44 protein-coding genes and 1 pseudogene are annotated in these 52,622 nt (G+C 69.2%); 23 read left to right on the forward strand and 22 right to left on the reverse strand.

Annotated features, from left to right (window positions below):
- The first annotated feature begins 168 nt into the window (after window positions 1-168).
- Window positions 169-1,083 (forward strand): VOC family protein, encoded by a 915-nt coding sequence (locus ACFWQG_RS19370; protein ID WP_378509273.1) that lies wholly within the window; start codon window positions 169-171, stop codon window positions 1,081-1,083.
- Between the two features lie 88 nt (window positions 1,084-1,171).
- Here ACFWQG_RS19370 and ACFWQG_RS19375 read toward each other — a convergent pair whose 3' ends face one another.
- The 4 genes from ACFWQG_RS19375 to ACFWQG_RS19390 all read right to left on the reverse strand — a co-directional run bounded on the left by ACFWQG_RS19375 (window position 1,172) and on the right by ACFWQG_RS19390 (window position 6,464).
- Window positions 1,172-2,803, reverse strand: coding sequence for an MFS transporter (locus ACFWQG_RS19375; protein ID WP_378509274.1), 1,632 nt, complete (start codon window positions 2,801-2,803; stop codon window positions 1,172-1,174).
- 90 nt (window positions 2,804-2,893) lie between these two features.
- The gene (locus tag ACFWQG_RS19380) at window positions 2,894-4,447 is read right to left on the reverse strand and encodes a succinic semialdehyde dehydrogenase (protein ID WP_378509275.1); all 1,554 of its coding nucleotides are present in this window, start codon (window positions 4,445-4,447) and stop codon (window positions 2,894-2,896) included.
- Window positions 4,448-4,528: 81 nt separating this feature from the next.
- Complete coding sequence (locus ACFWQG_RS19385; protein WP_378509276.1) at window positions 4,529-5,206, reverse strand: hypothetical protein; 678 nt, start codon at window positions 5,204-5,206, stop codon at window positions 4,529-4,531.
- A 64-nt stretch (window positions 5,207-5,270) separates the two neighbouring features.
- A complete protein-coding gene (locus ACFWQG_RS19390; protein WP_378509277.1) occupies window positions 5,271-6,464 on the reverse strand; it encodes an insoluble domain protein in 1,194 nt (397 codons plus the stop codon).
- Between the two features lie 297 nt (window positions 6,465-6,761).
- Between ACFWQG_RS19390 and ACFWQG_RS19395 the strand changes: the two genes are divergently transcribed.
- The 4 genes from ACFWQG_RS19395 (at window position 6,762) to rraA (ending at window position 10,041) form a co-directional block, all read left to right on the forward strand.
- Window positions 6,762-8,249: an adenylate/guanylate cyclase domain-containing protein gene (locus ACFWQG_RS19395; RefSeq protein ID WP_378509278.1), complete on the forward strand. Its 1,488-nt coding sequence runs from the start codon at window positions 6,762-6,764 to the stop codon at window positions 8,247-8,249.
- 78 nt (window positions 8,250-8,327) lie between these two features.
- Window positions 8,328-9,104, forward strand: a complete 777-nt coding sequence (locus ACFWQG_RS19400) for a MerR family transcriptional regulator (RefSeq protein WP_378509279.1) — start codon at window positions 8,328-8,330, stop codon at window positions 9,102-9,104.
- Between the two features lie 26 nt (window positions 9,105-9,130).
- The gene (locus ACFWQG_RS19405; RefSeq protein ID WP_378509280.1) at window positions 9,131-9,523 is read left to right on the forward strand and encodes a DUF5313 family protein; all 393 of its coding nucleotides are present in this window, start codon (window positions 9,131-9,133) and stop codon (window positions 9,521-9,523) included.
- Between the two features lie 38 nt (window positions 9,524-9,561).
- On the forward strand, window positions 9,562-10,041 hold the full coding sequence (rraA, locus tag ACFWQG_RS19410; protein ID WP_378509281.1) for a ribonuclease E activity regulator RraA: 480 nt from the start codon (window positions 9,562-9,564) through the stop codon (window positions 10,039-10,041).
- A 73-nt stretch (window positions 10,042-10,114) separates the two neighbouring features.
- Here the strand turns inward: rraA and ACFWQG_RS19415 are convergent.
- From ACFWQG_RS19415 to ACFWQG_RS19425, 3 genes and pseudogenes are all read right to left on the reverse strand, one after another.
- Window positions 10,115-10,550, reverse strand: a pseudogene (locus ACFWQG_RS19415) (L,D-transpeptidase); the annotation flags it as partial.
- A 137-nt stretch (window positions 10,551-10,687) separates the two neighbouring features.
- The gene (locus tag ACFWQG_RS19420) at window positions 10,688-12,118 is read right to left on the reverse strand and encodes an alkaline phosphatase PhoX (RefSeq protein ID WP_378509282.1); all 1,431 of its coding nucleotides are present in this window, start codon (window positions 12,116-12,118) and stop codon (window positions 10,688-10,690) included.
- Window positions 12,119-12,300: 182 nt separating this feature from the next.
- Complete coding sequence (locus ACFWQG_RS19425; protein WP_378509283.1) at window positions 12,301-12,519, reverse strand: RNA-binding S4 domain-containing protein; 219 nt, start codon at window positions 12,517-12,519, stop codon at window positions 12,301-12,303.
- A 67-nt stretch (window positions 12,520-12,586) separates the two neighbouring features.
- On the opposite strand from ACFWQG_RS19425, the gene lysX reads away from it, so the two are divergent.
- The 7 genes from lysX (at window position 12,587) to ACFWQG_RS19460 (ending at window position 19,639) form a co-directional block, all read left to right on the forward strand.
- Window positions 12,587-15,919 (forward strand): bifunctional lysylphosphatidylglycerol synthetase/lysine--tRNA ligase LysX, encoded by a 3,333-nt coding sequence (gene lysX / locus ACFWQG_RS19430; RefSeq protein WP_378509284.1) that lies wholly within the window; start codon window positions 12,587-12,589, stop codon window positions 15,917-15,919.
- The gene (locus ACFWQG_RS19435) at window positions 15,916-16,602 is read left to right on the forward strand and encodes a DUF998 domain-containing protein (protein ID WP_378509285.1); all 687 of its coding nucleotides are present in this window, start codon (window positions 15,916-15,918) and stop codon (window positions 16,600-16,602) included. Before lysX ends, ACFWQG_RS19435 begins: the two co-directional genes overlap by 4 nt.
- 73 nt (window positions 16,603-16,675) lie before the next feature.
- Window positions 16,676-17,005: a PadR family transcriptional regulator gene (locus ACFWQG_RS19440; protein ID WP_378509286.1), complete on the forward strand. Its 330-nt coding sequence runs from the start codon at window positions 16,676-16,678 to the stop codon at window positions 17,003-17,005.
- A gap of 2 nt (window positions 17,006-17,007) precedes the next feature.
- A complete protein-coding gene (locus tag ACFWQG_RS19445; protein WP_378509287.1) occupies window positions 17,008-17,376 on the forward strand; it encodes a DUF1048 domain-containing protein in 369 nt (122 codons plus the stop codon).
- Window positions 17,373-18,176, forward strand: coding sequence for an ABC transporter ATP-binding protein (locus ACFWQG_RS19450; RefSeq protein ID WP_378509288.1), 804 nt, complete (start codon window positions 17,373-17,375; stop codon window positions 18,174-18,176). Before ACFWQG_RS19445 ends, ACFWQG_RS19450 begins: the two co-directional genes overlap by 4 nt.
- Window positions 18,173-18,952 carry an ABC transporter permease gene (locus tag ACFWQG_RS19455; RefSeq protein ID WP_378509289.1) on the forward strand — a complete coding sequence of 260 codons (780 nt, stop codon included), beginning with the start codon at window positions 18,173-18,175 and terminating at the stop codon, window positions 18,950-18,952. The genes ACFWQG_RS19450 and ACFWQG_RS19455 overlap by 4 nt, the downstream gene beginning before the upstream one ends.
- Before the next feature lie 81 nt (window positions 18,953-19,033).
- The gene (locus ACFWQG_RS19460; protein WP_378509290.1) at window positions 19,034-19,639 is read left to right on the forward strand and encodes a histidine phosphatase family protein; all 606 of its coding nucleotides are present in this window, start codon (window positions 19,034-19,036) and stop codon (window positions 19,637-19,639) included.
- On the opposite strand, the gene ACFWQG_RS19465 is transcribed toward ACFWQG_RS19460, so the two are convergent.
- Window positions 19,593-20,270, reverse strand: coding sequence for a TetR/AcrR family transcriptional regulator (locus ACFWQG_RS19465; protein WP_378509291.1), 678 nt, complete (start codon window positions 20,268-20,270; stop codon window positions 19,593-19,595). The genes ACFWQG_RS19460 and ACFWQG_RS19465 overlap by 47 nt on opposite strands.
- A gap of 76 nt (window positions 20,271-20,346) precedes the next feature.
- Between ACFWQG_RS19465 and ACFWQG_RS19470 the strand changes: the two genes are divergently transcribed.
- A complete protein-coding gene (locus ACFWQG_RS19470) occupies window positions 20,347-21,564 on the forward strand; it encodes an oxygenase MpaB family protein (protein WP_378509292.1) in 1,218 nt (405 codons plus the stop codon).
- A 10-nt stretch (window positions 21,565-21,574) separates the two neighbouring features.
- On the opposite strand, the gene ACFWQG_RS19475 is transcribed toward ACFWQG_RS19470, so the two are convergent.
- From ACFWQG_RS19475 to ACFWQG_RS19490, 4 genes are all read right to left on the reverse strand, one after another.
- Window positions 21,575-22,492, reverse strand: coding sequence for a cutinase family protein (locus ACFWQG_RS19475; protein ID WP_378509293.1), 918 nt, complete (start codon window positions 22,490-22,492; stop codon window positions 21,575-21,577).
- A gap of 174 nt (window positions 22,493-22,666) precedes the next feature.
- Window positions 22,667-24,232 (reverse strand): CotH kinase family protein, encoded by a 1,566-nt coding sequence (locus tag ACFWQG_RS19480; protein WP_378509294.1) that lies wholly within the window; start codon window positions 24,230-24,232, stop codon window positions 22,667-22,669.
- Entirely contained in the window at window positions 24,232-24,909 is a 678-nt protein-coding gene (locus tag ACFWQG_RS19485) for a DUF4956 domain-containing protein (RefSeq protein WP_378509295.1), read from the reverse strand. Before ACFWQG_RS19485 ends, ACFWQG_RS19480 begins: the two co-directional genes overlap by 1 nt.
- Before the next feature lie 36 nt (window positions 24,910-24,945).
- Window positions 24,946-25,839 carry a polyphosphate polymerase domain-containing protein gene (locus ACFWQG_RS19490; protein WP_378509296.1) on the reverse strand — a complete coding sequence of 298 codons (894 nt, stop codon included), beginning with the start codon at window positions 25,837-25,839 and terminating at the stop codon, window positions 24,946-24,948.
- Window positions 25,840-26,351: 512 nt separating this feature from the next.
- On the opposite strand from ACFWQG_RS19490, the gene ACFWQG_RS19495 reads away from it, so the two are divergent.
- From ACFWQG_RS19495 to ACFWQG_RS19510, 4 genes are all read left to right on the forward strand, one after another.
- Window positions 26,352-27,011 (forward strand): TetR/AcrR family transcriptional regulator, encoded by a 660-nt coding sequence (locus tag ACFWQG_RS19495; RefSeq protein ID WP_378509297.1) that lies wholly within the window; start codon window positions 26,352-26,354, stop codon window positions 27,009-27,011.
- Between the two features lie 101 nt (window positions 27,012-27,112).
- A complete protein-coding gene (locus ACFWQG_RS19500) occupies window positions 27,113-27,976 on the forward strand; it encodes an SDR family oxidoreductase (RefSeq protein ID WP_378509298.1) in 864 nt (287 codons plus the stop codon).
- Window positions 27,973-29,106, forward strand: a complete 1,134-nt coding sequence (locus ACFWQG_RS19505; RefSeq protein WP_378509299.1) for a hypothetical protein — start codon at window positions 27,973-27,975, stop codon at window positions 29,104-29,106. The genes ACFWQG_RS19500 and ACFWQG_RS19505 overlap by 4 nt, the downstream gene beginning before the upstream one ends.
- A 328-nt stretch (window positions 29,107-29,434) precedes the next feature.
- Window positions 29,435-29,644, forward strand: coding sequence for a hypothetical protein (locus tag ACFWQG_RS19510; protein WP_378509315.1), 210 nt, complete (start codon window positions 29,435-29,437; stop codon window positions 29,642-29,644).
- A 342-nt stretch (window positions 29,645-29,986) separates the two neighbouring features.
- On the opposite strand, the gene ACFWQG_RS19515 is transcribed toward ACFWQG_RS19510, so the two are convergent.
- The 3 genes from ACFWQG_RS19515 to ACFWQG_RS19525 all read right to left on the reverse strand — a co-directional run bounded on the left by ACFWQG_RS19515 (window position 29,987) and on the right by ACFWQG_RS19525 (window position 36,911).
- Window positions 29,987-31,441 carry a glutamate synthase subunit beta gene (locus tag ACFWQG_RS19515; RefSeq protein WP_378509300.1) on the reverse strand — a complete coding sequence of 485 codons (1,455 nt, stop codon included), beginning with the start codon at window positions 31,439-31,441 and terminating at the stop codon, window positions 29,987-29,989.
- Window positions 31,434-36,029 carry a glutamate synthase large subunit gene (gltB, locus tag ACFWQG_RS19520; protein ID WP_378509301.1) on the reverse strand — a complete coding sequence of 1,532 codons (4,596 nt, stop codon included), beginning with the start codon at window positions 36,027-36,029 and terminating at the stop codon, window positions 31,434-31,436. Before gltB ends, ACFWQG_RS19515 begins: the two co-directional genes overlap by 8 nt.
- A 282-nt stretch (window positions 36,030-36,311) precedes the next feature.
- Complete coding sequence (locus ACFWQG_RS19525) at window positions 36,312-36,911, reverse strand: TetR/AcrR family transcriptional regulator (protein ID WP_378509302.1); 600 nt, start codon at window positions 36,909-36,911, stop codon at window positions 36,312-36,314.
- A gap of 95 nt (window positions 36,912-37,006) precedes the next feature.
- Between ACFWQG_RS19525 and ACFWQG_RS19530 the strand changes: the two genes are divergently transcribed.
- Window positions 37,007-38,035, forward strand: coding sequence for an FAD-dependent monooxygenase (locus tag ACFWQG_RS19530; RefSeq protein WP_378509303.1), 1,029 nt, complete (start codon window positions 37,007-37,009; stop codon window positions 38,033-38,035).
- 113 nt (window positions 38,036-38,148) lie between these two features.
- Here ACFWQG_RS19530 and ACFWQG_RS19535 read toward each other — a convergent pair whose 3' ends face one another.
- Together ACFWQG_RS19535 and ACFWQG_RS19540 are read right to left on the reverse strand one after the other, a co-directional pair.
- Window positions 38,149-39,045: an esterase/lipase family protein gene (locus ACFWQG_RS19535; protein WP_378509304.1), complete on the reverse strand. Its 897-nt coding sequence runs from the start codon at window positions 39,043-39,045 to the stop codon at window positions 38,149-38,151.
- 71 nt (window positions 39,046-39,116) lie between these two features.
- Window positions 39,117-40,436 (reverse strand): ClC family H(+)/Cl(-) exchange transporter, encoded by a 1,320-nt coding sequence (locus tag ACFWQG_RS19540; protein ID WP_378509305.1) that lies wholly within the window; start codon window positions 40,434-40,436, stop codon window positions 39,117-39,119.
- A gap of 131 nt (window positions 40,437-40,567) precedes the next feature.
- Here ACFWQG_RS19540 and ACFWQG_RS19545 point away from each other — a divergent pair, with 131 nt between their 5' ends.
- A complete protein-coding gene (locus ACFWQG_RS19545) occupies window positions 40,568-41,542 on the forward strand; it encodes an NYN domain-containing protein (RefSeq protein WP_378509306.1) in 975 nt (324 codons plus the stop codon).
- A 213-nt stretch (window positions 41,543-41,755) separates the two neighbouring features.
- On the opposite strand, the gene ACFWQG_RS19550 is transcribed toward ACFWQG_RS19545, so the two are convergent.
- The gene (locus ACFWQG_RS19550) at window positions 41,756-42,544 is read right to left on the reverse strand and encodes an AraC family transcriptional regulator (protein WP_378509307.1); all 789 of its coding nucleotides are present in this window, start codon (window positions 42,542-42,544) and stop codon (window positions 41,756-41,758) included.
- Window positions 42,545-42,611: 67 nt separating this feature from the next.
- Here ACFWQG_RS19550 and ACFWQG_RS19555 point away from each other — a divergent pair, with 67 nt between their 5' ends.
- Window positions 42,612-43,967, forward strand: coding sequence for an MFS transporter (locus ACFWQG_RS19555; RefSeq protein ID WP_378509316.1), 1,356 nt, complete (start codon window positions 42,612-42,614; stop codon window positions 43,965-43,967).
- A 145-nt stretch (window positions 43,968-44,112) separates the two neighbouring features.
- Here ACFWQG_RS19555 and ACFWQG_RS19560 read toward each other — a convergent pair whose 3' ends face one another.
- Window positions 44,113-44,439: a hypothetical protein gene (locus ACFWQG_RS19560; RefSeq protein WP_378509308.1), complete on the reverse strand. Its 327-nt coding sequence runs from the start codon at window positions 44,437-44,439 to the stop codon at window positions 44,113-44,115.
- Between the two features lie 283 nt (window positions 44,440-44,722).
- Between ACFWQG_RS19560 and ACFWQG_RS19565 the strand changes: the two genes are divergently transcribed.
- The 3 genes from ACFWQG_RS19565 (at window position 44,723) to ACFWQG_RS19575 (ending at window position 46,281) form a co-directional block, all read left to right on the forward strand.
- Complete coding sequence (locus ACFWQG_RS19565; RefSeq protein ID WP_378509309.1) at window positions 44,723-45,175, forward strand: hypothetical protein; 453 nt, start codon at window positions 44,723-44,725, stop codon at window positions 45,173-45,175.
- A gap of 121 nt (window positions 45,176-45,296) precedes the next feature.
- Window positions 45,297-46,025, forward strand: coding sequence for a CBS domain-containing protein (locus ACFWQG_RS19570; RefSeq protein ID WP_378509310.1), 729 nt, complete (start codon window positions 45,297-45,299; stop codon window positions 46,023-46,025).
- A 37-nt stretch (window positions 46,026-46,062) separates the two neighbouring features.
- Window positions 46,063-46,281 carry a hypothetical protein gene (locus ACFWQG_RS19575; RefSeq protein ID WP_378509311.1) on the forward strand — a complete coding sequence of 73 codons (219 nt, stop codon included), beginning with the start codon at window positions 46,063-46,065 and terminating at the stop codon, window positions 46,279-46,281.
- A 15-nt stretch (window positions 46,282-46,296) separates the two neighbouring features.
- Here ACFWQG_RS19575 and ACFWQG_RS19580 read toward each other — a convergent pair whose 3' ends face one another.
- The 3 genes from ACFWQG_RS19580 to ACFWQG_RS19590 form a co-directional block, all read right to left on the reverse strand.
- On the reverse strand, window positions 46,297-47,919 hold the full coding sequence (locus ACFWQG_RS19580) for a GTPase domain-containing protein (RefSeq protein ID WP_378509312.1): 1,623 nt from the start codon (window positions 47,917-47,919) through the stop codon (window positions 46,297-46,299).
- Window positions 47,916-51,692 (reverse strand): GTPase, encoded by a 3,777-nt coding sequence (locus ACFWQG_RS19585; RefSeq protein ID WP_378509313.1) that lies wholly within the window; start codon window positions 51,690-51,692, stop codon window positions 47,916-47,918. Before ACFWQG_RS19585 ends, ACFWQG_RS19580 begins: the two co-directional genes overlap by 4 nt.
- Window positions 51,693-52,192: 500 nt before the next feature.
- Window positions 52,193-52,622, reverse strand: a 430-nt coding sequence (locus ACFWQG_RS19590) for a 3'-5' exonuclease (protein ID WP_378509314.1), incomplete at its 5' end; no start/stop codon positions are given.

Consider the following 52,622-nt stretch of genomic DNA (forward strand, 5'->3'; position numbering starts at 1 on the left):
CACGACTACGCCGAAGATCCTGGACCTACCCGATACGGCAAGTAGGCAATCGCTGGCATTGCCAATGATTGGCGCACCTGTGTACTGTCCTCTCATGTCGACCCGGACTCCGGGAGATCCGCCGCACGGCCGCCCCACACGAGCGGCCCAATCGAGAGTGAGAGAGCGATGATTCAGGAACTGTCGTACATCGGAATCGGCTCGCCACGCGCCGACGAATGGCGGAGGTACGGCACCGGTCTCATCGGGGCGATGCTCACCCCCGATGGCCCGGACGGCGCGGTACGACTCGCCGTCGACGACATCAACTACCGGATCGCCGTCCACCCCGCCGAGAAGAACGACTTCCGCTATGCCGGTTGGGGTGTGGCCAACGAGACCGACCTGCACGCCTTCGTCGCGCACCTCGAATCCCACGGCGTGGCGGTGCACTGGGGAGATCCGCAGTTGCTGCGCGAACGCCAAGTAGCAGGATTGGCCTGGTTCGAGGATCCGTGGGGAATCCGCCACGAACTGAGCTGGGGAAAGGCGGCGACACCACTATCGTTCTCAACCGGACGGACCATGCGAGGCGGGTTCGTCACCGGAGACCAGGGCCTCGGCCACATCGTCTTCCAAGTCCCCGACATCGAGAAGGCCAACGAATTCTACGTCGACATCCTCGGATTCCGCCTTTCCGACCGCATCACCAACAAGCACTTCAACGTCCGCTTCTACCACGTCAACGGGCGTCACCACTCGCTCGCCTTGTCCGAGTTCCCGGGCCACGTCGGCTTCAACCACCTCATGCTCGAGGTCGAGCACATGGACGACCTCGGCCGGATGATCGACCTGCTCGACGACCACGACGTCGACGTCATGCAATCCCTCGGCCGCCACACCAACGACCTGATGACCTCTGTCTACATCGGCAGCCCATCCGGCCTGCAAATCGAGTACGGGTACGGCGGACTGACCGTCGACGACCTCAGCTGGATCGCCCGCACATACACCCGGCCGAGCTACTGGGGCCACAAGCTCTCCGCAGTCGCGAAGACCCAGCTACCGGGCATCGTCACACCGCTCGTCACCGCAGAGAATTGAGCGCGCTGTCTGGTAACCGCCGGCCACTCGGCGAGTTGCGGGCGAACAGGCAGCGTGTCACCTTCCAATGCAACGGTATTCATCGCCGCTAGGGTCGGCGGGTCCGGACATGCAGTGCGGTCGCGCTCACCAACCCGAGCGCGAGGAACCCCGACGCCGCAAACAGCGAGATGCGGGTCGCGTCACCGAATCCCTCGGCGAGCGCGGACGTCGCCTCCGGACCGGCGGGGCCGAGCCGACCGGTCTCGCCCTGTTCCCGCAGGCCCTCGATGGTGCCGCCCGCCGAGTCGCGGGTCGCGGTCACCAACTGCTCCTGCACCGGCGCAGGCACCGCCGTCACCGGCTCAAGCCGGTCGGTCAGCGTGTGCGCCAACGACACCGACAGCACCGCGCCGACGATCGCCGACCCGAGCGCGGACCCCAACTGCCGGAACGTGCTTTGCGTTGCCGAGCCCTCACCGGACTTCTCCGGCGGGATGTCGGCGAGCACCGTGCCGGTCAGCTGCGCCGACGCCAGCCCCAGGCCCGACCCGTACACCGCGAGCAGCACCGCCAGCACCCACGGTGAGACGGTCGACGAGACGAACACCGCCACCACCGCGACCCCCACCGCCTCGAGCGCCAACCCGAGGATCACCACCCGCGTCGGGCCCATCGCGGCAGCCAGATGCCGGGCTGCCGCACCGGAGGCGAACGCCCCCAACGCCATTGCCGCCAACACCACGCCCGCGCCCATCGTGGTCAGGCCGAGCGCGTTGACGAGGAACAGGGGCAGCACCAGCAGCAGGCCGAACTCGCCGATCGCGACCGCCAGCGCCGTCAGGTTGCCCCAACTGAACGTCGGCACCCGGAACAGGCTCAGGTCGAGGATCGCCGACCGGTGGCTGCCCACGGCCCGGTGCCGTTCCCAGAACACGAACAGCACCAGCGCGGTCACCCCGACCGCGGCAGCGACGGGGACCACCGACACCGGGGCGTCGACGGGCCAGCTGAATCCGAGTACCTCAAACTCGGCGATCGGTGTCCACCAGCCGAGGCTCTGCCCCTCGATGAGCGCGAAGATCACGCCACCGAAACCGATTACGCTCAGCAGCAGGCCGTCGACATCGAGGCCCGGCGCCGTGATCGTCGCGCGGGTCTCCCGAACCGTCAGCACCGCACCCACCAGAACCGCCGCGCCGATCGGAAGATTCACCACGAAGATCCACGGCCACGTGAAGGCGGTGGTCAGCCAGCCGCCGAGCAGTGGTCCGATCGCCGCCATTCCGGAGATCACCGCGCCCCAGACCGCGAACGCGATCACCCGGTCCCGGCCGCGGAAGGTGGCGTTCACGCTCGACAGCGTCGTTGGCAGCACGAACGCCCCGCCGACACCCTGCACGACCCGGGCAGCGATCAGCGCCGCCGCACTCCCGGCGAGCGCGGCAAGCAGGCTGCCGGCCATGAACACCACCACGCCAGCGATGAACATCGCGCGCCGCCCCAGGCGGTCGCCGAGGCGGCCCGCCGTCAGCAGCAGCGCCGCGAACACCACCGAATAGACGCTGTTCACCCACTGCGCGTCGGTCAGGTCCATGTCGAGGTCGTCGATGATCACCGGCAACGCGACGCCGACGATCGTGCCGTCGACGACGATCATCGACAGCCCGGCGGCCAGCACCCCCAACCCGATCCACGCCCGCCGATCCGCTCCCGGTTCGGTGCCGACCTCCGACGCCATCACGCCTCCCCAGATCGTGGTCCGGAGGCCGCGACCGCGCCCTCCCCCTCGATCTCACCAGCGATCCGCCGGTCCCGCAGCGCTCAGGGGTTACCGCCCGGGGAGATACCTCATCACGGCGATGAACGGGGCGAGCACCTTCGCCCAGATCTTCGGCGGAAGTCCGCGCGGCCCACCGAGATTGAGCACCCGGGTGGTTGCGACGGTCTGCGCCTCGGTGTACTTGAGCAGCCCGTCGAGGCCGTGCCGCCTGCCGACGCCGGACACCCCCATGCCACCCATCGGGGCTGCGGTGCTGCCCCAGGCCGGGGCATACCCCTCGTCGACGTTGACGGTGCCCGCGCGGACCCGGGCGGCGATCGCCTCGCCCTCCGCCTTGGTGCCCGCCCACACGCTGGCGTTGAGCCCGTACTCGGTGTCGTTGGCCTTCACGATGGCCTCCTCGACGTCCGCGACCGGGTAGATCGACACCAGCGGACCGAACGTCTCGGTGCGGGCGCATTCCATCTCGTCGGTGACGCCGGTCAACACCGTCGGCTCGTAGAACAGCGGTCCGAGGTCGGGCCTTGCCTTGCCGCCCGCGACGACGGTCGCGCCCTTGGCGACGGCGTCGTCGACGTGCCCGGAGACGGTTTTGACCTGGGATTCGGAGACCAACGAGCCCATCTCGATCCCGAACGCGTAGCCCGGCGCCAGCGTCATCTTCCGGACCCGCTCACCGAACAGTCGGGTGAACTCGGCGGCGATCGACTGCTCGACGTAGATCCGCTCGATCGAGATGCACAGCTGCCCGGAGTTGGAGAAGCAGGCCCGCACCGCGGCGTCGGTGACCTCGCGCAGGTTCGCGCCCTTGGCGACGATCATCGGGTTCTTGCCGCCCAGCTCCGCGGAGAAGCCGATCAGCCTGCGACCGGCCTGCTCGGCGAGCAGCTGTCCGGTGGCGGTGGAGCCGGTGAACATCAGGTAGTCGGCGTTCTCCACGATGGCGGTGCCAACAACGGATCCCGGCCCGGGGACGACCGCGAACAGGTCCCTCGGCAGGCCGGCGCGGTAGAGCAGGTCGACGCAGGCCAGCGCGCAGTACGGGGTCTGACTGTCCGGCTTGATGACGACGGCGTTGCCGGCGAGCAGCGCGGCGATGGCGTCGGACACGGCGAGGGTCATCGGGTAGTTCCACGGCGAGATGACGCCGACGACACCCTTCGCGTGGTGGTGCACCACGGCCTTCGTCAGGGCGGGCAGCATGCCCTGCACGCGCGTCGACCTCAACGCCTTCGGCGCGAGCTTCGCGTAGAAGCGGGAGGTCATCGCGATGTCGAGGACCTCCTCCAGTGCCGAGGAGCGGGCCTTGCCGGTCTCCGCCTGCGCCATGTCCAGCAGCGCGTCCCGGTTGGCGAGCACCAGGTCGCGGTAGCGGTGGAAGACCTCGGCCCGCTCGGCCGGGGTGCGACGGACCCAGTCCCGCTGGGCGTCGCGGGCCCGCGCGATCGCGTCGACGGCGTCCTGCGCGGTGCCGATCGGGATGGTGGCCAGCTCGCGCCCGGTGAACGCCTCGACGACCGGGCGGGTTGGCCGGCCCGCGGCGTCCGGGATGGCGACGAGGGTGGCGAGCCGTTCGAAGGTCGCGGCGGACGGAGCAGGCATTTCGTACCCCTACTGATTGGTAGTTTCGGCGGTTACAGACAACCTACCGCGTCCGTGGCCGCCGTCACAGGGCGTCCGCCGTCACCCCTCCCGCGGGGTGATCGCGGTGATCCGGGTGCCGTCCGGGGTGCTCCCGGTCAGCACGGTCTGCGGGTAGTGCTGGATGCTCCCGTCGGGGCGGCGTTCGAACACGTCGACGGCGTATGCGCCGTCGGTGGCCCGCTTCACCAGCACGCAATGGGTGGTGCCGACGGGGATCTCCGCGATGCCGCGGCCGATCTGTTCCGCCGACCCGACCCGGGCGTCGGGGGCGACGTGCTCGCGGGCGCGGGCGCCGTCGCGCAGCACGTAGTAGGCGCGTTCGAAGCCGGCGATCGCCGCCTCCCCCGGATCGGCTGCGTCGAGGTCGGCCGGGTGGCCCGCCCCGAGGCCCGCGCACCAGGCGAGCTCGTCCGGTGCCGCGGCGGCGGTGCTCGGCGCGGTGCCGGGCGGCGAGCGGTCCGCCGCGTTCAGCGCCAGGCCGGCAGCGGCGACCCCACCAACGACGAGCACGGCGGCGGCGGTGACGGGCAGGACCCCGCGCCGCCACCGCCGCCGGGCCGGTGCCGGTTCCTCCGCCTCGACCGCGTCGACGGCGCGGGGGGACGCCGACGGCGGGGGCGGCGACAACCACGCCGGTGCGGCGACCCCCGGCGCCTGCGTCGACGAACGGTCGCCCTCCCCCGCGCTCACCTCCGACGGATCCATCGGCGTTCCCACTCTCCTCCTGCCGCACCCGGCGGACGCGGGCCGGACGACCCCGGCCGCACCCGTCTCCGTGGTGCTACCTCAGCCCGGCCGCGACGGCGCCGAGCACCTCCCCCACCGGACCGGAGACCGGGGCGGCGGCGGCCGCCGCCGCCGTCCCGGCAGCCTCGACGCGCCGGACCAGATCAGGGCCACCGGGGAGGCCGAGCGCGGCGGCGCGGGTGCCCGCGCCCGCGGCGGCGACCTGCGGCGGCACGACCTCGACGGCGTCCCGCACCGCGGCAACCGCGGCGTCGCCGCCCGGCAGCGACTCCACCCGGGTGACCGTGTCCCGGGTCGCCTGCGTGACCGCGGCCGGATCGGTGGTCGGGGCGTCCGGGATTTCCATCTCGATCGGCTCGGCGAGGGTGTCCCCGGCACCGAACGCGGCCCCGGTGACGCCGCCGACCAGCGCGCCTGCGGTGCCGGCCACCACGGCGACCGGGACGCCAACGGCGGCGGCGCCGATCGCGGCTCCTGCCGCGGTGCCGACCGCGCCCCCGACGACGGCGCCCGCCACCGGGCCGATCACGGGCAGGACCACCTGCCCGGGGATGGCGCCTGCGGGCACCCCGATGTTGCCGCCGATCGCACCACCGACCAGTCCGCCCGCGACCGCAGCAGGAAGGCCCGCCGCGGCGGCGGCGCCGAGTCCGGCGACCGCGGCGCCGCCGACGGTGGCGGCACCGATCCGGTCCGCGCGGGAGGCGTCGAGGCCGACCGACTGCCAGAACGTGTTGACCTGCGCCTCGAACGCGGCGGCGGTGTTGTTGGTCCGGTCGAGGTTCGCCTCGGTGAGCCAGTTCGGCCGGTCGGCGATGTAGTCGCCGAGTCGAAGTCGCTCGGCGGGCGCCTCGATCGGCGCGACCGGCGCGACCGGGACCGGCAGGTGCAGCTGCTGCACGCGCGCCGGTGCGATCGGCTCCTCCTCGTAGTACCGGGTGGGGGCGGGCCGGGTGGGCACGTTGTCGTACTCGACCGGCGGCGCGACCCAGTACATCTTCGACTCCTCGGGGACCGGCGCGGCGGCGGGCGGCGTTTCCACGACGGGCGGCGCGAGCTCGGCGTCGACGCCGGGCTGGGCGTCCGGGGTGTCGCTGACCCCGGGCTGGACCGGGACCGCGACCGCGACCCCAGCGCAGGCGATCGCGATGGCGACGGGCAGCGCACCGGCCACCACGACACGTTCGGCGCGGCGGCGATGCGGACCCTGCGATGTGGTGCGGCTCATGTCGATGTCCCTCCGATCGGTGCAACACCGGCGGCACCGTGCCGCCGGTGCGGGAGGGAACGCGGGCGGCGCGGAGTGCGCACGCCGAAAGCAGTCGAGCTCAAGACAATTCCCCCTGATGCGGTGAGGGCTGCCGGTAGCGACGTGCCCCCACACGTGTACTGATGCGCTCGCGGACCACCCCCCTGTAGGTGCGACACGAGCGCTGCGAGCATAGAGGCGCCGGGCCGGTGCCGACAACCCCCAACAGACCGTTCGGTCTTCGACGGGTGCGCTGGCGCGACTACGCTGGGGCGCATGGACCCACCCGGGACCAGGTATGTCGAGCGTGACGGGCACGCGCTGGCCTACCAGGTCGTGGGCGAGGGCCCCGCGGACGTCGTGCTGTTCCTGGAGATCGGCCTGCACCCGGACCTGATGTGGACCGATCCGCACATCCACTACGTCTTCGAGCGCGCGGCCACCTTCTGTCGGCTCGTGTACTTCCAGCGTCGCGGATTTGGGCTGTCCGACCCCGTCGACCACGTCCCCACCCTCGAACAGCAGGCCGACGACGTGCTCGCGGTGATGGACGCGGTCGGGATGCGGCGGGCGACCCTGGTCGGGATCGGCAGCACCTGCGGCGCGCTGGCGTTGATCGCGGCGCGCGACCCGGACCGGGCGGCGGGCCTGGTGCTTCAGCAGCCGTTCGTCGAGGGCGCGCTCCGTGAGGGCGACAGCCTGCCGCGCGGGTGGACCGAGGAGGCCCGCGACCGGTTCGTCGACGGGTGGCGCGCCGTCTACGACAACTGGGGATCCGGACAGGTCATCGCGATGTGGGATCCCACCCAGGACTCGCCGTTCAACCGGCGGCTGATGGCACTGCTCGAACGCTGCTCCGCGACGCCCGCCACCGCACGGGCGCACCTCGAATGGCTGTTCCGGATCGACTATTTCGACGCCCTGTCCTCCATCCAGTGCCCAACCAGGGTGCTGCATTCCGCGCGAAGCGCGGTCCCGCTGGAGGCCTCGCGACGGGTGGCCGAGGCGATCCCGCACGGCGCCCTGCACGTGCTGCCGCCGCTGCCGCCGGGCACCTCGATGGGCGAGGCGTGGATCCCGGTGCTCGACCACATCGAGCACATCGCGACCGGGGTCGGGCGCCCGGTGAACGCGGAACGCTATCTCGCGACGGTGCTGTTCACCGATGTGGTCGGCTCGACGGAGACCCTGGCCCGAATCGGGGACGGGCCCTACCGCGCACTGCGGTCCGCGTACGAGCGGCAGGTCCGGATCGAGGTGGAGCGGGCGGGCGGGCTGCTGGTCAACGTCGCCGGGGACGGCACGCTCAGCGTGTTCGAGGGCCCGGCCGCCGCGGTCCGGTGCGCACGCACGGTGTGCCGGGCGGCGCGCGAGTTGGGGCTCGGTGTCCGAGCCGGGGTGCACACCGGCGAGGTGGAGGGCATCGGCACCGAGGTGACCGGCCTGACGGTCCACATCGGGGCCCGTGTCGGCGCCTCGGCCGGTCCGGGGGAGGTGTATGTCTCGCGCACCGTCCGCGATCTGGCCGTCGGATCGGGCTTCGTGTTCGTCGACCGCGGCGAGCACAACCTCAAGGGTGTCCCCGGCCGCTGGCGACTGTTCCTGCTCGCGGACACCTGCGACCGATCCGGCATCGTCGATCGAAAACCGTTGAGCCTCCACGTGATCGACCGGGTGGTGCTGAGCGTGGCCCGCCGCGCCCCGCGGGTGCTGCGCGCGGCGAGGCCGTTCACGCCCCCCGATCGGCTCCCACCAGGCCGGTGACGGGCCCTCCCCCGGTCCGCGGTGCACACTGGACGCGGGCTTGACCCTCACGCGACGGGAGGCGGCACGGTGACCGGTGTGAGCGAGAACAGGGAATCCCGGCTGACCGTCGGGGAGGTGGCGAGGCTGGTCGGGGTGAGCGTGCGGACCCTGCACCACTACGACGAGATCGGGCTGGTCCGGCCGTCCGGCCGCACCCCGTCCGGCTACCGCACCTACTCGGCAGCCGACGTCGAGCGGCTGCATCGGGTGCTGACCTACCGGGAACTGGGATTCCCCCTTGAGGAGATCGCGACCCTCCTCGACGATCCGTCGGTGGATGCGCTGGCGCACCTGCAGCGACAGCGAAAGCTGTTGGAGGAGAAGATCGATCGCTTGCATCGGATGGTCGCAGCAGTGGAGAACATGATGGAGGCGAAGCAGATGGGAATTCAACTGACCCCCGAGGAGCAGCGCGAGGTCTTCGGTGACGACTGGCCGGGCGAGGAGTACGCGGCGGAGGCCGAGCAGCGCTGGGGCGATACGGACGCCTGGGCCCAGTCGCGGCAGCGGACGGCGGCGTTCACCAAGGACGACTGGACGGCGATCAAGGCCGAGACCGACGCCATCGAGGCGGACTTCGCCGCGGCCCTGGCGGACGGTGCCGCCGCCGACTCGGACCGCGCGTCCGGGCTCGCCGAACGGCACCGGGCCGGCATCGACCGGTTCTACGACTGCTCTCACGAGATGCAGGTGTGCCTGGCGCAGATGTATGTCGCCGATGAGCGCTTCCGGAAGCACTACGACGACGTCGCGCCCGGGCTGGCGCAGTACGTGCACGACGCGATCGTCGCGAACGCCGCCCGGCACGCCTGACCCGGGCGGCGTCCTACCCTGTACTCATGTCCGACCGCCGCACCCCCAGCTTCGGCCAGTACCTCGGGTACCTGGTCGGCCGCACCCTGCCGGATTCGATGCAGGACTGGGTCCGCAACGACGTGATGGGGCCGGGCTCGTCGGTGCGGTACGTGCTGCGGTTCACGCTGCCGCTGATCCCGATCTTCGTTGCGTTCTACCTGCTCATTCCCGGGGAGCGCTGGATTCCGCTGGCGATGATGGCGTTGCTGCTGCTGCCGGTGCTGTACTTCGCGATCGCGCTGATGAACATCTACCGCAGGCATCGCCTGCTCAGCCACGGCCTCGACCCCGAGCTGCTCGGGGAACGGGCCCGCAGCCGGGCCGCCCGCACCCGGGACGACTATGAGTCCCGGCACGGCCGGGGTACCGGCGAGTAACTACGCTCGTCGGTGTCCGCCAACGAAGGGAAACGCACATGACCGAGCAGGTAGCCACCGCAGACCTGGCCGACGAGATCGGCCCCGACATCCGCAGTTGCGACACCCAGTTCATCCAGTTCGGCGGTCACGCGGTGTTCTCCGGACGGATCACCACCATCAGGTGCTTCCAGGACAACCTGCTGGTCAAGCAGACGCTCGGCGAGCCGGGCGAGGGCGGCGTCCTGGTCGTCGACGGCGATGCCAGCGTGCACACCGCCCTGGTCGGGGACATCATCGGCGGCAAGGGCGTCGCGAACGGCTGGGCGGGCGTGATCGTCAACGGCGCGGTCCGGGACTCGGCGATCCTGCGCACCCTCGAGATCGGGATCAAGGCGCTGGGCACCAACCCGCGCAAGAGCACCCAGACCGGGTCCGGGGAGAAGAACGTGCCGGTGACGTTCGGCGGTGTCACCTTCCACCCCGGCGAGATGGTCTACAGCGACCACGACGGCGTCGTGGTCCGTGCCGAGGACTGAACGGCGCCGCGTCGAACGGGCGGCTACCGGGGCATCGTCGCAGTGACGGTCGCGGGAGCCGCCCGTTCGACGATCAGCCGACGATCGTGACCAGGTCCCCGACCTGCACGTTCTCGTAGAACCACCGCGCGTCCTCCGGGCCGAGGTTGATGCACCCGTGGCTGACGTTCTCATACCCCTGGGAGTCGACGGACCACGGCGCGGAGTGCACGAAGATGCCACCCCAGGTGAGCCGGACCGCGAACTCCGTGTCGATCCGGTAGCCCTCGGGCGAGTCGATCGGGACACCATACGTGGACGAGTCCATCACCAGGTGCCGGAACTTCTCCAGCACCTCGAACGTGCCGAGCGGGGTCTCGTACCCCGGCTTGCCCATCGACGCGGGCATGGTCCGGACCTCGCCGTTCGCGGCGACCGTGAAGGTGTGCGTCGACACATTCGCGACCGCGGACGTCACCCGCGCCGACGCCACCGGAGCTGTAAGCGCCCACTGCAGCAACAGAACTGCGGCCGACGCGAACACGATCGGCGCCACCGCGGCGCGCACTGTGCGTGAACTTCTCATGGCCACACCACCCTTCAGACGTGACCGATCACTCCAGTGTCGCACCGCGGGACGGCGTACAACAGCCCCCGGCCGCCGGAACTACGAACCGAAGACCGAACCGCCTGCCGCGCGTCGCCACGGTCCGCGGATCGCGAGGACCAGCCCCGGCGACTGGATGTTCGCGTACAGCGTTTTCCCGTCGGCGCTGAAGGCCGGCCCGCAGAACTCGCTGTCGTTCAGGTCGTTTCGGGCCATCGGGAACGGATCGCCCTCCTCGGCGACGCCGATCAGGTGGCTGATGCCGTCGCCGTCCTCGGCGAGGATCACGCCGCCGTAGGGCGAGACGGTGATGTTGTCGGGGCCGTCGTAGTTGCCGGTGTCGACGGACGGATCCGGGTTCACCCCGAACAGCGTCTTCAGTTCGACCGTCTCGCTGGCCGGGTCATAGAACCACACCTGACCGTCGTGCTCGGCGACGCTGCCGTCGGAGGTGCGGGCGTAGCTGGCGACGAAGTACGCGCCGCCGTCGCCCCACCACTGGCCCTCGAGCTTGCGGCTGCGGGTGACCTGATCGTTCGCGAGCTGCTTGCGGATCGAGGTGGACGTCGCGTCCCGGTCCGGGACGTCGACCCACTGCACCTGGTAGCGGACGCCGGGAACGGTCGCCTGGGACAGGTCCGCGACATGGACGCCGTCGGCGAGGCACCGCATCGCCTGGAAGCCGCCCGCGGTGTCGCCGCCCGCGGACTGGGCGAGCGCGTGCAGCGCGCCGCGGCCGCCGACGAATCCCGGCGGCGGCGTCCACCGGAAGAACAGCCCGTTCGGCTTGGACGCGTCCTCGGTGAGGTAGATCGCGTTGCTGCCGGGGTCGACCGCGACCGCCTCGTGCGCGAACCTGCCGAGGAACTTCAGCGGGATGCCGCTCTTGCCGATGTTGGCGTCCCTGCTGACCGGGTCGACCTCGAAGACGTAGCCGTGGTCCAGGGTCGCGCCGTCCTTTCCGGCGCGGTCCTCGGTCTCCTCGCAGGTCAGCCAGGTGCCCCAGGGGGTGATGCCGCCCGCGCAGTTGTTCACCGTGCCCGCGACGCTGACGTACTGTCCGAGGCGTTCCCCGTTCGGACCGATCATCGTCGTCGTGGTGCCGCCGCGCGCGCCGGGATCGTAGGTGAGGCCGTCGACGACGGGAACACCGAACGGCTCGTCGCCGCCGATCTCGTGGTTGGTAACGACCGCGGTGCCGGTGCCGTGCGCGAACACACCGTTCGCGTCGGGGTCGCTCGGGACCGGGGAGCCGTCGTCGAGCAGGGTCTCCCCGGATCGGGCGACGATCGTGTAGGTGAATCCGACCGGCAACGCCAGGATCCCAGCGGGGTCGGGCACGAGCGGACCGTAGCCGACCAGCGGGCCGGGGGCCGCCGATCCGAGGGCAGGCCGGAACAGGGTGTCGACGCTGCCCACGAGCGCCACCCCCAGCCCCGTGAGTGCGGTGCGCCCGAGGAACGAGCGACGGTTGAGCGGTGTGGTGGACACGGTGCGGTACCTCCGTCGGTGAGCTGGGACGCCAGGACGGTAGGCGGCCGAGCACCGGGTCCGGTGGATTCCGTGTGTCCGGCCGGTGAACCGCGGAACAATTTCCGCCGCCGGTGGCCATCCCGAAACTGCCTGCCCGCCAACAGTGTTGCCGCGCCAAACGGTAGCCGTCGGGTTGCGGCTCAGTGCGCGACGCGGGCCCGCATGCCACCGATCTCGACGACGTCACCGGCCCGCAACTGCCTGCCGCGGCGCACCTCGACCTCGCCGTTGACGGTGACCAGGCCGTCGGCGATGACCTCCTTCGCCTCCGCACCGGACTCGATCAGGTTGGCGAGCTTGAGGAACTGGCCGAGGCGGATGACCTCGTCGCGGATGGGGACGTCTTCGGCGGCGGACATGACCCCATTCTCGCGCACCCGGCCATGTCATCCGGCACCCGGGCGCGGGACCGTTCACACTGGGACGATGCCGCCGATCACCGTGGGTGCACCGTCAACTCCGACGCCCGCGCGGGTGCTGCCCGGTCCGCCCGGAACGCGGCTGACCCGGGTCCCGCACATCGCCGGGCTCACCCTCGGGGTCTACGCGGTCCTGGTGTTCCTGTGGAGCCTGTCGCCGGTGCTGCGCTACCTGATCCATCCGGTGCGCGTGTACGTCGACGAGTACTACTTCGACGCACCGGATACCAGTGTCGCGTGGGCGCTGGTGCTCGGACTGCTTGCCGCGGCGCTCGCCAGCCGGAAGCGGATCGCGTGGTGGTTGCTGACGGTCTACCTGTCGCTGATCGGGTTGGCGAACCTCGTGGTGGCCGTCGCCGACCGCAACATCAACGCCGGGGTGGCCTGCGGCGTGCACGTGGCGGTGGTCGCGGTGCTGATCGCCGCGCGGCCGCAGTTCTACACCCGGGTGCGGCGGGGCGCGGTGTGGAAGGCACTCGGGGTGCTGGTTGCCGGGCTCGCCGTCGGCACCCTGCTCGGGTGGGGCCTGGTGGAACTGTTCCCCGGCAGCCTCCCACAGGATCAACGCCTGCTGTGGTCGGTCAACCGGGTCACCGCGCTCGCGGTGCTCGACAACGAGCAATTCGACGGCCGCCCACACGGTTTCGTGAACACCCTGCTCGGCCTGTTCGGGGCCGTCGCGCTGCTCGCCGCGGTGCTGGTCCTGTTCCGGTCGCAGCGCGCCTCCAACGCGCTCACCGGCAACGACGAGTCCGCGCTGCGTGGACTGCTTGCCGGTTCCGGCGGGGACGACTCGCTCGGCTACTTCGCGACCCGACGCGACAAGGCGGTGGTGTTCGCGCCGTCGGGCAAGGCCGCCGTCACCTACCGCGTCGAGGTCGGGGTGTGCCTGGCGAGCGGCGACCCGATCGGCGACGAGCAGGCGTGGCCGCATGCCATCGACGCCTGGCTCGCGCTCGCCTCGACCTACGGCTGGACGCCCGCCGTGATGGGGGCGAGCGAGGCCGGCGCCACCGCATACGCCAGGGCCGGGTTGACCGTGCTGCAACTCGGCGACGAGGCGATCGTCCGTACCCGCGACTTCGACCTCGCAGGCCGGGACATGCGGCAGGTGCGTCAGGCCGTGAACCGGGTCCGCAAGCAGGGCGTCACGGTCCGGATCCGGCGACACCGGGACCTTCCACCCGAGGATATGCGCCGGGTGATCGACCTCGCCGACGCCTGGCGGGACACCGATGCCGAACGGGGGTTCTCGATGGCCCTCGGCAGGCTCGGTGACCCCGCCGACGGCGACTGCCTGCTCGTGGAGGCGCTCGGATCCGACGACGAGGCGCTCGGGCTGCTGTCGTTGGTGCCGTGGGGCGCCAGTGGGGTGTCGCTCGACCTGATGCGCCGGAATCCGACGGCGCCCAACGGGGTGGTGGAGCTGATGGTCACCGACCTCGCCACCGGCGGTGACCGGTTCGGGATCACCCGGATCTCATTGAACTTCGCGGTGTTCCGCTCGGTGTTCGAGGAGGGCGCCCGGATCGGTGCCGGACCGGTGCTGCGGATGTGGCGGTCGCTGCTGATGTTCGCGTCCAAGTGGTGGCAGCTCGAGGCCCTGTATCGCTCGAACGTGAAGTACCAACCCGATTGGGTGCCGCGCTACCTGTGCTTCGCGGACCGCCGGGTGCTGCCGAAGGTGGGGGTCGCGTCCGCGATCGCCGAGGGGTTCCTCGCCGTGCCCAGCCTGCGCCGCCGCGACGCGAGCAGGCACACCGGGGTGCACGAGGCGGTTCCCGCCGCGGTGGCGGGCTCCGGGACACTGCACGCGGACGGCAGTGCGCCCGACGGAGTCCCGGCCCTCGCCGCACCGGCCCCCGACGCCGGGCCGGGGCCGCGACGGCCGGAGCAGGTGCGGGTGCGGATGGCCAAGCTGGCCCGGCTCACCGGCGAGGGCGTGGACGCCTATCCCGTCGCGTCCCCGCCGACGCACACGGTCGCGGCGGCCGCCGCGTCCCCCGCTGGCACCCGACTCCGGATTGCCGGTCGGCTGCAGCGGATCCGCCCGTACGGCGGGGTCGCGTTCGCGGTGGTCCGGGACTGGTCCGGGGATCTGCAGGTGCTGTTCGACCGAGCCACGGTCGGCGACCGGCTCGACGAGTTCACCGCGGACTTCGACCTCGGCGACCTGATCGAGGTGAGCGGCACGATCGGCCGCAGCCGCACCGGTGAGCTGTCACTACTCGCCGCGGAGTGGCGGATGAACGGCAAGTGCCTGCACCCGCTGCCGGACAAGTGGAAGGGTCTGTCCGACCCCGAGACCCGGGTCCGGCAGCGGTACCTGGACCTGGCGATCAATCCCGAGGCCAGGGACCTGTTGGTGGCACGCAGCGCGGTGGTGCGGTCGCTGCGGGACACCCTCACCGCACGGCGGTACCTGGAGGTGGAGACGCCGATCCTGCAGCGGGTGCACGGCGGCGCCAACGCGGCCCCGTTCCTGACCCACATCAACGCCTACCACCTGGACCTGTACCTGCGGATCGCGCCGGAGCTGTACCTCAAGCGCCTGTGCGTCGCCGGGATGGAACGGGTCTTCGAGATCGGCCGGGTGTTCCGCAACGAGGGGGTCGACTTCAAACACAATCCCGAGTTCACGATCCTCGAGGCGTACGAGGCGCACAGCGACTACGAGAAGATGATGGTGCTGTGCCGGGAACTGATCCAGGCGGCGGCGGTCGCCGCGCACGGCAGGGAGGTCATCCTGCGACCCGGGCCGGACGGGGCGATGGTCGAGGTCGACATCTCCGGGGTGTGGCCGATCAAGACGATGCACGGCGCGGTGTCGGAGAAGATCGGTGTCGAAATCGGTCCGGAGACACCGCTTTCCGATCTCCGGCGACTGTGTGACCGACATGAGATCCCGTACCGGACGGACTGGGACGAGGGTGCGGTGGCACAGGAGATGTACGAGCACCTCGTCGAGGATCACACCGAGTTCCCCACCTTCTACACGAATTTCCCGACGTCGATGTCGCCGCTGACCCGGCCGCACCCGACGATCCCGGGGGTGGCCGCGAAATGGGATCTCGTCGCGTGGGGCGTCGAACTCGGCACCGCGTACAGCGAACTCACCGACCCGATCGACCAGCGGGCCCGGCTGACCGAACAGTCGCTGCTCGCGGCGGGCGGGGACGAGGAGGCGATGGAACTCGACGAGGACTTCCTGCAGGCCCTCGAGCACGCGATGCCGCCGACCGGCGGGCTCGGCATGGGGGTGGACCGGGTGGTCATGCTCATCACCGGCGGCAGCATCCGCGAGACCCTCGCATTCCCGCTCGCGAAGCCGAAGCAGTGACCGGCGCGGCCCGCGTCCGGGTCGTCGTCGTGGTGCTGCTTGCCGTCGGCGCCGTCAGCTACACCTCGTGGCTGCTCGAGCTGGTGCTGCCGACCGGGCTCGACCCGGCCCGCGCGTACACCAGCGAGCTGGCCGCGTTGGACCAGCCGTACGGATTCTGGTTCCGGACGGCGGATCTGGTGACCGGGGCGATCCTGCTGACCGCAGCACTGCTGGCCGCCGCGCTGCTGCCGCGGCGTCCGCTCACCACCACCGGCTGGGTCGCGCTCGGGGTATTCGGGATCGCGACCGCCGCCGATTCGCGGATGCCGCTGCACTGTTCGGCGCATGCCAGCGCCCGATGCGCGGCACTCGAGGCGGCCGGGGTGTACGACCAGGCCCGTCTGCTGCACGCGTCGACGAGCACCGTTGCCGCGACGTCCGCTGCGGTGTCGGTGTTCGCGTTCATCCTGGCCGCGTATCGCTACGGGTGGCCGGGGTGGCTGCGCTGGACCGGCATTGCGATCGTCGTCGGGTACGTCGCCGGGCTGGCGTGGACGCTGTGGGCGGTGCGGGCGGACGGCCACGGGGACGAGGTCTGGCTGCTCGGGTACGCGCAGCGGCTTCAGCTGCTTGCGGTGTCGGGGTGGATCGCCTACGCCGCGGCGGTCGCGTGGTGGCAGCGCAAGAAAGTTCGCTACTAAGTATTGCCAAGTACCACTACTCAGCGTTACTTTGTACCGGTAGTCAGCAACACCGAGTACTGGAGAAGGTGCGATGGGCAAGCAGGCAACCGAGATGCTCAAGGGAGTCCTCGAGGGCATCGTTCTCGCGCTCCTGTCGGTACGACCCGCCTACGGATACGAGATCACCGCGCGACTGCGCGATCAGGGCTTCGCGGACATCGCGGAGGGCACCATCTACGCCCTGCTCGTGCGGATCGAGCAGCGCGACCTCGTCGACGTGGAGAAGGTTCCGTCCGAGAAGGGGCCGCCGCGCAAGGTCTACACCCTCAACGACAGGGGCCGAGACCAACTGACCGAGTTCTGGAGGACCTGGAGCTTCCTCGCCGAACGGATCGAGCAGCTCCACGAAGGAGAGAAGTGATCATGGCCGCGAAATGGATTGAGACCATCACCGGATCACTCGAACAGAAGAAGCAGTTCAAGCAGTACCGGGCCCGGATCGAGGCGCTGCCCGAGCCATACGCGACGTTGGCGAAGGCGCTCGAGCGGTACTTGACCTATTACGCGGGCGTCACCGATGGCGACACCCTCGTCACGATGTACGTCGACGCCGCCGACCTCTGGGAACGCGCCGCGGCCGATGGCACCACGGTGCGGGCGATCGTCGGCGACGATCCGGTCGAGTTCGCCGAGACGTTCGCGCAGGCCTACACCGGTAAACGGTGGATCGACAAGGAGCGCACCCGCCTCACCCGGACCATTGAGGACCTCGAGCGGGAGGACGAGCAATGAGCACGACCACGGCCATCCGGGTGCGCGGCGTCGAGAAGTCGTACGACCAGCTGCACGTTCTGCGCGGCGTCGACCTTGAGGTCGCGCGGGGAAGCATCTTCGCGCTGCTCGGGTCGAACGGCGCGGGCAAGACCACCCTGGTCAAGATCCTGGCCACCCTGCTCCGCGCCGACGCGGGCACCGCAACGGTCGACGGGCGCGACGTCGGCACCGAACCGGACCGGGTGCGCGAATCCATCAGCCTCACCGGCCAGTTCGCCGCCGTCGACGAGATACTCACGGGCAGAGAGAATCTGGTACTGATCGCCCGGCTCCGGCACCTGGCCGATCCCGCGAAGGTCGCCGACGGTCTGCTCGCGCGCTTCTCCCTGAGCGAGGCGGGCGACCGAAAGGTCGGCGCGTACTCCGGCGGCATGCGCAGACGCCTCGACATCGCGATGAGCCTGATCGGCGACCCGCCCATCGTGTTCCTCGACGAACCGACGACGGGACTCGATCCGCAGGCCCGCAACGAGGTGTGGCAGGCGGTGCGGGAACTCGCCGCGAACGGCACGACGGTGCTGCTGACGACGCAGTACCTCGAGGAGGCCGAACACCTCGCCGACCGGATCGCGATCCTGCATCAGGGGCGGATCATCGTCGACGGCACGCTGGGCGAACTGAAGGCGCTGCTGCCGCCCGCGACGGTGGAGTACGTCGAGAAGCAGCCGACGCTCGAGGAGGTCTTCCTCAGCCTCGTCGGCACCGACAGCCGTCCCGCGGGCACGCGGACGGGCACCGACGGAAGGGACCCGTCATGACCACCCACGTTCTCGCCGACACCACCGCCCTCACCGGGCGATCCCTGCGGCACATCACCCGCAGCCCGGACACCGTCATCACGACCGCCATCACCCCGGTGGCGATGATGCTCCTGTTCGTGTACGTCTTCGGCGGTGCCATCGACACCGGTTCCGGCACCGGAACGAGCACCGGGGAGTACGCGACCTACCTGCTGCCCGGAATCCTGCTCATCACGATCGCCTCGGGCGTCGCCTACACCGCCGTTCGGCTCTTCAATGATCTGCAGGGCGGCATCGTCGAGCGGTTCCAGTCGATGCCGATCGCCCGGCCGTCGGTGCTGTGGTCGCACGTGCTCACCTCGCTGGTCGCGAACCTGGGCGCACTCGTCCTCGTCGTCGGTGTCGCGCTGCTGATGGGATTCCGCTCGGAGGCGAACCTTCTCGAATGGCTTGTGGTTGTGGGCATTCTGGTGTTGTTCACGCTGGCCCTGACCTGGCTGGCAGTGATCGCGGGCCTGTCGGCGAGTTCGGTCGACGGCGCGGGGGCGTTCGCCTACCCGCTGATCTTCCTGCCGTTCCTCAGCTCCGCCTTCGTCCCGACCGACTCGATGCCGGGGCCGGTGCGGGCCTTCGCCGACAACCAGCCGGTGACCGCGATCGTCGACGCGATCCGCGGCCTGCTTGCCGGCCACCCCGCCGGCTCCGACGTCTGGGTCGCCCTCGCCTGGTGCGGCGGTCTCCTACTGGTCGCCTACGCCGCCGCGGTGCTGATCTACCGGCGCCGGTTCGCCTGACCCGGCCCGCGGCACGTCCCCCCGTGACACGGGGGGACGTTTCGCGGCGGCGGGTGGCACGGGGCATGACAGGGTGAGGTGGTGCAGTTGCTCCTGATCCGCCACGCCCTCCCCGACCACGTCGTCACCGTCGACGGCCCCGCCGATCCGGCGTTGACCGCGGAGGGCCGGGCCCAGGCCGAGCGGCTGCCCGGTGCGCTGGCGCCGTATCCGGTCGCCCGGATCATCAGCAGCCCGCAGCTGCGGGCCCGGCAGACCGCCGCGCCGCTCGCCCGCACGCTCGGGATCGAGGTCGACGTCGACCCCGGCCTCGCCGAGTACGACAGCGAGCTCTCGCACTACATCCCGATCCACGAGGCGAAGACCGCGGCGCCCGAGGCGTACGCGCGGATCCTTGCGGGCCACCTGCCCGGGTTCGTCGACGAGCCCGCCTTCCGTGCCCGTGTCCTCGCCGCGATGGGCCGGATCGTCGCCGCCGCCGACCACGAGCACACCGTCGCGGTCGTCGCGCACGGCGGCGTCATCAACATCTACCTGCAGCACCTGCTCGGACTGGACCGTCCGCTGACCTTCCCGGTCGACTACACGTCGGTCAGCCGGATCCTGTTTTCCCGCAACGGCAAGGCCCGACCGGCATCGGTCAACGAGACGGGGCACGTGCGGGATCTGCTACCCCGCTACCGCTGAGCGGGCGACCGGGCCTGCCCGCGAAACCGAGACACAGCCGGGTACACACGTCGGCGAGTTCCTCGGGTGATTCGTCGGGATGCACCAGCCAGTTCTCGACGAGGTGATTGACGCCGCCCGCGACGAACCGGGCGAACCGCCGCGGGTCGGCGCCGCCGGGCGTCCCGAAACCGGGGATTCCGCTGCCGTACTGCAGGATCAGGTCCGCCACGATGTTCAGGCTGTCCACCCGGCGGTTCTCCAGGCCGGGTATGCCCGCGAGGTCGGTCCGCATGATGCGGTGCAGGTCGGGGTCGGCGGCGATGGCGCCCAGGAACGCCGAGAGCGCCGCGCGCAGCTTGTCCTCGAGGGTGCCGTCGGCGTCCCGACTGGAGTCGACGAGGGTGGCAAACAGCTCGCCGCGCACCTCGTCGGCGACCGCCACGAGGAGGGCATCACGGTTCGCGAACTGCTCGTAGAAGTAGCGGGGCTGCAGACCGGCCGCGGCGCACACCCCGCGCACCGTCACCTCGCCGAGGCCCGCGTGCCCCCAGGACCGGCGGGCGGCGCCGACCAGCTTGCGACGCCGGTCGGCGCGGCGGTCGTCCGCGCTGACCCCGCCGTAGGACCGCACCACATCTCCCCGTGCCATTGACAGCACTCTACCGTCGCCCTATGTTTTGGAAAACATGCGTTGCCCAAAACTCGTGCCGATCGAAGGGCTCCCGATGACGTCCGCGCCGCCCACCCGTCACCCGGACGCACCGTGCACCGTCCCGCCCGGCATCCGGATGTTCGGCCTGATGCTGGGACTGCGACGACCCGATGCCGCCGAGTTCCGCCGCATGGGCGACTGCCTGACGGTCGGCGACGCCCCCGCGGACCGACTGGTCGAGTGGATGTACGCGGCCGGGATGTCCGCCGCGCGCCCGCTGTTCGAGCGGGCCCTGTCCGAGGGGATCGGCGCCATCGAGGACGCGCCGGAACCGTTGCGCGCGTTCTTCTCCGGGGTCGAGGCGGTCCCGGACTGGGTCGACTGGCCGACGATCGAGCTGGGCGCGGCGGTGATGCGCAGCGGCGGCGCCGATGGGCTGTACATCGCCAGGGACGTCGCCCTGCTCGGCGGCTACATGTTCGCCGGATTCAACCAGACCCTGCTGCGCACCGGTGCCCTCGAGAAGGGCTCCAACGCCCGGTTCGCCGAGACCTCCCAGTGGGCGCTGGACGTGATCGGCGAGGACGGGCTCCGGCCGGGCGGGGCGGGCTACCGGTCGACGCTGCGGGTGCGCCTGATCCACGCGATGGTCCGGCGGCACGTGGCGGCGCTCCCCGACTGGGATCCCGGCGCCTGGGGGCTGCCGATCAACCAGACCGACATGGCGGCGACGGTCGTCGGCGCGCTCGTCGCCCCCAGCATGGGCGCGATCGCGATGGGAACGGTGTACCGCCCCACCGAGTACGACGCCGTCGCGCACCTGACGCGGTACGTGGGGTGGCTGATCGGGGTGCAGGACGAGTTCCTGCCGACCGGATTCCGGGACGCGGTGCGGGTGCTGCTGCACACCTCGTACGCGCTCTCGACACCCGACGAGACCACGCGCCAGCTCGCGGTCCCGATGATCGACGACCCGCTGTCCTGGAACTACCGCGTCCTCCCTGCGCTGCGCAGACGCATCGCGCGGTCCCAGCACCTGTCGGTCACCAGTGCCTTCCTCGGGCCCGGCGCGATGCGGACCCTGGGCCTCCCGGCGCTGGTCCTGCCCTGGTACCCGCTGATCAGGTTTCCGCTCAACGCTTTTCGATCGGTCCTTGCCCTACGCCGCGGCGGACGGGACCGTGCCGCGGCCCGCGGCGCCGCCCAGCAGCGCGCGTTCATGCGCACGATGGTCGACGGCGACGCCACCGTCGGTCACGCGGCGACGGGGATCACCCACCGCGCCGCATGACCCGTCGGCGTCAGGCCTTCTCGCGCAGCCATCCGGCGAGCCAGGCCGTCGGGGTGGTGCCCGCGGCGTCGACGGCATAGCCCTGGTAGTTCTGGTGCGCGCCGGAACCGTAGAACCGGGCCAGGTCCGCCGCCCGCTCCAGGTTCGCCCGTTCGGTCAACTGGCCGCGCAGCGTGGGCATGCCGCCCGCCCCGGCGAGATCACCGAGGATCACCCCGGCCTCCGGCACGTAGTCCGGCGAATCGGACGAGCCGGGGTCCGCGTTCGTCGCGGCGAAGCCGGCCATCCGGGTCACGAAGTCGTCGGACTCGGTGGCGCAGTACAGGTCACCGGGCGCGCAGAACGTCACGGTGCGGTCGCTGACCCAGCCGAAGCCGCCGGGACGTGCCCCGCCCGCACCGGCGCCCGGCACGCTCGGGCCGATCAGCGCGTCGGTCGGGGACCGCTTCGGGTCGGACAGCAGCCCGATGCCCGCGATGCGCTCCGGCCGGATGGTGCTCAGCCCGGTGCCGATCTCGTTGGCCAGATCCCCGGCCGCGTCGGCGCCCTGGCTGTAGCCGATGATCCCGAAGCGGGTGCCCGCGCAGCGGGCCTGCATCGCCTCGAGCATGCCGCGCGCGAAGTCGGTGGCCTGCTGCTTGGACGCGCCGTACATCTCGCCCTCCCACGGGAAGGCGGTCGCGACGTACCGCACGTAGTCGGTGCGGATGTCCGCGCCGCGCAGCCGGTTCGTGACGTCGGCGAGCATGCCGCCACCGGCCTGCTTGTCGGGGGTGACGCCGGTCTCCCAGGTCCCGGGAATGGCGACGACGTAGAGACTGGGACATGCCGGGTCCGCCTGTGCCGCACCGGCACCCGCCCCCACCAGCAGCCCCGCTGCCGCCGCGACGGCCGCCGATGCCATCGCCACGAACTTCCTCGGCCCCATTCAGCCAACCCCTTACTTCCTGCACTCCCGACAACGACGCCGCGATCGTCGCACCGGGATGTGTCGAAAAGATGCACAAGCGGTAAAGAAACGTTACCCCGGCCGACCGCTGGTCGGCGAGGCGGAACACAAATACCATGCGCGCCCTCCGGGGCAGGCAACCGGGCGCGTCGCTCAGCCGGTGCGCTGCCCGGTCAGCGCGGCGGTGCGGCGGTCGATCCAGGTGCGCATCGCGTCGACGTCGGCCCGCAGATCCTCCGCGGCGAGCCCGTCGCTGACCGGGACGGTGACCGCGAGCCGATCGAGGAGGTCGGCGGCCAGCCCGCCCGCGTACATCTGGTCGAACAGCGCCCAGTAGGCGTCCTCGTACGCGGCGGTGAAGGCGGCCGACTCCAGGAAGCGGGTCTTCATCGCGTTGTCCTTGCTCGTCCCGGGCGGCCCGCCCTGCGGCGGGGTCATGCCGCTCGGCGGCATGCCATTCGGCGCGGCCATGCCCTGCGGCGCGGTCATGCCCGCACCGGGCGCACCGGCGTCCGGTCCTGCTCCCGGACCACCCGCCCCCATCGCCAACGCAACCTCGTCGTGCGGGCCGGCCGTCGCGTCCCCCTGCATCGCGAGGTTGAGGTCCCACGAGACGACGGTGAACTTGCCGGTGTCGAGGTCATACCAGAGGTAGTAGTTCTGCCCGGGCCCGCTCATGTCGTCGCCGTTGACGATCAGGTTCTGGGTTGCCAGGTACCGGGCGAACGAGTCGACGTCGACCCAGTCGGCCAGGTGCGCGTCGAACTCCTTGTCCGACGCCGTGTCCAGCCACCGCAGGAAGCCGATGATCGGCTGCAGGTTCCCGCTGCCGACGGCGTTGATCTGCTTGAACTGGTCGGCGTAGGCGGACTGGTCATCGCCCGCGTACTCGAAGCGGGAGTTCGCATCCGCCTTGTACAGGTAGCCGTCCGAGTCGAACAGCGCGTTGGCGTAGGTGTCGTCGGGGTGTTCGAGCAGCAGCCGGGTGGTGGTGGCGCTGTCGTTGATCGAGTACACCGTGTACGCGTAGCGCTGGGACGGCTGCCCGGTCCCGGCCGTCAGCGACAGCGACATCGCCTCGTTCAGCACCGGGGAGCCGGGCCGGACCGACAGCTCCGTCATGCCCTGGTAGGCCCGCCCGTCCTCGTTCTCGTCGAAGCTGATGAGCAGCGGCAGCGAGGTCGGGTCGTCCTCCGAGGCCTGCTCACCCATCGCGCCCATCGGGTCGGCACCCTCGGGGATCTCGATGCCCTCGGGTGGTCCCATGCCGTCCGGCGGTTCGAATCCGTCGGTGCCGGGGCCCCGTCCGCTGACCCCCATCAGGGTGGAGTTGCCCTTCAGCCGGATCGACACGTCGTTGACGAAGGTGCCGTCGATCGTGAGGTCGGCGGTGACCCACTTCTTGTCCCCGGTCGCCTGGAACTCGGTGATCATGTCGTCGTACTCGGCATCGGTGATCTCGAGGGACACCTGGTGCGTCACGGCATCGTCGAACAGGTTCACCGTGCCGATGATGTTGTCGGTGATCGGGGACGCGATCACCGAGGCGTCGCCGGTGATCGTCGGTCGGATGCGGGTGCCACCGAAGACGGTGGCCATCACGGTCACGAACGCAACGAACACCACCAGCAACTTCCAATGCTGTCGGAGCGATGTCGGGATCCGGTGCCGGAGACCGAGTTTCGGACCAGGAGGCCGGGCGGCGTTCGTCGGTGGCATCAGATGTCCGTCTGGTCGTATCCGGTCAGTACGGTCACGCGCTGCCCGGTGTTGACGGCGCCGAGGGCGGCGATCAGCTCGGCGGGCGTGCGACCCTTCTTCAGCTGGACGGTGTAGTACATCTCGTTCAGGGCACCCGATCGGACCGCCTCCGTGGACACCAGCTCGAACTCGGAGCAGTACCGAATGAGGACGTCGTCGACGAGGGCCGCGTACTCCTGCTCCGGCGGCACCTGCACCTTGACCACCTGGCGCTGCACGTCGAGCTTGAACCAGCTGAACCTGTTCATGATCAGCAGCACCAGGCAGATCGCGACGGTCGCGGCGATCGCCAGCAGATAGAACCTGGTGCCGGTCGTCATGCCGATCGCCATCACCAGGAAGATGAACCCGACATCGCGGGTTTCCTTGATGGCGTTGCGGAATCGGACCACCGACAGTGCGCCGACGAGAGCGAAGGCGCGGGCGATGTTGGAGCCGACGACCAGCATGATCAGCGAGATGATCATGCCGACCATCACCAACGTCTGCACGTACGACTGGCTGTACGACACGTTCTTGTGGGTGTACCGGTAGACCCAGCCGATGATCGCCGACAGCACGAACGACAGTGACAGCGACACGATGATGTCGAATGTGCTGAAGGTACCGCTGAGGTCCTGGAGATTGAGATTCATGGGTTTCCTGTCTTGCTTTCCGTGCAGCGCACTGGGTTACAGAGGAAGCGGATCGGCCCGCACCCGACGGTCGAACCCGTCCGGGAGCACCAGCTCCGGCGCACCGTGCCGCGATCGCGGCGCCATCCCGAAGGCCTCCACCGACTGGCAATACTTCGACACCCGGATCACCGACATGTTCAGGCGCGCGGTCAGATCCGTCGCCCAGTAGGGGACCCGCTCGTTCGCCTTGAGCTCGACGATCGCCAGCTTCGGCGGGATGATGTAGCGGTTCTCGGCACCGGAGGCGAAATGGAAGTCCCGATCCCGGCCGTGCACCTTATGATCGATCGTGACCCGCAGCCCGAGATCCGCCTCCCTGCCGACGAACGCCTCCCGCAGGTAGCCGGTGGTCACCGTCGGACGCAGATCAAGGTTCCCGATCAGCGTGGTCACCTCGTTCACGAACGGTCGCTGCGACGGATCACCGTCGATCTCCTCGCGGCCGTTCAGCCAGCGCTGAGCGAGCCCGTACGGCAACGCGATCCGGCGCTTCTGGGTCACCCGGTTGACCCGCTGCTTGATCTCGATCTGAACCGGGGTCTCGTCGGTGCACGCGGCAGGCGGGCCGTACAGCCGCAGCCGCAGCTTGCGCCGGAACTTCAGGCCCTCGATCTTCTCCCAGTAGAACCGCAGATCGGGGGTGTCGTAATACAGCGACGTCACCGGGTAGCCGCCGTGCGGCGAGTACGGGTCGGTGTCCATCCGCGCGGCGAGTTCGGCCCGCAGTTCGGGCACCTTCATCTCGTCGACGAAGTACTTGATCTCGTACCGGTTGAACGCGTGCAGCCTGCTCGCGGTCCGCTGGTAACCGGTGGGATCGGTGAGGACATCCTCCGTCCGGTGCCTGCCCTCCGCGGAGGGGGTGCGGAAACGGTCGAACAGTCCCATCGGATCGGCCTTCCTCGGTCTCGGTCGAACGTCGGACGACGTTCACCAACCGATCACACCGGCTTCACCTTGATGTTCGGTTGGATGCACCTGACAGTCGGCTGTCAGTGCGGGAATTGGAGGATCGCGGCATGGTCGACTCGTCGGTACTGCTCACCATCCATCGGCTCCGTCTGCATCGGGTGTTGTTCGTGACGGCGGTCGGGATCAGCGCCGAGCCGTATAGCCAGCGCACGGGGCGGTGGCGCCGCGCGTCGCGGATGCGCAGGAACTCCGCGGTCCGCCGCATCGTCTCCCGACTCTCGGGCAGCACCGTGTCCTACGCGAGTCGATCGGACCCCGGTCCCGGCTCCGACGTCAGTGGTCAACATCGTTCTGCAGGATCGGTCCGGTGTCAGTGGCCACGACTGGCTCCCTACCGCGCCGACGGGCTTGGACACTCTGACAATGACGGATTGGGTACTGGCACAGTAGGGCACGCAGCACACCACAGAAAGGGGCGAAGTCGACCAATGACACCTGCACGAGGGCGCGGAACCGGACGGCGCTACTCCGGCCTGGACGCCGAGGAGCGGGTGCGCGTCCGCCGAGCGGCGATCCTCGAGGCCGCCTTGGACCTGTTCGGCACGGTCGGATATCCGGCGACCTCGGTCAAGCAGATATGCGACACTGCCGGGCTCACCGAACGGTACTTCTACGAGTCGTTCCGGGACCGGAAGGCGGCGCTGGCCGGCGTGTATGGCCTGCTCGTCACCGAGGTGCGAGAGGCGACGCAGTCCGCGATCGGCACCGCGGACGGGGACCTCGAAGCCAGGATCCGTGCCGGGTTGACGGCCTTCGTCGGCTACCTGACCGACGATCCCCGCCGTGCCCGCGTGGTGTTGATCGAGGTCGTCGGCATCTCCCCCGAACTCGAGGAGGTCCGACACGCGGTGCTGCGCGGGTTCGGTGAGGTCATCTGCGCGGTGTGGTCGACGCAGTCCGGGTTCGACGCCACCACCGAGCCCGCCCGACTGACTGCGCTCTCCCTGTCCGGCGCGGTAAACAACCTGCTCGTCGACTGGATGATGACCGGGCAGCAGCAAGATCCGCGGGTCCTGATCGAGGTGTCCACAATGCTCTTCGTCTCCGCGCTGGCAGGCCTACGCACCCACCTGCACCAGGGGAAGTAGCAGAGACGGTTCCCTCGGCTCCAACACTGTGACATACTCTACAGTAGATTTGACATGTAGCCATGTCACATGGCGCGAAACTGTCACCGGAGAGGATCTCTATGCGCTCAACGAACCCACCGACATCGCGTGTGATCGCGGTGACCGGCGCCGCCCGCGGTATCGGCCTGTCCATCGCTCGCCAGCTCGCCGCCGAGGGGGCGCGGATCGCCATCGGCGACCTCGACGCGGACCAGGCCACCGCGGCCGCCGGGCAGCTGCCCGGCGAGGCGGCCGGATTCGCCCTCGACGTCACCAACGAGGACTCGTTCACCGACTTCCTCGACGCGGTGGAGGCGAAGTGGGGTCCGATCGACGTGCTCGTCAACAACGCCGGCGTGATGTGGGTCGGGCGTTTCGACGAGGAGACCGAGCAGGCCACCCGCCGCCAGCTCGAGGTGAACCTGCACGGCGTCATCCGCGGGGTGCGGCTGACCGCACCCCGGATGCGGGCCCGCGGCCGCGGCCAGATCGTGACCGTCGCCTCGGCCGCATCCCGGCTCTCCCCCGCCGGCGAGGCTACCTACGCCGCCACCAAGCACGGCGTGTTCGGGTATCTGAAGGGTGTCCGCACCGAGCTGCGCGGCAGCGGTGTCGACCTGTCCGTGGTGATGCCGACCGTGGTGGCCACCGAACTCGCGGCGGGCACCTCCTCCGGATCGGTCAAGATGCTCACCCCCGACGACGTCGCGAAGGCGGTGGCCGGTGTCATCGCCCGACCCCGCTTCGAGGTGTCCGTCCCGCGGTACGTCAGCCCGCTGGCCCGCGTGATCGACGCGCTGCCCGACCCGGTGCGGGTGATGCTGTGGGGCCTCATGGTGCCGAACCAGGTCACCACCCTCGACGGCGACCGCTCCGCGCGCGCGAAGTACGAGAGGGCCGCCCTCACCGAAACCACCACCGACGATCCAGGAGCCGCCCGATGACCACCGACATCAACGGCCAGGGCCCGCAGGGCCAGGCAACCGACATCGTGCGGCCCATCCCCGAATTCCAGGGCGTCCACGACATCTGGCCCCGCGGCGACCGGCTCGAGGCGGTGCGGGACGCGGCGGTCCGCTACCGAAAGCGGTTCCTCGCCCAGGGACAGGTCAAGGCGATCAAGAGCATCGACATCGCCGCGGCGCCGTACCCGGCCCGGTTCGCGTTCCAGGGCTACTCGATCAACGCGAACCCGATGATCTCGATCATCAACCGGATGTTCGTCATCCAGTTCGAGGGCTTCGACGGCAAGCGCAAGACGTTGGTCTGGGAGCCGACCGTCGCGGCGGGTTCCGCGGAGGCGCCGTTCTACCACACCCTGCAGAAGTTCTCCCAGAAGTTCTACGCGGAAAAGCTCTTCGTCAAATACTACAACGATCCCGACAAGGTGCTCCCCGGACTCGGGTTGACCAACGAGGACGTCGACTACATCAGCTTCGACCATCTGCACGTCCAGGACGTGCGGATGATCATGGGCTCCACCGAGCCCATCGAGGGTGAGACCGAGCCGCGGAAGCCGTTGTTCCCCAACGCGAAGCTGCTGGTCCATCGCCGCGAGCTGGGCACCTTCGAGTCTATGCACCCGATGCAGTGGGCCTGGTACGTGGACGGCGGCATGAAGGGCGTACCGCAGGACCGGCTCGAGATCTTCGAGGGCGACGTCGAACTCGGTGTCGGCGTCAGCCTGCTGTGGACCCCGGGCCACACCGACGGCAACCACTCCCTGGTGGTCAACACCCCGGACGGGGTGTGGGTCTCGTCGGAGAACGGCATGGCTGCCGACAGCTGGCAGCCGGAGCTGTCCAAGATCCCCGGCGTCAAGCAGCAGGCCAGGTTCTATGGTCGCGAGGTCGTGCTCAACGGCAACACCCTTGAGGACTCCCTGGACCAGTACGACTCGATGGTCAAGGAGAAGACGATGGCCTCGCCTTCGCCGCGTGACCCGCGGTGGCTGCAGATCATTCCGTCCTCGGAATGCGCGGCATGGAAGCGGCAGTGGCCCGTGGTGCCCACCCACAGTCACGGCGGGCTCGACTACGGCACCATCGTCGCCCCGGACCGCACCGCGAAGTAGCAGCGCGCTCGGCGAAAACACCGGGTGACGCGTGCCACGAAAAGCATTCCAGCAAAAGTGAACTCAGTTGGTCCGACGCATTTTCACCCTCGGGCGAGATGCCGGTCGCCCGTCCAACACAGCTTCAGGGATCGGGAAAAAGGCACGGAATCCAGCGAGATCGCGGGCATCACCACGCTCGTCGAGCCCGATCGAGAAGGAAAGCGGGGGCAGCTCCGGGTCGGAGACGCCATCGGAGTCGGGCTCGACGCCCTAGCCCGCACCTCGGCCGGAGTGGGGCGCGGACCGGTCACCGGTCCACGCCCCGCCCTGCGTTCCACGGGTTCGCCTGTCCGGCAACACCACCGCGAACGCCGACGTCGATACCACCCTCGGTGACCTGCCGCTGGTCGTGTTCTCCCCCGGCTACCTCGCACCCCAATTCGCGTACTCGGCGCTCACCGAGGACCTCGCGAGCCGCCGGGACGTCGTGGTCTCGATCGACCACACCGGCGAGGCGCTGGTCACGGTCGAACCGGACGGGACCGCCGTCGGCTAATTCGCTACTCGGCACCAGCCATTTCGGCTTCAGCGACCTGCAGGCCGTCGTGCCGCAGTGGGTGCCGGAGGTGCCGGGTACCGATGGCCCCGCCGGGCTGAGCGTGGGCTCGTCGCCGCGCAGTGAGGTCATCGCCGCGGCGCGGGACCTGGTCGGTGGGCACCTTCGACCGGTTCCTCATGGATTCTCCGGCGGCCGTGTTGGACGACCCCGGCGCCGTGCGCCCATTCGTCGTGCCGATGACGCCGACCTGACCTCGCACAACGCAACCCGCCGCCCCGGACCAGGTCCGGAGCGGCGGGTTGCCGAGATGATGCCGGGCGACGCTGACCGGCGGTCTTCCTACCGTTGCGGGGCAGCGGTGGGCTTGATCGGGGACGGCAGGAAGGTCTGCCCGCCCTCGAGGTAGGCGTCGACGGCGGCCGCACACGAACGGCCCTCCGCAATCGCCCACACGATCAGGGACTGTCCGCGGCCCATGTCACCGGCCACGAAGACGCCGTCGACATTGGTGGTCCACTCGTCGGAGCGGGCGACGTTGCCGCGGTCGGTCAGGTCGACGCCGAGATCGGTGAGCAGGCCCGGCTTCTCCGGTCCGACGAACCCCATCGCGAGCAACACCAGGTCGGCCTCGAGATCGAAGTCCGAGCCCTCCACCTTCTGGAAGCGGCCGTCGACCATCTGGACCTCGTGCGCCTTGAGCGCGGTGACCTTGCCGTTCTCGCCGACGAATTCCTCGGTGTTGACGGAGAAGACGCGCTCGCCGCCCTCCTCGTGCGCCGAGGACACCCGGTACATCAGCGGGTACGTCGGCCACGGGGTGGAGTCGGCACGCTCCTCCGGCGGGCGCGGCATGATCTCGAACTGGTGCACGATCTCCGCGCCCTGCCGCAGCGAGGTGCCGAGGCAGTCGGCGCCGGTGTCGCCGCCGCCGATGATGACGACCTTCTTGCCCTCCGCCGTGATGGTCGGCGCGTCGAGATCGCCGAACTGCACCCGGTTGGCGATCGGCAGGAACTCCATCGCCTGGTGGATGCCGTCCAGCTCCCGGCCGGGAATCGGCAGGTCGCGGGCCTCGGTGGCGCCGCCGGCCAGCACGACCGCGTCGTACTGCGCCCTGAGCTCCTCGGCGGTGATGTCGACACCGACATTGACGCCGGTGCGGAAGACGGTGCCCTCGGACTCCATCTGCACCAGGCGGCGGTCGATGTGCCGCTTCTCCATCTTGAACTCGGGGATGCCGTAGCGGAGCAGGCCACCGATGCGGTCGGCCCGCTCGTACACCGTCACCGTGTGCCCGGCGCGGGTCAGCTGCTGCGCGGCGGCCAGGCCAGCCGGGCCGGACCCGACGACCGCGACCTTCTTGCCGGTCAGGCTGGAGGTGCGGATCGGGTTGACCCAGCCCTCGTCGAAGGCGCGGTCGATGATCTCGACCTCGACCTGCTTGATGGTGACCGGGTCCTGGTTGATGCCGAGGACGCAGGACGCCTCGCACGGGGCCGGGCACAGCCGCCCGGTGAACTCCGGGAAGTTGTTCGTCGCGTGCAGCCGGTCGAACGCCTCCCGCCACTGATCCTTGTAGATCAGGTCGTTCCACTCGGGAATCAGGTTCCCGAGCGGGCAGCCGTTGTGGCAGAACGGGATACCGCAGTCCATGCAGCGGCTGGCCTGGGTGCGGAGGGTCTTCGAGTCGAAGTCCTCGTACACCTCCTTCCAGTCCATCAGCCGCAGCGGCACCGGCCGCCGGACCGGGGTCTCCCGGGAGGTGTGCTTGAGGAAGCCATTCGGATCAGCCACGAGCGGCCTCCATGATCGCCTCGTCCACGTTCTTTCCGTTCTTCTTCGCGGTGTCGATCGCCACGAGCACCTTCTTGTAGTCGCGGGGCATGACCTTCGCGAAGTGGTTGACCTGCTGTGACCAGTCCGCGAGGATGCGCGCGGCAACCTCCGACCCGGTCTCGTCCCGATGCTTCTCCACGGTGGCCTTGAGCCACGCGAAGTCGTCGTGCTCGAGGTCCTCGAGATCCACCAGTTCGGTGTTGAGGTTCGCCTCGAAGGACCGGTCGGCGTTGTAGACGAACGCGACGCCGCCGGACATGCCCGCACCGAAGTTGCGGCCGGTCGCGCCGAGGATGACGACCCGGCCGCCGGTCATGTACTCGCAGCCGTGGTCGCCGACGCCCTCGACGACGGTGGTGGCACCCGAGTTGCGGACCGCGAACCGTTCACCGGCAACGCCGCGGAAGTACGCCTCGCCGCCGGTGGCACCGAACAGCAGGACGTTGCCCGCGACGATGTTGTCCTCGGCGACGAATTCGCTCGGCGCCTGCAGCGACGGCCGCACCACGATGCGTCCACCCGAGAGGCCCTTGCCGACGAAGTCGTTGGCGTCGCCGTTCAGGCGCAGCGTCATGCCCTTCGGCACGAACGCGCCGAAGCTGTTGCCCGCCGAGCCGGTGAACGTGATGTCGATCGTGTTGTCCGGCAGTCCTTCCGCGCCGTACACCTTGGTCAGCTCGTGGCCGAGCATGGTGCCGACCGTCCGGTTGACGTTGGTGATCTTCGACTCGATCCGCACGGCAGCACCGGCGTCGAGTGCGGGCCGGGCCTGGGCGATCAGCTCCTGGTCCAGCGCCTTGTCCAGCGCGTGGTCCTGGGTTCCGGTGCAGTACAGGTCCTGGTCCGGGAACGCCGTTGTCGGCGCGGCGAGGATCGGTGAAAGGTCCAGCTTGGACGCCTTCCACACCTCCTGCGCCTTCGTGGTGTCGAGGACGTCGACCTGACCGACCGCCTCCTCGAGGGTGCGGAAGCCGAGCTCGGCGAGCAGCTCACGCACCTCCTCGGCGATGAACAGGAAGAAATTCTCCACGAACTCCGGCTTGCCGGTGAACCGGCTGCGCAGCAACGGGTTCTGGGTCGCGACACCGACGGGGCAGGTGTCGAGGTGGCACACGCGCATCATGATGCAGCCGGACACCACGAGCGGAGCGGTCGCGAAACCGAACTCCTCGCCGCCGAGCAGCGTCGCGATCATCACGTCCCGGCCGGTCTTCATCTGACCGTCGACCTGCACCACGATCCGGTCCCGAAGACCGTTGAGCAGCAACGTCTGCTGCGTCTCGGCGAGGCCGAGCTCCCACGGCGCACCCGCATGCTTGAGCGAGGTGAGCGGGGAGGCGCCGGTGCCGCCGTCGTGACCGGAGATGAGCACCACGTCGGCGTGCGCCTTGGAGACGCCAGCGGCGACGGTGCCGACACCGACCTCGGAAACCAGCTTCACGTGGATGCGGGCCGCCGGGTTGGCGTTCTTCAGGTCGTGGATCAGCTGCGCGAGATCCTCGATCGAGTAGATGTCGTGGTGCGGCGGCGGCGAGATCAGGCCGACGCCCGGCGTCGAGCCGCGCACCTCGGCGACCCACGGGTACACCTTGTGCGGCGGCAGCTGGCCGCCCTCACCGGGCTTGGCACCCTGCGCCATCTTGATCTGAATGTCGGTGCAGTTGGTCAGGTAGTGCGAGGTGACACCGAAGCGTCCGGACGCGACCTGCTTGATCGCGGACCGGCGCCAGTCACCGTTCTCCTCGACCTCGAAGCGCCGCGGATCCTCGCCGCCCTCACCGGAGTTCGAGCGTGCGCCGAGCCGGTTCATCGCGATCGCGAGGGTCTCGTGGGCCTCCGCGGAGATCGAGCCGTAGCTCATCGCACCGGTGGAGAACCGCTTGACGATCTCGCTCGCCGGCTCGACCTCGTCGATCGAGATCGGCTCGCGCAGACCGGACTTGAACGCAAACAGGCCACGCAGGGACGCCAGTCGCTCGGACTGGTCGTCGACCATCTTGGTGTACTCCTTGAAGATCGAGTACTGGCCGGTGCGGGTGGCGTGCTGCAGCTTGAAGACCGTGTCCGGGTTGAACAGGTGGTACTCGCCCTCACGGCGCCACTGGTATTCGCCGCCGACCTCGAGCTCGCGGTGCGCGCGCTCTTCCTTGCGGGGCAGGTAGGCGTGCTGGTGCCGCACCTTCACGTCGGCCGCGATCTCGTCGAGCCCAATACCGCCGAGCTGCGACCGCAGGCCGGTGAAGTACTCGTCGATGAGCTCCTGCGACAGGCCGATCACCTGGAACAGCTGCGCACCCGTGTACGAGGCGAGGGTGGAGATGCCCATCTTGGACATCACCTTGAGCACGCCCTTGCCCGCCGCCTTGATGTAGTTCGCGACACCCTGCTCGTAGGTGACGCCGGTGAGCTGGCCGCTCTCGATCATGTCCTCGATCGACTCGAAGGCCATGTACGGGTTGACCGCGGCGGCACCGAAGCCGACGAGCATCGCCATGTGGTGCACCTCGCGGGCGTCACCGGCCTCGACGACCAGGCCGACCTTCGTGCGGGACCGCTCCCGCACCAGGTGGTGGTGCACGGCCGCGGTCAGCAGCAGCGACGGGATCGGCGCGAACGTCTCGTTCGAGTTGCGGTCGGTGAGCACGATGATGCGGGCACCGCCCGCGATCGCCTCCGACACCTGGAACCGGATGCTGTCCAGCGCGGCGCGCAGGCCGGCGCCGCCGTCCGCGACCCGGTAGAGGCCGGGGATGACGACCGAGCGGAAGCCGGGGAACTCACCGTCGTCGTTGACATGGACCAGCTTCGCGAGGTCGTCGTTGTGCAGAATCGGCGAGGGCAGGAACAGCTGCTTGCAGGAGTCCGGTCCCGGGTTGAGCAGGTCGCCCTCGGGGCCGATGCTGCCGCCGATGCTGGTGACGACCTCTTCCCGGATCGCGTCCAGCGGCGGGTTGGTGACCTGCGCGAACAGCTGCTGGAAGTAGTCGAACAGCAGGCGCGAGCGGGCGGACAGCACCGCGATCGGGGTGTCGGTGCCCATCGAGCCGAGCGCCTCACCGCCGGTCTTCGCCATCGGCGCGAGGAGGATGTTCAGCTCCTCGGTGGTGTACCCGAACACCTGCTGACGGATCAGCACGCGCTCGTGGTTCATGTGGATGACCTCGCGCTCGGGCAGGTTCTCGGTGCGGACCATGCCCGCGTCGAGCCACTCCTGGTACGGCTGCGCGGCGGCGAGCTCGGACTTGATCTCGTCGTCGGAGACGATGCGGCCCTGCGCGGTGTCCACCAGGAACATCCGGCCCGGCTGCAGGCGGGTCTTGGTGACCACCTTCGCGGGATCGATGTCGAGGACGCCGACCTCGGACGCCATCACGACGAGACCGTCGTCGGTGACCCAGACCCGGCTCGGGCGCAGGCCGTTGCGGTCGAGGACGGCGCCGACGACGGTGCCGTCGGTGAAGCACACCGACGCCGGGCCGTCCCACGGCTCCATCAGCGCGGAGTGGTACTCGTAGAACGCCTTCCGCGCCGGATCCATGCTCTCGTGACGCTCCCAGGCCTCCGGGATCATCATCAGCACGGCGTGCGGCAGGCTGCGGCCGCCGAGGTGCAGCAGCTCAAGCACCTCGTCGAAGCGCGCGGTGTCGGAGGCGCCGGGGGTGCAGACCGGGAAGATCTTCTCCAGCTTGCCCGCACCGAACACGTCGGAGGTGATGAGCGCCTCGCGGGCCCGCATCCAGTTCTCGTTGCCGGTGACGGTGTTGATCTCGCCGTTGTGCGCGACGCGGCGGAACGGGTGCGCCAGCGGCCACGACGGGAAGGTGTTGGTGGAGAAGCGCGAGTGCACCAGGCCCAGCGCGGACTCCATGCGCTCGTCCTGCAGGTCCAGGTAGAAGCTCTTGAGCTGCGGGGTGGTCAGCATGCCCTTGTAGACGAAGGTCTGCCCGGACAGGCTGGGGAAGTACACCGACTCCTTGCCGGGGCCGTCCGCGCCTGCACCGCCGTCGCCGAGCTCGTGCTCGACGCGCTTGCGGACGACGTAGGCCCGGCGCTCGAGGTCCATGCCTGCCAGGCCGGTCCCGGCCAGGAACACCTGCCGGAAGGTGGGCATCGCGTCGCGGGCCATCGCGCCGAGCGACGACGCGTCGGTGGGGACCGCGCGCCAGCCGAGGACCGTCAGGCCCTCGTCCGCGGCGATCTTCTCGACGCCGGCTGCTGCCTCGTCGGCGGCGGCCTCGCCCTGCGGGAGGAAACCGATGCCGGTCGCGTAGGCGCCCTCGGCGGGCAGCTCGAAGTCGACGACCGCGCGCAGGAACGAGTCCGGGACCTGCAGCAGGATGCCCGCGCCGTCACCGCTGTTGGGCTCGGCGCCAGCGGCGCCGCGGTGCTCGAGGTTCACCAGCGCGGTGATGGCCTTGTCGACGATGTCGCGGCTGCGGCGACCGTGCATGTCGACGACGAACGCGACACCACACGCGTCGTGCTCGTTTGCGGGGTCATAGAGGCCCTGGGGTCCGTGAGACCGGTGGCCTGGAAATTGCTTCATACCTAGCCTTCGTGTGCGTGAAAGTGCACAGACGACCAGCAACGCTGATGGCCATCACGTGGCAAAACGAGCGCCGACACAGCGTCGGATCGGCGCGCCCACCCTGCGGTCGCGGCGGACGGATCCGGCGGGGGTTCCCGCCTCCGTCGGCTCGACCGGGTGGCCCTCTGGACTCTTGTGTGTCCAGCATGTTCCGAAAACGATAATTCACGAAACCCACATCGCGCCAACCAAGGGTAGCCTTTTCTGGCCGCGACCTGGGGTGATTCGTTGGACGCCCGGTCAGAAGCGGCCCGCGTCGGCGCCGAACACCGCGCCGAGAACGGTAACAATCCCCGCCCGCGGGTCGAACTGGTCCGCCGCCGCGGCGGGCTCGGCCGGGGTCGGCGGCGGGGTCAGCCGGTGCAGGATGACCCCGTCCAGGTAGTCGGTGAGGAGCACCGCGTTCCGGTGCGGATCGGCGGCCCCGAGCATTGCCAGCATCGTGCTCCCCCACGCCACCAGTTCGGCGCGGCCCGCACCGATCGGGGCGGCCAGCGTCGGGTCGGTCGCGGCGGCGGCGACCAGCACGAACCGCGCGGTGGTCCGCACCCGGTCCCGGCCGACGGCGAGCAGCACGTAGCCGGCCAGCCCGTCGGCGAGGTCGGTCAGCGTCGCGGGCAGCCGGGCGGCGCCGAGCGACGCCCAGTCTTCCCTGTCCCGCTCGACGAGCCGCGCGACCACGGCCGCGAGCAGCGCATTCCTGGTCCGGAAGTGGTTCGACGTGGATCCCTGCGGCAGGCCCGCCGCCGCGTCGACACCGCGATGCGTCAGCCCCTTCAGGCCGCGCGTGCCGAGGAGGGCGATCGCGGCGTCCAGCGCACGGTCCCGGTTGGCTGGCATGCCCGGAACACTACCGAGGTAGTCCCCGACCGCCGGCGCGGGCAAAGACTACCGACGTAGTGACGCGGCACTACGTCGGTAGTAGGGTGGCGGTCATGCGCGGAACCGTGACCATCGTCGGCGGCGGCATCGGCGGGCTGACCGCGGCCACGCACCTGATTCGGGCGGGGTGGGAGGTTCGGGTGCTGGAACGCTCCCCCGCGGTACCGGACACCGGCACCGCGCTGGGAATGTGGCCCGCGGCGCTGGATGCCCTCGACGCGGTCGGGCTCGGCGACCCGATCCGCGGGCGCGGCGTCGCGCTGCCGTCCGGCGCGATCCTGCGGCCCGACGGCAGCACGATCGCCCGGCTCGCCGTCCGCGGGTCGCCGGTCCTGGTGTCGCGGCCCGCCCTGCTCGGCGTGCTCGCCGCCGCCCTGCCCGACGGGGTGCTGCGGTTCGGCCGGACCGTCGACGCCGTCCCGGCCGGGGCCGACGTGGTGATCGGTGCGGACGGGATCGGCAGCGGCATCCGGGAGGCGATCGCCGGCCCGCGGTATCGGGCGCGGCCGCTCGGGATGACGGCGTGGCGCGGCTGGGTGCCCGGCGACACCGACGTCACCGCCGAGACCTGGGATGCCGGGGCCCTGTTCGGGATCACCCCGCGCGACGGCGGCCTCACCAACGTCTTCGCCGCGGCGCGCGTCAAACCTGGATTGCCGGACGGTGGAATTGCGTTCCTGCGCACCAGGTTCGGCGGCTGGCATGCCGAGGTTCGGGACGTCCTCGACCGTCTCGACGGGGCGGCCCTGCTGCATCACGACCTGTACGAGTCGCCTGCGCTGCCGTCGTACGTGCGCGGCAACGTCGCGTTGATCGGCGACGCCGCGCACGCGATGGCGCCGAACCTGGGTCGCGGCGCGTGCGAGGCGATCGTCGACGCGGCCACCCTCGCGCGTGCCCTGTCCGAGAGCCCCGACGTCGCGACCGCGTTGCGCCGCTACGACCGCGCGCGTCGATGGCGGACGCGGATGCTGGTGCGCGGCTCGCGGATGATGGGCCGGGTCGCGACCGCGGGCACGCTGATCCGACTGCGGGACGCGGCGCTCGGGGCGGCGACCGGAACCCGGCGGACGGTGTCCTGAGGGGAAAGGGCCCCGAAACGACTACTGACCGCAGCGATTCGAATCAGCTGCGGCCAGTGCTGTCGGTAACCATAGCGTGACCGGATCGTGATGTCGCCGCACTGTGGGCAGCGTCACTGCGCCAGCCGGCCGACGACCCAGCCGGCGGCCTGCGGGCTCGACCGCAGAGCGGAGTGATCGACCGCGGGGGCGCCGGGGAAGGCGTCCTCGAACAGGGTGTTCGTGACGCCGGGTTCGTCGATGAACGAACAGCTGGGGGCGGGGGTGGCGATCTCGTCGCGGGCGGTGGCGAGGATCGAGTAGGACACCCCGGCCTGGGTGACCGGCCCGGATTCGAACACCTCGCGGTGCACCCGGGAGCCGGGCGCCAACTGGAGCGCGACCGCGAGGTCCGGCGACAGGTGCCCGAGCAGCGGCGGCAGGAACGGCAGCGCCCGCAGCACCTGGACCGGCGTGACCGCCGGGTTGCGGATCCCGTACGCGGCAAGGAAACCCGCGCCGTCGCAGGACCGGCCCTCCGGTGCCAGGAACACGGCGTGGGTCACGGCGGGCGCCCCGCCGAGAACCTTCAGGTAGTAGTTCGAGACGACGCTGCCCGCGGAGTGGGCGACGAGGTCGACGGTGTCCGCGCCGGTGTGTTCGCGCACCGCGGCCACGAACGACGCGAGCTGCGCGGCCGCGTCCGGGATGTTCCCGGCCCACCGCGTGCCGTCGACGACGCCGCCCTGAAACACCAGCGTGCAGGCGCCGGCGTCGCGGAGCGCGGAGGTGACGGTGGCCCACTGGTCGGCGGTCTGGGCGGTGGTGCCGTCCGCGCCGGGCAGCACGATCACCGGCCGGGGACGTGCCGCGGTGGACGCGCAGTCGATCGGCGGCACCACCGCCTCGCCTGCGGGCAGCGCCACCGGATCGAGCGACCCCGATCCGGGGGCCGCCTGCGCGATCGCACCGGTGCCCACCGCGACCCCGATCGCCAGCAGCGCCGACGCCAGCACCCGCACACCACCCATGACCGGTCCTCCCACCCTCATCCCCTGCGCGACGCGTCGACGGTAGCCCGGACGGCGCACGATCGCGCGGATCACGGCGCCCCGGGCCGCATTCCGCGGATCATCCGGTCCCGGAGGCTGTCGTAGATCGGCGCGGCTCCGGCGAGCTGCGCGACGAGCACCGCCATCGCCGTCGCGGCCGCCATCGGGACGGTGAGCTCCGCGGTCGCGGTCATCTCGATCACCAGCACGATGCCCGTCAACGGTGCGCGGACCGTCGCACCGAAGAACGCCGCCATCCCGACGACCGCCATCGGCACCGTGAGCGCCGCGAGGTCGGCGGGCAGGACGGCGTCCGCGAGCCGGGTGTAGAGCACACCCCACAGGGCGCCGACGGCGAGCAGCGGCGCGAACAGGCCGCCGGGCGTCCCCGCGGCGTAGGAGAGGGGCCCGGCAACAAACCGGACCAGCAGCAGCGTGAGCACCGTCGGCAGCAGCAGCGTCCCCCCGCCGACGATCTCCTGGGTCAGGGTGTCGCCGCCGCCCGCGGCCCGCGGGTCGGCGATCAGCAGGCAACCGATCAGGGCGCCGATCACCGCCGCCCGCACCGCTGGCGGAACCCGGCCCGCTGCCGCGGCGAGGTCGAGGAAGCCGATCACGAGCCGGTTGTATGCGACGCCGAGCAGGCCGGTCAGCAGGCCGAACACCGCGAACATGGGCAGCCACGCGATCGCGGGGGCGGCGCCGGGCCGGACGTCGAAGTCGGGGTGGTCGCCGAGCACCAGCCGGGAGCAGGCGACCGCGACGGCGACCGCGAGCAGGGTGGGGACGACGATCCGCAACCGGAACGTGTGGGTGACCTCCTCGAACGCGAACAGCGCCCCGCCGACCGGGGCGTTGAACGCGACCGCGAGCCCGGCGCCTGCGATGGCGGACTGGGTGAGCCGGACATCGTCGGCGCCAAGGCGGGCGCGGCGTCCCGCCTCGGCGCCGATCGCGGCACCCATGTGGACGGTCGGGCCCTCCCTGCCGAGGACGAGACCGCCGCCGATCGCGAGCAGTCCCCCGACGAACTTCGCGGGCACCAGCGGCAGCGTCGGCGGCGCGGACTCGCCGCGGGCGGTGGCCTCGACGTGCTGGATGCCGCTGCCCGCCGCGAGCGGCATCCGCTGCGCGATCACGGCGGCGGACGCGGCGCCGACGGCGGTGACCGCGACGGGCACCAGCCACGCCGGGCCCGGTGCCCGATCCGCCCAGTCCAGGAGGTCGAGCCGCCACCGGTCGGCGAGCCGCAGGCACCACCGGAAGGCGCCGCCGACGAAACCGATCGCGACGCCAGCGCCGAGCGCCACCGCACACAACAGCACCAGCCCGCGGGTGGGGTCGTCGGAACCTGCCGGTGTGTGCGCCATGTCGGCTTCCATGGAGGTGCACGGTGGTCCCGCCCAGTATCGCCGACTTGGGGCGCCCGCACCGGGGTCCGGGACACGACGGCGGGACGCAATCGCCGGAAACGGCAGGGGCGGTGGGCGATAGTGGGTGCATGCGGTCGACCTGTTCCCTGTACATCGATGCCGGCTACCTCCTCGCGTCCGCGGCGACGCGGATCACCGGGACGTCGCTGCGCAGCGGGATCCACGTCGAGTACGCCCCGCTGATCAGTTCCCTGGTCGACGCCGCGGAGGCGCGGTCGGGTCTGCCGGTGCTGCGCGTGCACTGGTACGACTCGGCCCGCGACGGCATCCCCGACTGTCAGCAGGAGCGGATCGGCGAGCTCCCGAAGGTGAAGCTTCGGCTCGGCCGGTTCGGGTACACCGGCGAGCAGAAGGGCGTCGACATCCGGATCGGCCTCGACCTGGTGGCGCACGCCCGCAACGGCGCATCCGATGTGTTCTTCCTCGTTTCCGGCGACGACGACCTCACCGAGGCCGTCGAGGAGGCGCAGGTGCACGGCGTCCAGGTGGTGCTGCTCGCCGTCCCCACCGTCGGCGGCAAGCCGCACGGGGTGAGCAGGCACCTGATCCGGGCCGCCGACGAACTCGACAGCATCGACGGGGCCGCGGTCGACGCCGCGGTAATGAAGGTGGACCGGCAACCCGTGCTGGCGCCGGCCCCGGTGCCCGCGCCGCGCACCCCCGCGGTGGCGGCGGCCCGGCCGACCGCCCGCACCCCCCTCGACGTGGCGACCGCGGCGCACCCCCCTGCCGCGCCGCGGCCGTCGAGCGTGCTCGCCTACAGCGTCTCGACCGGATCCCCCGCACAGGCGCAGCGCGGCTACGAGGACGTCGACCGCGACGACCTGATCGACGAGGTGGTGCTGCGCGTCCTCACCTCGTTCCGGGAGAGCGCCACCCCCGCGGGCCTGCAGGAGCTGCAGAACGCGAAGCCGTCGATCCCCCGCGACATCGACCGCGCGCTGCTGCTCGATGCCTCCGACGTGATGCAGCGGTACGACCTGGACGAGCGGATCCGGTACCGGCTGCGGGCGCGGTTCTGGGAGAAGTACGACGAGAGCTGAACTGCCGTGGGCCGCAGTGCTGTTCGGCGATTCGCCGCAGGCCTACCGATTCGGCGCTGGCTGCACTACCCCTGTGCACAAGCCTTTTCCGGCGTGCACAGGGGCAGTGCGCGTCGAATAGCCCTGCGTGTGCCGCAGAAGGTCTGTGGACTGCCGCACGATCGGATGACGGTCCCGCCGACCGGACGTTCTCGACGGGACCGCGTCCCCCGCTCACGCGTCGTGACTGCTGTCCCTGGTGAACCTGACGCGGTGGACCTCCTCGTCGGGTCCGGTGAGCAGGTACCGCCGGGGCGTGGTGCCGACCGTGCGCCGGAACGCCGCCAGGAACGCACTCGCGGTGGCGTACCCCACGGCGTGCGCCACGCGCGACACCGGCTGCCCCTCCGCCAGCAGCGGCAGGGCCGCGCGCAGCCGGACCCGGGTGCGCCACCGATCGAAGCTCATCCCGGTGTCGCGGCTGAACTGCCGCGTCAAGGTCCGCCTGCTCACCCCGACGACGCGCGCGTGGGCCTCCAGGCCACGCGGGTCGGCCGGATCCGCGAGCAGGGCGTCCGCCACGATCCGGACGCGCTCGTCGGTGGGCTGCGGCACCTCGATGGGACGGGTCGGCAGCGGGTGCAGCAGGTCGGGCACCACCGCCTCGGCGCGCAACCGCGCCTCGTCGGGCAGGTCGTCCCGGGCCAGGTACGCCGCCAGTTCGGCCAGCAGGCCGTCGATGCCGACCACCGTGGGCTCGGTCCAGTCCAGCGGGCACTGCTCGGGGGCCAGATACAGGCTGCACAGCACCGCGTCGCGGGTGGCACCCGTCGTGTGGGAGATGCCGGCGGGTATCCACAGCGCCCTGGTCGGCGGCAGAACCCAGTACAGCTCGCCGACCCCGACGCTCAGGACTCCCCGGCGGGTCCAGGCGATCTGGTGGTGGGTGTGACGGTGCTCGGGGATCCACTCCCCCGAGGCCAGCGGGAAGTGACCCACGACGATCGCGCCGATGTCCTCCATGCGACATAGTGTGGCCTCCGTGCGGATTGTGGCCAACTGTGGCGGGTCATAGCGTCGTCTGGTGCCGATGATTCTGCTGTGTCTCGTCCAGTTCATGCTCGTGCTCGATGACACCGTCGTGAATGTGGCCCTGCCCAGCATCCGAGATGAGCTGGGATTCAGCCCATCCGGCTTGCCCTGGGTCGTCAACGCCTACTTCCTCGCGTTCGGTGGGCTGCTGCTGCTGTGTGGCCGGATGGCGGATCTGCTGGGCCGCCGGCGCGTCTTCCTGATGGGCGTTGCGCTGTTCGGGGTGGCCAGCCTGGCGTGCGCGATCGCGCAGGAGCCGTGGCAGCTGGTGGTCGGGCGATTCGTGCAGGGGGCGGGGGCGGCGATGGCCAGCCCGGCGGCGATGTCGATGATCACGTTGCTCCATCCGGGGCGGGAGGAGCGCGCCAGAGCGCTCGGCATCTGGGGTGGCATCGCGGCACTGGGCGGCACCTCGGGGCTGGTGCTGTCCGGGGCGCTGACGGAACTGGTCTCCTGGCGTGGCATCTTCCTGATCAACCTGCCGATCGTCGCGCTTGCCCTTGCGCTGCTCCCGCGGCTGCTCCCCGAGTCCCGCGCCCCGGGCCAGCGCCACCTCGACGTTCCCGGCGCGGTGCTGGTGACCGGTGCCGCCGTGTCGCTGGTGTACGGACTGCTGCGGGCCGGCGAGACTGGCTGGAGCGATCCGATCGTCGTCGGTGCCGTCGGGCTGTCCGCCGCCCTGGCCGGGGCGTTCCTGACGGCGGAGTGGCGATCGACGGCGCCGCTGGTGCCGATGTCGTTCCTCGCCTCGCGCACGCGCGCCATCGCCAACGTTGCGACCCTGCTGTTCTCGATGGCGATGTATGCGATGGCGTTCCTGTTGATGATCCAGATCCAGACCGTGCTGACGTACAGCCCGCTGCTGGCCGGCATCGCCTACCTGCCCTACGGCGCGGGCATTCTGGCGGGGATGTGGCTGTCCTCCCGCGTCTCCGTCAGGATCGGCACCCGCTGGGCTCTGCTCCTGGCCTTCCTGATCAACATCGTCGGACTGCTGCTGCTGTCCGGTCTTGCCGCTGGCGATTCCTACGTCACCCATGTGCTGCCCGGAATGCTGGTGCTGAGCGTGGGCAACGGGCTGAGCCTGCCGGTCCTGGCCGTGACCGCGGTCGACGGCACCACCGACAAGGACGCCGGGCTCGGCTCGGCGCTGTTCACATCCGTCCAACAGATCGGCGGCGCCATCGGCGTAGCCGCACTGGCCATCCTGGGCTACTCGGGTGGACTCACCGCGGGCGCGGTCTGCGTGGCGCTCGGCGCGGTGCTCATCGTCATCGCGCTGCCGCGGGCCTCGCGTACCTCGAGCGGGGCCTGGTCGACGAACCGGTCGCAGTCGGGCATCGTGAGCACCTAGTGGCATTCGGCCAGCGTGAGCTTCCACGGACTTCCCCGACCGACCAGAATTCGTGAACCGCCCACCAGGAGCAGTTCCACGAACTGCACAGAACGAGGCCACGAACTCGAAAGAGGTCGTGGCCTCGTTTCTTTGCTGTCATAGTTCAGGTTTGCGCGGCGGACGGCACGCTGCGGCCTTCGGCGCCACGCCCGGCAGACGGCCGTGCGCGGTGGTCCGCGCCCTCGGAGAGAGATTCCAAGAGCGCGTGTGCTCTTCCCATGATGTCGCGGGCAGCCTCAGCCGTCGCGAGGCGCTTGGTGGTCCGATCGAGTTCACGCTTGAGCCGGGCGATCTCGGCCTGTCCGGCGGTCAACTTGCCGACCGCCGCCTCCGCCGGGGTGAACGCACGCCGCCGGGGTCCGTCGGCACGAGAATGCGAGGAGTCCATGCGGGCATTGTCCCCGGCCACGGCCAGGCTGGAAATCGTCATCGAAGTGTTGATCCGTATGTCGCCCTGCAGGCGGGGTTGCTGTGAACCATTGGACTCAACTCACCCTGGCACGAAGGGCCCGAACCCTTACACATCAGTGTTACGAAGTCGACCGCCGCCGCGATGAGCTTGGTGAAGCACCTGTGCACCCTCAGGACATTCCCACATGTCACTGGGGACTACCCCTGGGGCAGTCCCCCGGGCCGTATGGAGGCGAGATCAAGTGAATTCTCAGGGATCCGATCAGAGTCGCTCGACTCGCCTCCAAGATGCGGTTGCCCGCGTGGACGACGAACTCAATGCTGCACTCGATCTTCCGCAGCAGATCGAGCCCGGCGAGTTCGCATTCACTTTCATGGTCGACGCCGGCGACGGACCGAGCGCTCAGGACATCACATTCACCTGGGACGGTTCATCGTCCGCCACCTGGAGGCAGGACATCTCTGAACATGGAGGTGACCTGTCCCCAGCTTCAAGCTCCCCAGCATACGGCTGGATTTCCTGGTACAACGGCACAGGACTGCTCGTCGCCTACGGATGGCCGGATCTAAACGTCGATGGCTGGGCTCATCTCCCCGGAGCTGCTCCGGGTACAGCTTCCGCTGAGGTACGAACCGCTTCGGATTCCGAAGATGCCCTTCTCAAACCCTGGACCTGGGTTCTGTTAGCGCGGGCAATCGTCCATGTGCTCCACGGCAACTACCCACCGGGCGCGACCGGCGATTCGTACGGGTAACACCGGGAAGGACCCGAGCGCCGACAGCGCCTCGGAGCTTCCGAGGCTCGTCGGTGGGCATCAGAACTCTTGCCAATGTGTCGTGAAATCTCGAGTGCAACCTCACCACCAAGGAGTCCTCATGGACGAAGTGAGCCGTGCCACCCGCTTCCTCTCAGCATTCGCGGAGATCGAGAAGCACTTCCGGGCACGCTTCGACAAGGGTGACAATCGCCTGAGCTTCATTCGGATGGCGGAACTCTACGCACTGGGCAATCGCGCTCAGCGCGACCTGCCTGCATTGCGCACCTTCGCCGACCTACGAAACGCACTGGCACATCAGGATTACTACGAGGGCAAGCCCGTCGCTGAACCCGTCTCGGACGTGGTCAACGAGATCGAACGCCTCCGCGACAGGATCATCCGGCCTCCGGCGGTCCTGAATGTCCTTGAGCGTCGTGAGATCAAGCTGTTTCGACCCGAGGACAAGCTCCGAGATGTTCTCGAAGTGATTCGCCAGCACGACTACTCGCAGTTCCCGGTCTACCACGAAGACGCCTACGCTGGCCTGCTCACCACGAACTGCATTGCACGGTGGCTCGCCCACCGCCTGGCGACCGATGAACTGGTCGAGGAGGAAACTGTCGGTAATGCGATGGAGTTCCACGAACCGCAGGATCACGCAATCCACCTCGGCCGCGATGCCACTGTTCCCCAAGCCCTGAAGAAGCTTGCCCCGGCGACCGGCAACGGACAGTCGCCAGCTGCGTTGATAATCACTCACAGCGGCATCGCACAGGAGAAACCACTCGCAATAGTTGTCGCGGGCGATATTCCATCGATGGTCGCGTCCCTGGACGTCAGGTCCTGAGGTCGCTCACCCCACCAAGGCGTCAATTGGAGGATCCGTGAAACCCGGAGAGGTCAGACTGGGCCAGGGAGTCTGGTGGGCCGACAGTTACTGGCGCGTGATGGGTGTATACGCCGACGGCAAGCTATTGCGACTGACCAGACCCACCACCGATGCGAACGGAAACACCACATTCAACGAGAACGTCTTCAACGACGTGCCCGTCGAGTTCGTCTCGGCGCCTGAATCCAATCCCCCCATGAAATCTACCGAATGACCATGTGGTCACGAACTATCCCTCCCGCACCGACACTGACCCCAGCGAGTTCAGGCTTTCACCTTCCTCGATGGAATCCTGCAACTGTTCGACGAGTCGGCGGAGGCTGTCGTGGAGGGCAACCTGGTCGGCCGTCTCCGAATCGATGACATCCCTGACGTCGTCGACGAAGGGCTGCCAGACGGCGGCTACGTGTGCCGTGCAGCTGTCGACGAGCTGTCGAAGGTCTCTCGTCGGCGCCGGCTGACCGCTGCCCTGCGTGACACGGTCTGCGGAACTGTCGTCCACCCATTGCGCGATGTGCACCGCGAGCGGAAGCGCAGCTTCGGCGATCCCGATATGTCGGTTCAATCCGCCGGCTGCCTTCGCACCACTCGCAGCTTTGGCCGTGAGTGCCTTCGCCTGCTGTGATCTCTGGCCGTCCGCGGCCTTGAGAACGCCAATCAGCATCTTGCCGATTTGTTCCACATGGGGAGCAATCTGTTCCCTCGGTTCGTTCACGATGGCATCCGGCTCCGTGCCTACGGATGCGATCAGTGATGCGAAGCCTTCCCACGATGGCCGAGCTCGCTCACGGCTGACGGCCTTACCGATCGACTGCTTCAACCGCTCCAGGCGTCCTTCGTACTTCGTGAACCACTGTTCGACTTGCCGTGGGATCTCCCCTTGCAGGTATCCGGTGTCCAACCCCGGATCAGACTGTCGCGCCACTTCGATGAGTAGGCCGTCGAGGTTTGCACGGGCTGCTCGGTCAAGTGCATCCAGCTCGTCTTCCCAGCCGTCGCGTCTCGCTACGCCGGTTGCGGCAACTTCGGCGCTGGACCTGTATTCCACCAACTGTCCTCGCAACTCGTCGAGGACGTCGGCCAGAACGCCGCCCCAGTACCGACTGCCTGCCGCGTCTCGGAGTGCGGTTGCTGGTGTGAGTGAAATCGAGTCGAGGGATGCATTGAGGTCGCGCATCCCGTCCCAGTCCCTGTACGCGTCCCACTCCCCGCGGTCGATGTCGGTGCCCGGGCCGGCCGTCTCGAAAGGGTCTTGCGCGACAACGAAAACCGGAACTTCCGTGCTCAGCTCGAATACCTCGCGGAGCTCCTTCACCTTTCGAGCACTCAGCTCGCGGTACTCGTCGAGGTCGTATTCGGGGTCCACCCCGGCCTCGTCGAATCGCGAGATGACGAACCACAACGAACCCTGCGGCCACCCCTCGGCCACGACCGTCTGAAGCAGGTCGCGCTCGGCAGTTGCCAACTGCGGTGTCAGGACGGCGATGCCGATGTCCGTCAGTCCCACCGCCGCCATGGCGCGTTGCGAGTTGTTCTGACCACGAGCGTCCGACGCTCCGACGACAAATCCCGGCGTGTCCCGGATGGTGTAGCCGGCAGTCACGACCTCGTTGACCTCGAAGGTTTCGTGGCGGGCACTGATCGTCAGCCAATCCGGAACCTGCGATCCGGAATCGACGAGCACGCGACGCAGCAGGGAGCTCTTCCCCGTGTCATAGGAGCCGAAGATCGTCACCACCGGGCGGTCCAACGTCGCAAACGCCGCCCACCCGTCGGCGTACTGCTCGGCCAACGACCCACCCGGAAGCCGCCCCAGCCAGTCCTGCACTGCCTCGATGTCAATCACGGTCATTTCTCCCTCGCTTGGGCTTCCATCAGGTTGTCAGCCGATGCCAGCAATACCCCAACCATTGCCATCCGGGAGTCCCCGTCATCCATCATCTGCCGCTTCGCCCTCGCGTGACCGGTGTGGTCGGCACAGAGTGACTCGAGCTCTTTCGTCCTCTGTTCGAGGTAGCCGAGTGGCCCAGCCCCGCCATCACCCTGCACAATCGTGTCGATCAGTTTTGCGGCGAACTCGTCAACAGCCTGAGCTGCCGCGGCCTGATCGTCCTTGTGCTCATCGGCTTTGATGGCATCGTTGACCATCACGGCTGCGTCCACCGCAGCGCCGACGACCGCGAGTACTGCTCCGACCTTGGCGACCTTGGCCCCACCCTTGACCGCGCCCCACGGCTTGAACTTGTGACCGAACTGTTTGCCGATCGCGTATACAGCGTCCCGGTTCCCGAAGGCCTTCACAAGTGGCGCTGCAGCTGCCACGATCTTGCCAGCACCTTCTGCCACGTCCTCGTACAGCGGGTCGCCGTGAGCCTGGAATTCCTCGGCGATCTCATGAGACAGCTGGAAGTCCGCCGCTCGGATCTCGCGATCGATCGCGGAGGAATGTTCGCTTTGCCACCGATCCAGTCGTTTCTTCGCGTCTGTGAGGTACTTTTCCAGCGACTCCTGAACTTCTGGTTCCTCGAACCAGGAAGCTACGAGCTTCTCCAGCTTCTTGGTGTCGTCCCGGTCGATCTCGTGGATTCTGGACTTCGCCGTCGATGCATGCCTGTCGACGATCCGACGGGCCTCCTCTCGCAGCGACGCACCGAGGACCGCTGCGTCATCGAGAGCGGCCTGCACTGCCGCGATGATCGGTTCCAGGGCCCGCAACTCCTCCGCCGCGGTGTCGTTCGTCCGCTGCAGTCGCAGCCGGTGACGTTTGAGTCCGGTGATCGCGGTGTCGAACGCGCCGGCAACAGTTGCCGAGGCCAAATGGCTGTCGGACAGGTCCGCTATCGCCTCCGTCAACGCTGCCACCCCGTCCCAGAGCCGGTTCTCTGCGAAATCCTGCGGTTCCGCCGTCGCCGCACTTCCCACGAGACCGAACGGGTCGCCGGACAGGCAGTGAATCCTGTCGCTGTCGATCTCGATGGATCGGCCCGAAAAGGCAGCGCGAAGCTCGTCTCGCTTGCGGTCCTGCAAGTTCGTGTACGCGTCCGATGCAGCGAGAGGATCCACACCGAGTTCGTCACATCGATTGACGAGGAACACCATCCGCCCGCCCTTCGCGGCGATGTCATCGGAGCCACGTGCGATCTGTTCCAGCATGAGGGTGTCCCCGACCAGCAGATTGATGTGAACGACGACGAACACGAGCGCCGACTGCACCACCGCCTCCAACGCCTGTGCGTCGTGGTCGGCATGCCCGCTCTGCAACCCTGGGGTGTCCACGAGGTCGAACCGAGTGAACTCATGCCGCTGAGCGGTGTCGGTCGCCGGTACAGCACGGATGTCGAGTCGTGCGTCGGTGTACTGACCGTTCTCGACGAGGATTCGGCGGATCAGCGACGACTTTCCGGAGTTGTAGTCGCCTAGCACCGACAATGTCGGCTTCATCCGGGAGACACGCGAGAAGTCGCGTGCAACTTCGAGAATCGAGGGATCGCGCATCGCGGCGTCCTCGAGCTCTTCGCGCCACGCTCGAACGTGCTCCACCTGGGGCGTACTCCACGCGCTGGCAATCGCGCGTTGCAGCCTGCTCTTGTCGTGGTCGTGGCGGGCGTCGTACAGAGCTTCGACAGCGGGATCGATTTCAGCTGAACCGTATTCGGATTGCGGGTTCGTCAGCCAATCCTCGCCGAGCATGATGCTGGTCAGAGCTGCGGGTGTGTCAGCCATTCGATGCTGCGCTCGGCGCAGCACGTCGGACACACGCGGCGCGGCCTCGACCGAGGTCGCACCCGCATGCAGCGCGCCAACCAGCTGCTCAGCCCTGCGGCAAGCGTCGCGCAATTCGATTGCACTACTGAGGGATTCACGAAGAATCCCGGCGAGAATCTGCCATGCCGCGTCGCGGCTCGTAGCGACGACAAGTTCCTCGCGATCGTCGAAGGTTTGCTCGACGGCACGATGGGAATCGGCGATCGCCTGGGCTCTCGCCTTACGTCCTCGTTCGTCTTCCTGATCGCTCATCCGCTTGCCGAAGAACTGCTGTACCTGACTCGCGATACCGACACCCGCGATGGCCACTCCGATCGCCCAACCCGCGGGGTTCCAAAAGTTCATGAGGGCGGGTACCGCGAGGACACCGAGGCCGGCGGCGATGCCTCCGCCCTGGATCACCTTGCCGAGTACACCGGTGCCTTCCGCGCCGAGAATCGAGGCGGTGTGGCCGATCGGGCCCGAGCTGTGGGTGTGGTTGTGCTCGACGGCGATCTCGAGTTCACGCTGCAGGAATTTGCCACGGTCCGCCCAGATCGTCTGTTCAGCCGTGGCGACCGCGTCGTCGTCGAACACGGCTTTCGTGAAATCGGATCCGTCGACCGACTTGCCCTCGTCGAACGCACTCTGGATCAGTTCGTCCGCCGCTGTCTTCGCCTTGCTCCTGCACACCACCAGGTGTGACGTGGCGATGTCGCGGACATAGCGGTCGAGTGAGCCCTCCGCCCTCGATGTGTACGGCCGGCCTCGCGCTGCCTCAGAAGTGGCTACGAGGTCCCGGTCGGACTCGTGTAGCCATCTTGCTCGTTCCTCGCGTTCGGGATAGCCGAGCACCGCGAACAGCGACTCGATCTGACGCTCCAGTTCCTTGGCTTCGCGCGCGATGTCGACCGTCAGGCGTTCGAGCTCGATGACCGTGCGGGCACACCGTCCGCGGACGTCCTCTCGGAGCGCAGACAGGCGAAGGTCGGCGCCGCCTTCCGTGATGGAGGCGGCGATCAACTGTTCGAGTGTCCCGAAGTTCGACCAGCGCGCGAGGTAGTCGACCCCGAACTCATCCCGTTCGCGCAGGAATTCCTTCTCGGCCGGTCCGTGAAACGGTGTGGTGGCGCGCGCAAACAATGCCCGCCTGCTGTGGATTGCGACGACCGGGGTGTCCGGCAAGCCGATCTGTGCGAGCTCGGTCCGGATGTTGTCGGTGTGCTGGCGAACCGATTCGGACAGCGTCTTGCGGCGGCCTTCGTCGGATACCTTGGCGGGGTGCCGCCAGCGTGGGTTGCGAACATTGAGCACCGCCACCACCGGCTTCCCGTGGTCACGGATCCACGCGGCGATCTTCTCGAACTCCAACGCCTGCTGGCTCTGGTTGTCGAAGCACAGCAACACCACGTCTGCGATCTCGACGGCCCGGCGAGCCTTCGACTCGAGATCGTCGCGGCTCTCGGTGCGGCCCCACCCGTTGATGCCTGGGGTGTCGTAGAGACGGCACCCACGCCACTCGACGTGGTGCACGTCGGTGGTCCAGTCGCTGGCACCGGGAGACACGTACTCTCCGTCGAGCTGCCCGAACGCCGACAGCAGGGTGCTCTTCCCGACTCCGGTCCGCCCGAAGAACGCGATGTTGAACGATCCGAGGGAGTCGCGCTCGCGGTCGAGGTGACGACGAAGGTCGCGTGGTAAACCCCGAGCGAGGTCGTCGAGCTTTGCGACCAACGGCGACATCGGATGCGGACACGCCGCCACCCCGGCGAAGGCACTGACGAGACCGTCGACAACGTCATCCAACCGGGACAGCTCCGCTCGTCCCTGCTCAACCGCCGTATGGGCCGCGTCCTCGAGTGACACCACGTCCAGAGTCATGCCACCTTCCCTCCTCAAGACGATCTACCTACTCACCAGCACTGCGCCCGCAATATGCCAGGTCTAGGTGACACGGGCGCCGAAACGGACAGCAACTCACATTCTCTAGCGGGATCGCGATCCAGGAAGCCCTCCGCGAACAGACCGAGCCGGCCGAATGGTCGTCTCGTAAGCTTCGATGACCTCGACAGCGACCTCGACAATCGGGTCATCTCCGTCGTACCCGAGTCGACGAAGGATCGCGGTGAGCCGGCTCATGCGCTCCGCCGCCTCAGCCTGTCGACGGGCTGAGGGAACCACCGCGATCTTCGGCGCAGCGGCCTTGTGGGCGATTGTCGCGCTTCGTTCCAGAAGGTCATCCTTTCCACGCCGCCACTGCCTGTTGATCGTCACCCACAACCGATCGCGGAACAGCGCCACTACAAGCTTCTCGTCAGGCGTCAGCATCATCTCGGCCCTATTCGCACCGGCTGAGGTCGTCAAAACTTCTCATATTCAGCCTATTTGAGGGATTCCGACGCGGGGACCGGCAGCAGTTCGCTGGGTGCACCCGCGTACACCACCACCAGTTCGTCCCGCGCACGTGTCGCGGCGACGTACAACAGCGACCGCTCGCGGCGGAGCGCATCGGCACGGTCGCCCTCGGGCAGTCCGTCGATGATGTACTTCCGCGGGAGGCTCTTGGCGCCGACGCCGATCAGAACGACCTTCGCGAACTCCATGCCCTTGGCGCGGTGCATGGTCATCACCTGCGGGGCGCCGGACGGGCCGGCGGCGTCCCTGTCGATGAACGTGACCGTCAGGCCGCGGTCACCCAGGGCTTCGGTCAGTGCGTCCTGACTTAGGACATTACCGGCCGGTAGATTCTGCGGCGACGTCGTGACCTGCAGTATCGATTGCGGATGAGGCAGGAATGGGGCACTAAGCAGT

Origin of the sequence: Rhodococcus sp. NPDC058532 (assembly GCF_042719255.1) — a bacterium.
Lineage (GTDB): Bacteria > Actinomycetota > Actinomycetes > Mycobacteriales > Mycobacteriaceae > Rhodococcus_G.

What these genes read in the sequence shown, in the direction of transcription:
- ACFWQG_RS19465 (WP_378509291.1), bottom strand. Translation starts at nt 20,270, where the DNA reads ATGGCACGGGGAGATGTGGTGCGGTCCTACGGCGGGGTCAGCGCGGAC.
- rraA (WP_378509281.1), top strand. Translation starts at nt 9,562, where the DNA reads ATGACCGAGCAGGTAGCCACCGCAGACCTGGCCGACGAGATCGGCCCC.
- ACFWQG_RS19485 (WP_378509295.1), bottom strand. Translation starts at nt 24,909, where the DNA reads ATGAATCTCAATCTCCAGGACCTCAGCGGTACCTTCAGCACATTCGAC.
- ACFWQG_RS19560 (WP_378509308.1), bottom strand. Translation starts at nt 44,439, where the DNA reads ATGACGATTTCCAGCCTGGCCGTGGCCGGGGACAATGCCCGCATGGAC.
- ACFWQG_RS19490 (WP_378509296.1), bottom strand. Translation starts at nt 25,839, where the DNA reads ATGGGACTGTTCGACCGTTTCCGCACCCCCTCCGCGGAGGGCAGGCAC.
- ACFWQG_RS19545 (WP_378509306.1), top strand. Translation starts at nt 40,568, where the DNA reads ATGCGGTCGACCTGTTCCCTGTACATCGATGCCGGCTACCTCCTCGCG.
- ACFWQG_RS19405 (WP_378509280.1), top strand. Translation starts at nt 9,131, where the DNA reads ATGTCCGACCGCCGCACCCCCAGCTTCGGCCAGTACCTCGGGTACCTG.
- ACFWQG_RS19535 (WP_378509304.1), bottom strand. Translation starts at nt 39,045, where the DNA reads ATGGGTGGTGTGCGGGTGCTGGCGTCGGCGCTGCTGGCGATCGGGGTC.
- ACFWQG_RS19580 (WP_378509312.1), bottom strand. Translation starts at nt 47,919, where the DNA reads ATGACCGTGATTGACATCGAGGCAGTGCAGGACTGGCTGGGGCGGCTT.
- ACFWQG_RS19445 (WP_378509287.1), top strand. Translation starts at nt 17,008, where the DNA reads ATGGCCGCGAAATGGATTGAGACCATCACCGGATCACTCGAACAGAAG.
- ACFWQG_RS19555 (WP_378509316.1), top strand. Translation starts at nt 42,612, where the DNA reads ATGATTCTGCTGTGTCTCGTCCAGTTCATGCTCGTGCTCGATGACACC.
- ACFWQG_RS19380 (WP_378509275.1), bottom strand. Translation starts at nt 4,447, where the DNA reads ATGCCTGCTCCGTCCGCCGCGACCTTCGAACGGCTCGCCACCCTCGTC.
- lysX (WP_378509284.1), top strand. Translation starts at nt 12,587, where the DNA reads ATGCCGCCGATCACCGTGGGTGCACCGTCAACTCCGACGCCCGCGCGG.
- ACFWQG_RS19455 (WP_378509289.1), top strand. Translation starts at nt 18,173, where the DNA reads ATGACCACCCACGTTCTCGCCGACACCACCGCCCTCACCGGGCGATCC.
- ACFWQG_RS19390 (WP_378509277.1), bottom strand. Translation starts at nt 6,464, where the DNA reads ATGAGCCGCACCACATCGCAGGGTCCGCATCGCCGCCGCGCCGAACGT.
- ACFWQG_RS19500 (WP_378509298.1), top strand. Translation starts at nt 27,113, where the DNA reads ATGCGCTCAACGAACCCACCGACATCGCGTGTGATCGCGGTGACCGGC.
- ACFWQG_RS19540 (WP_378509305.1), bottom strand. Translation starts at nt 40,436, where the DNA reads ATGGCGCACACACCGGCAGGTTCCGACGACCCCACCCGCGGGCTGGTG.
- ACFWQG_RS19450 (WP_378509288.1), top strand. Translation starts at nt 17,373, where the DNA reads ATGAGCACGACCACGGCCATCCGGGTGCGCGGCGTCGAGAAGTCGTAC.
- ACFWQG_RS19550 (WP_378509307.1), bottom strand. Translation starts at nt 42,544, where the DNA reads ATGGAGGACATCGGCGCGATCGTCGTGGGTCACTTCCCGCTGGCCTCG.
- ACFWQG_RS19525 (WP_378509302.1), bottom strand. Translation starts at nt 36,911, where the DNA reads ATGCCAGCCAACCGGGACCGTGCGCTGGACGCCGCGATCGCCCTCCTC.
- ACFWQG_RS19505 (WP_378509299.1), top strand. Translation starts at nt 27,973, where the DNA reads ATGACCACCGACATCAACGGCCAGGGCCCGCAGGGCCAGGCAACCGAC.
- ACFWQG_RS19570 (WP_378509310.1), top strand. Translation starts at nt 45,297, where the DNA reads ATGGACGAAGTGAGCCGTGCCACCCGCTTCCTCTCAGCATTCGCGGAG.
- gltB (WP_378509301.1), bottom strand. Translation starts at nt 36,029, where the DNA reads ATGAAGCAATTTCCAGGCCACCGGTCTCACGGACCCCAGGGCCTCTAT.
- ACFWQG_RS19440 (WP_378509286.1), top strand. Translation starts at nt 16,676, where the DNA reads ATGGGCAAGCAGGCAACCGAGATGCTCAAGGGAGTCCTCGAGGGCATC.
- ACFWQG_RS19585 (WP_378509313.1), bottom strand. Translation starts at nt 51,692, where the DNA reads ATGACTCTGGACGTGGTGTCACTCGAGGACGCGGCCCATACGGCGGTT.
- ACFWQG_RS19475 (WP_378509293.1), bottom strand. Translation starts at nt 22,492, where the DNA reads ATGGGGCCGAGGAAGTTCGTGGCGATGGCATCGGCGGCCGTCGCGGCG.
- ACFWQG_RS19470 (WP_378509292.1), top strand. Translation starts at nt 20,347, where the DNA reads ATGACGTCCGCGCCGCCCACCCGTCACCCGGACGCACCGTGCACCGTC.
- ACFWQG_RS19425 (WP_378509283.1), bottom strand. Translation starts at nt 12,519, where the DNA reads ATGTCCGCCGCCGAAGACGTCCCCATCCGCGACGAGGTCATCCGCCTC.
- ACFWQG_RS19480 (WP_378509294.1), bottom strand. Translation starts at nt 24,232, where the DNA reads ATGCCACCGACGAACGCCGCCCGGCCTCCTGGTCCGAAACTCGGTCTC.
- ACFWQG_RS19370 (WP_378509273.1), top strand. Translation starts at nt 169, where the DNA reads ATGATTCAGGAACTGTCGTACATCGGAATCGGCTCGCCACGCGCCGAC.
- ACFWQG_RS19530 (WP_378509303.1), top strand. Translation starts at nt 37,007, where the DNA reads ATGCGCGGAACCGTGACCATCGTCGGCGGCGGCATCGGCGGGCTGACC.
- ACFWQG_RS19375 (WP_378509274.1), bottom strand. Translation starts at nt 2,803, where the DNA reads ATGGCGTCGGAGGTCGGCACCGAACCGGGAGCGGATCGGCGGGCGTGG.
- ACFWQG_RS19395 (WP_378509278.1), top strand. Translation starts at nt 6,762, where the DNA reads ATGGACCCACCCGGGACCAGGTATGTCGAGCGTGACGGGCACGCGCTG.
- ACFWQG_RS19495 (WP_378509297.1), top strand. Translation starts at nt 26,352, where the DNA reads ATGACACCTGCACGAGGGCGCGGAACCGGACGGCGCTACTCCGGCCTG.